This is a genomic window from Streptomyces sp. NPDC021115 (assembly GCF_044333065.1).
Taxonomy (GTDB): domain Bacteria; phylum Actinomycetota; class Actinomycetes; order Streptomycetales; family Streptomycetaceae; genus Streptomyces.
Map to the genome: position 1 here is coordinate 1 of NZ_JBIRQF010000029.1, position 57,671 is coordinate 57,671.

Annotated in this window: 39 protein-coding genes and 1 pseudogene (1 of these 40 running past the window's edge); 20 read left to right on the forward strand and 20 right to left on the reverse strand. The window is 73.6% G+C overall.

All coding sequences use genetic code 11. The features are described 5' to 3' along the window. The 3 genes from ACH4TL_RS43295 to ptsP form a co-directional block, all read left to right on the forward strand. Positions 1 to 200 (forward strand): hypothetical protein (locus ACH4TL_RS43295; protein WP_398330415.1); only part of this gene is annotated, 200 nt, incomplete at its 5' end. Positions 201 to 442: 242 nt separating this feature from the next. Next, on the forward strand, positions 443 to 892 hold the full coding sequence (locus ACH4TL_RS43300; RefSeq protein ID WP_398330418.1) for a PTS glucose transporter subunit IIA: 450 nt from the start codon (positions 443 to 445) through the stop codon (positions 890 to 892). A gap of 95 nt (positions 893 to 987) precedes the next feature. After that, entirely contained in the window at positions 988 to 2,658 is a 1,671-nt protein-coding gene (ptsP, locus tag ACH4TL_RS43305; protein WP_398330421.1) for a phosphoenolpyruvate--protein phosphotransferase, read from the forward strand. 74 nt (positions 2,659 to 2,732) lie between these two features. Here ptsP and ACH4TL_RS43310 read toward each other — a convergent pair whose 3' ends face one another. Together ACH4TL_RS43310 and ACH4TL_RS43315 are read right to left on the reverse strand one after the other, a co-directional pair. Next, on the reverse strand, positions 2,733 to 3,689 hold the full coding sequence (locus ACH4TL_RS43310) for a hypothetical protein (RefSeq protein WP_398330424.1): 957 nt from the start codon (positions 3,687 to 3,689) through the stop codon (positions 2,733 to 2,735). A 65-nt stretch (positions 3,690 to 3,754) separates the two neighbouring features. Beyond that, positions 3,755 to 5,773 (reverse strand): acetoacetate--CoA ligase, encoded by a 2,019-nt coding sequence (locus ACH4TL_RS43315; RefSeq protein ID WP_398330427.1) that lies wholly within the window; start codon positions 5,771 to 5,773, stop codon positions 3,755 to 3,757. Positions 5,774 to 5,989: 216 nt separating this feature from the next. Here ACH4TL_RS43315 and ACH4TL_RS43320 point away from each other — a divergent pair, with 216 nt between their 5' ends. Continuing rightward, on the forward strand, positions 5,990 to 8,389 hold the full coding sequence (locus ACH4TL_RS43320; protein WP_398330430.1) for a glycoside hydrolase family 31 protein: 2,400 nt from the start codon (positions 5,990 to 5,992) through the stop codon (positions 8,387 to 8,389). A 10-nt stretch (positions 8,390 to 8,399) separates the two neighbouring features. Further along, positions 8,400 to 9,203 (forward strand): M15 family metallopeptidase, encoded by an 804-nt coding sequence (locus tag ACH4TL_RS43325; RefSeq protein ID WP_398330433.1) that lies wholly within the window; start codon positions 8,400 to 8,402, stop codon positions 9,201 to 9,203. Between the two features lie 6 nt (positions 9,204 to 9,209). Here ACH4TL_RS43325 and ACH4TL_RS43330 read toward each other — a convergent pair whose 3' ends face one another. From ACH4TL_RS43330 to ACH4TL_RS43345, 4 genes are all read right to left on the reverse strand, one after another. Further along, positions 9,210 to 10,022: an ABC transporter permease gene (locus ACH4TL_RS43330; RefSeq protein ID WP_398330436.1), complete on the reverse strand. Its 813-nt coding sequence runs from the start codon at positions 10,020 to 10,022 to the stop codon at positions 9,210 to 9,212. 11 nt (positions 10,023 to 10,033) lie between these two features. Further along, the gene (locus ACH4TL_RS43335) at positions 10,034 to 10,876 is read right to left on the reverse strand and encodes an ABC transporter permease (protein WP_398330440.1); all 843 of its coding nucleotides are present in this window, start codon (positions 10,874 to 10,876) and stop codon (positions 10,034 to 10,036) included. 6 nt (positions 10,877 to 10,882) lie between these two features. Further along, on the reverse strand, positions 10,883 to 12,061 hold the full coding sequence (locus tag ACH4TL_RS43340) for an ABC transporter substrate-binding protein (RefSeq protein WP_398330443.1): 1,179 nt from the start codon (positions 12,059 to 12,061) through the stop codon (positions 10,883 to 10,885). A 92-nt stretch (positions 12,062 to 12,153) separates the two neighbouring features. Next, the gene (locus ACH4TL_RS43345; protein WP_398330446.1) at positions 12,154 to 13,203 is read right to left on the reverse strand and encodes an ABC transporter ATP-binding protein; all 1,050 of its coding nucleotides are present in this window, start codon (positions 13,201 to 13,203) and stop codon (positions 12,154 to 12,156) included. 85 nt (positions 13,204 to 13,288) lie between these two features. Here ACH4TL_RS43345 and ACH4TL_RS43350 point away from each other — a divergent pair, with 85 nt between their 5' ends. Both ACH4TL_RS43350 and ACH4TL_RS43355 read left to right on the forward strand, forming a co-directional pair. Continuing rightward, positions 13,289 to 13,747 (forward strand): Zn-ribbon domain-containing OB-fold protein, encoded by a 459-nt coding sequence (locus ACH4TL_RS43350; RefSeq protein WP_398330449.1) that lies wholly within the window; start codon positions 13,289 to 13,291, stop codon positions 13,745 to 13,747. Further along, positions 13,744 to 14,934 carry a lipid-transfer protein gene (locus ACH4TL_RS43355; protein ID WP_398330452.1) on the forward strand — a complete coding sequence of 397 codons (1,191 nt, stop codon included), beginning with the start codon at positions 13,744 to 13,746 and terminating at the stop codon, positions 14,932 to 14,934. The genes ACH4TL_RS43350 and ACH4TL_RS43355 overlap by 4 nt, the downstream gene beginning before the upstream one ends. 38 nt (positions 14,935 to 14,972) lie before the next feature. On the opposite strand, the gene ACH4TL_RS43360 is transcribed toward ACH4TL_RS43355, so the two are convergent. The 4 genes from ACH4TL_RS43360 to ACH4TL_RS43375 are packed head-to-tail and all read right to left on the reverse strand — an operon-like array spanning position 14,973 to position 18,972. Then, the gene (locus ACH4TL_RS43360; RefSeq protein ID WP_398330455.1) at positions 14,973 to 15,566 is read right to left on the reverse strand and encodes a GTP-binding protein; all 594 of its coding nucleotides are present in this window, start codon (positions 15,564 to 15,566) and stop codon (positions 14,973 to 14,975) included. Beyond that, the gene (locus ACH4TL_RS43365; protein WP_398330458.1) at positions 15,547 to 15,942 is read right to left on the reverse strand and encodes a DUF742 domain-containing protein; all 396 of its coding nucleotides are present in this window, start codon (positions 15,940 to 15,942) and stop codon (positions 15,547 to 15,549) included. The genes ACH4TL_RS43360 and ACH4TL_RS43365 overlap by 20 nt, the downstream gene beginning before the upstream one ends. A 16-nt stretch (positions 15,943 to 15,958) precedes the next feature. Then, positions 15,959 to 16,384 carry a roadblock/LC7 domain-containing protein gene (locus ACH4TL_RS43370; RefSeq protein WP_398330461.1) on the reverse strand — a complete coding sequence of 142 codons (426 nt, stop codon included), beginning with the start codon at positions 16,382 to 16,384 and terminating at the stop codon, positions 15,959 to 15,961. Beyond that, entirely contained in the window at positions 16,381 to 18,972 is a 2,592-nt protein-coding gene (locus ACH4TL_RS43375) for a nitrate- and nitrite sensing domain-containing protein (protein ID WP_398330464.1), read from the reverse strand. Before ACH4TL_RS43375 ends, ACH4TL_RS43370 begins: the two co-directional genes overlap by 4 nt. A gap of 318 nt (positions 18,973 to 19,290) precedes the next feature. Here ACH4TL_RS43375 and ACH4TL_RS43380 point away from each other — a divergent pair, with 318 nt between their 5' ends. Beyond that, complete coding sequence (locus ACH4TL_RS43380; RefSeq protein WP_398330468.1) at positions 19,291 to 19,755, forward strand: hypothetical protein; 465 nt, start codon at positions 19,291 to 19,293, stop codon at positions 19,753 to 19,755. 51 nt (positions 19,756 to 19,806) lie between these two features. Here ACH4TL_RS43380 and ACH4TL_RS43385 read toward each other — a convergent pair whose 3' ends face one another. After that, entirely contained in the window at positions 19,807 to 20,145 is a 339-nt protein-coding gene (locus ACH4TL_RS43385) for a bifunctional 3-phenylpropionate/cinnamic acid dioxygenase ferredoxin subunit (RefSeq protein ID WP_398330471.1), read from the reverse strand. Between the two features lie 149 nt (positions 20,146 to 20,294). Between ACH4TL_RS43385 and ACH4TL_RS43390 the strand changes: the two genes are divergently transcribed. The 6 genes from ACH4TL_RS43390 (at position 20,295) to ACH4TL_RS43415 (ending at position 37,318) form a co-directional block, all read left to right on the forward strand. Then, positions 20,295 to 21,092, forward strand: coding sequence for an IclR family transcriptional regulator (locus ACH4TL_RS43390; RefSeq protein ID WP_398330474.1), 798 nt, complete (start codon positions 20,295 to 20,297; stop codon positions 21,090 to 21,092). A 307-nt stretch (positions 21,093 to 21,399) separates the two neighbouring features. Beyond that, the gene (locus ACH4TL_RS43395) at positions 21,400 to 22,485 is read left to right on the forward strand and encodes an S-(hydroxymethyl)mycothiol dehydrogenase (RefSeq protein ID WP_398330478.1); all 1,086 of its coding nucleotides are present in this window, start codon (positions 21,400 to 21,402) and stop codon (positions 22,483 to 22,485) included. Then, on the forward strand, positions 22,485 to 24,935 hold the full coding sequence (locus tag ACH4TL_RS43400) for an FAD-dependent oxidoreductase (RefSeq protein WP_398330481.1): 2,451 nt from the start codon (positions 22,485 to 22,487) through the stop codon (positions 24,933 to 24,935). Before ACH4TL_RS43395 ends, ACH4TL_RS43400 begins: the two co-directional genes overlap by 1 nt. 21 nt (positions 24,936 to 24,956) lie before the next feature. Further along, positions 24,957 to 26,114, forward strand: a complete 1,158-nt coding sequence (locus ACH4TL_RS43405; protein WP_398330484.1) for an aromatic ring-hydroxylating dioxygenase subunit alpha — start codon at positions 24,957 to 24,959, stop codon at positions 26,112 to 26,114. Then, positions 26,111 to 27,580 carry an aldehyde dehydrogenase family protein gene (locus ACH4TL_RS43410; RefSeq protein WP_398330487.1) on the forward strand — a complete coding sequence of 490 codons (1,470 nt, stop codon included), beginning with the start codon at positions 26,111 to 26,113 and terminating at the stop codon, positions 27,578 to 27,580. Before ACH4TL_RS43405 ends, ACH4TL_RS43410 begins: the two co-directional genes overlap by 4 nt. A gap of 192 nt (positions 27,581 to 27,772) precedes the next feature. After that, the gene (locus ACH4TL_RS43415) at positions 27,773 to 37,318 is read left to right on the forward strand and encodes an Ig-like domain repeat protein (protein WP_398330490.1); all 9,546 of its coding nucleotides are present in this window, start codon (positions 27,773 to 27,775) and stop codon (positions 37,316 to 37,318) included. Here ACH4TL_RS43415 and ACH4TL_RS43420 read toward each other — a convergent pair. The 4 genes from ACH4TL_RS43420 to ACH4TL_RS43435 all read right to left on the reverse strand — a co-directional run bounded on the left by ACH4TL_RS43420 (position 37,315) and on the right by ACH4TL_RS43435 (position 46,247). Further along, the gene (locus ACH4TL_RS43420; RefSeq protein ID WP_398330493.1) at positions 37,315 to 42,690 is read right to left on the reverse strand and encodes a hypothetical protein; all 5,376 of its coding nucleotides are present in this window, start codon (positions 42,688 to 42,690) and stop codon (positions 37,315 to 37,317) included. The two genes, ACH4TL_RS43415 and ACH4TL_RS43420, sit on opposite strands and share 4 nt — an antisense overlap. Before the next feature lie 34 nt (positions 42,691 to 42,724). Continuing rightward, positions 42,725 to 43,594: a hypothetical protein gene (locus ACH4TL_RS43425; protein WP_398330581.1), complete on the reverse strand. Its 870-nt coding sequence runs from the start codon at positions 43,592 to 43,594 to the stop codon at positions 42,725 to 42,727. Between the two features lie 242 nt (positions 43,595 to 43,836). After that, positions 43,837 to 45,372, reverse strand: coding sequence for a hypothetical protein (locus tag ACH4TL_RS43430; protein WP_398330496.1), 1,536 nt, complete (start codon positions 45,370 to 45,372; stop codon positions 43,837 to 43,839). Positions 45,373 to 45,542: 170 nt separating this feature from the next. Then, the gene (locus ACH4TL_RS43435; protein ID WP_398330499.1) at positions 45,543 to 46,247 is read right to left on the reverse strand and encodes a GntR family transcriptional regulator; all 705 of its coding nucleotides are present in this window, start codon (positions 46,245 to 46,247) and stop codon (positions 45,543 to 45,545) included. A 187-nt stretch (positions 46,248 to 46,434) separates the two neighbouring features. Between ACH4TL_RS43435 and ACH4TL_RS43440 the strand changes: the two genes are divergently transcribed. The 5 genes from ACH4TL_RS43440 (at position 46,435) to ACH4TL_RS43460 (ending at position 50,983) form a co-directional block, all read left to right on the forward strand. After that, positions 46,435 to 47,721 carry an MFS transporter gene (locus tag ACH4TL_RS43440; RefSeq protein ID WP_398330502.1) on the forward strand — a complete coding sequence of 429 codons (1,287 nt, stop codon included), beginning with the start codon at positions 46,435 to 46,437 and terminating at the stop codon, positions 47,719 to 47,721. A 32-nt stretch (positions 47,722 to 47,753) separates the two neighbouring features. Beyond that, on the forward strand, positions 47,754 to 48,542 hold the full coding sequence (locus tag ACH4TL_RS43445; RefSeq protein WP_398330504.1) for a putative hydro-lyase: 789 nt from the start codon (positions 47,754 to 47,756) through the stop codon (positions 48,540 to 48,542). 46 nt (positions 48,543 to 48,588) lie between these two features. Continuing rightward, the gene (locus tag ACH4TL_RS43450) at positions 48,589 to 49,371 is read left to right on the forward strand and encodes a LamB/YcsF family protein (RefSeq protein ID WP_398330507.1); all 783 of its coding nucleotides are present in this window, start codon (positions 48,589 to 48,591) and stop codon (positions 49,369 to 49,371) included. Between the two features lie 74 nt (positions 49,372 to 49,445). Further along, a complete protein-coding gene (gene pxpB, locus ACH4TL_RS43455) occupies positions 49,446 to 50,078 on the forward strand; it encodes a 5-oxoprolinase subunit PxpB (RefSeq protein WP_398330584.1) in 633 nt (210 codons plus the stop codon). Further along, entirely contained in the window at positions 50,075 to 50,983 is a 909-nt protein-coding gene (locus tag ACH4TL_RS43460; RefSeq protein ID WP_398330510.1) for a biotin-dependent carboxyltransferase family protein, read from the forward strand. The genes pxpB and ACH4TL_RS43460 overlap by 4 nt, the downstream gene beginning before the upstream one ends. On the opposite strand, the gene ACH4TL_RS43465 is transcribed toward ACH4TL_RS43460, so the two are convergent. Both ACH4TL_RS43465 and ACH4TL_RS43470 read right to left on the reverse strand, forming a co-directional pair. Then, complete coding sequence (locus ACH4TL_RS43465; RefSeq protein ID WP_398330513.1) at positions 50,950 to 51,165, reverse strand: CDGSH iron-sulfur domain-containing protein; 216 nt, start codon at positions 51,163 to 51,165, stop codon at positions 50,950 to 50,952. The two genes, ACH4TL_RS43460 and ACH4TL_RS43465, sit on opposite strands and share 34 nt — an antisense overlap. A 7-nt stretch (positions 51,166 to 51,172) precedes the next feature. Beyond that, entirely contained in the window at positions 51,173 to 51,853 is a 681-nt protein-coding gene (locus tag ACH4TL_RS43470; protein WP_398330516.1) for a HemK2/MTQ2 family protein methyltransferase, read from the reverse strand. A gap of 119 nt (positions 51,854 to 51,972) precedes the next feature. Between ACH4TL_RS43470 and ACH4TL_RS43475 the strand changes: the two genes are divergently transcribed. Beyond that, complete coding sequence (locus ACH4TL_RS43475) at positions 51,973 to 53,046, forward strand: iron-containing redox enzyme family protein (RefSeq protein WP_398330519.1); 1,074 nt, start codon at positions 51,973 to 51,975, stop codon at positions 53,044 to 53,046. On the opposite strand, the pseudogene ACH4TL_RS43480 reads toward ACH4TL_RS43475, so the two are convergent. The 3 genes and pseudogenes from ACH4TL_RS43480 to ACH4TL_RS43490 form a co-directional block, all read right to left on the reverse strand. Next, a pseudogene (locus ACH4TL_RS43480) lies at positions 53,031 to 53,279 on the reverse strand (WhiB family transcriptional regulator); the annotation flags it as partial. The gene ACH4TL_RS43475 and the pseudogene ACH4TL_RS43480 sit on opposite strands and share 16 nt — an antisense overlap. 216 nt (positions 53,280 to 53,495) lie before the next feature. Next, entirely contained in the window at positions 53,496 to 57,110 is a 3,615-nt protein-coding gene (locus tag ACH4TL_RS43485; protein ID WP_398330522.1) for a hydantoinase B/oxoprolinase family protein, read from the reverse strand. Continuing rightward, positions 57,107 to 57,671, reverse strand: the 3' portion of a protein-coding gene (locus ACH4TL_RS43490) for an SGNH/GDSL hydrolase family protein (protein WP_398330525.1). The gene runs 326 nt beyond the window's last position; only the last 565 of its 891 coding nucleotides appear in the window; its start codon lies beyond the right edge, outside the window; its stop codon occupies positions 57,107 to 57,109. The genes ACH4TL_RS43485 and ACH4TL_RS43490 overlap by 4 nt, the downstream gene beginning before the upstream one ends.

The window sequence follows — 57,671 nt, forward strand, 5'->3', positions numbered from 1 at the left end:
GGGTATCAACATATCTGGCGTTGACTTTTGGCACGCTGTTGAGTTCTCAAGGAACGATCGCTTCCTTTGAAACCGTATCACCGGTTTCTCCGGGCCTTTCCGTTCGGTGTTCCGCCACGCTATCAGACCTTTTTCCGCTTTCCGAATCCGTGTCTTTCGCGCAGGCGAAAGCGGATCCGAGATTTGGATCAAGTGACTGAAGGTGCCGCCCTCAACCTGGACGAGGCCGCAGCTGACTGCGATGCTTCATCCGGATGGGCAGGGGTACGACAGTACAGCGCCTCACGCGGCCGTGGCAAATCGATTCGGGCCCCGTGGGGGGTCTCCGGCCTGCGCCGCTTGTGCGGAATCCCAAGTTCCTATGACTTACGCTTCTGGGCAGTGCGCTGTCCGGGACAGGCGGTGACAGCGCGAGATGGATCTTCATCCCGGGAGGCTTCCCATGACCACCGTGACGTCTCCGCTCGTCGGGCGCGCGATCGGACTGACAGCGGTTCCCGATCCGGTGTTCTCGGGCGCCATGGTGGGTCCGGGTACGGCGATCGACCCGGTGCTCGAGCCCTGTGTGGCCGTGGCTCCGGTGGACGGCATCGTCGTCTCGTTGCACCCGCACGCGTTCGTGGTCGTGGACGAGGAAGGACATGGGGTGCTCACCCACCTCGGGATCGACACCGTGCAGCTGAACGGTGACGGCTTCGAGGTACTCATCAACAAGGGAGACACCGTCAAGCGCGGTGACGCGATCGTGCGCTGGGACCCCGCGGCGGCCGTGGCCGCGGGCAAGTCGCCGATCTGCCCGGTCGTGGCCCTGGAGGCCACGGCCGACTCCCTCTCCGCCGTCCGGGAGGACGGCGATGTGAAGCCGGGCGACACGCTCTTCGGCTGGACGTGACCCCGGCGCCGTCCGGAACCGGTCCGGGCGGCGTCGAAGGCGAGTACGACATCCACCACGGCGGGGTTCCGCCGTATCAACCGGGGACAGGTGACATGGAGACAACGCTGCGAGGCGTCGGCGTGAGCCACGGGGTGGCCATCGGCGAGGTGCGCCACATGGGCACGGCGGTACTGGAGCCGCCCGCGAAGCAGATTCCGGCCGACGAGGCGCCGCGTGAGCAGGGACGGGCGCGCCAGGCGGTGGAGGCCGTGTCGGCGGATCTGATCGCGCGCGGCAATCTCGCGGGCGGCGAGGCCCAGGCCGTGCTCGAGGCGCAGGCCATGATGGCGCAGGACCCGGAGCTGATCGCCGACGTCGAGCGGCGCATCGCGGTGGGCAGCACCGCCGAGCGCGCGGTGTACGACGCGTTCGCCGCCTACCGGGCGCTGCTGGCCGGGGCCGGGGAGTACCTGGCGGGCCGGGTGGCCGACCTCGATGATGTGCGGAACCGGATCGTGGCGCGGCTGCTGGGCGTGCCGATGCCGGGGGTGCCCGACAGCGACGAGCCGTATGTGCTGATCGCCCGCGATCTCGCCCCGGCCGACACGGCGCTCCTCGATCCGACCCTGGTGCTCGGCTTCGTGACCGAGGAGGGCGGGCCGACCAGCCACAGCGCGATTCTGGCGCGGGCCCTCGGGGTGCCCGCGGTGGTGGCGCTGCCCGGTGCCGGGGAGCTGATCGAGGGCACCATGATCGCGGTGGACGGCAGCACGGGCGAGATCTTCGTGTCGCCGAACGAGGAGAAGCGGGCGGAGCTGACCCGGGCCGCCGAGGAGCGGCGGGCGGCGCTGGCCGCCTCGTCCGGTCCTGGCGCGACCTCCGACGGGCACAAGGTGCCGCTGCTGGCGAATGTCGGCGGTCCGGCGGACGTGCCGGCGGCGGTCGAGGCGGGCGCCGAGGGGGTGGGGCTGTTCCGCACCGAGTTCCTCTTCCTGGACGACAGCACGAAGGCGCCGTCGGAGGAGAAGCAGGCCGACGCCTACCGGCAGGTGCTGGAGGCGTTCCCCGAGGGCCGGGTGGTGGTACGGGTCCTGGACGCGGGCGCGGACAAGCCGCTGGACTTCCTCACTCCTTCCGATGAGCCCAATCCGGCGCTGGGCGTACGCGGGCTGCGCACGCTGCTGGACCACCCCGACGTGCTGCGGACGCAATTGACGGCGCTGGCGAAGGCGGCGGAGGGGCTGCCGGTCTACCTCGAGGTCATGGCGCCGATGGTGGCGGACCGGCTGGACGCCAAGGCGTTCGCCGACGCGTGCCGGGAGGCCGGGCTCCAGGCCAAGTTCGGCGCGATGGTGGAGATTCCGTCGGCCGCGCTGCGGGCCCGCTCGATCCTCCAGGAGGTCGAGTTCCTGTCGCTGGGCACCAATGATCTGGCCCAGTACACCTTCGCCGCGGACCGGCAGGTGGGTGCGGTGTCGCGGCTCCAGGACCCGTGGCAGCCCGCGCTGCTCGACCTGGTCGCGGCGTCGGCAGAGGCCGCGCAGGCCGAGGGCAAGAGCTGCGGGGTGTGCGGCGAGGCCGCGTCGGATCCGCTGCTGGCGTGTGTGCTGACCGGTCTGGGTGTCACCAGCCTCTCCATGGGTGCGGCGTCGATTCCGTATGTCCGCGCCACGCTGGCCAAGCACACGCTCGCCCAGTGCGAGCGGGCCGCTTCGGCGGCGCGCGCGGCGGACACCGCCGAGGACGCGCGCCGGGCCGCGCAGGCGGTGCTGTCCGGCGAGTGAGCCGATGAGCTGAAGCAGGGCGATAAGGGCCCGTCCCGCCGTGGTGACCGCGGCGGGACGGGCCCTTCGCCGTGTCACTCCTCCTCGGGCCGGGCCAGCGGGAGGCCCGCCCGGTACTCGACGCCGTGCTCCGGCGGGATCGGCTCGCCGGTCCGGGCGTCGGTGCAGTACGCGGTGAACACCTCGGCCTCGCTCAGCGGGCGCGGCCAGCCGTCGCGCAGCGCCCAGCCGCGGACGGTGTCCTTCGCACCGGGCAGGGTCGTCCGCAGGACGATGCCGCCGGGGCTTTTGGTGGCGATGCCGCAGGCCAGCACGGTGCGGAAGACGAGCGCTCCGGGCTCGGCGAGCCTGGTCGGGCGCCCTTCGCGCGCGGTGGCGTGCACCACGGCGGCCAGCGGGGTGCCGTCCACCGGGACGCTGCACACCAGGTGGTGCAGGCCCGGGCCCGCCGCGTCGAGCACCGCGTGCAGCGCGGCCGTGGCGCGGTCGAACGCCGCGCGGCCGGTGGCGCCCCCGCAGGCACCACATGGGTCACAGGTGTCACAGCCGTCGCGGCCGCCCGCCCGGGCGAGCACCGCCGAGGCGTACTCCCAGGTGGCGCGCTCCTCGGCCGCGGTGATCAGGCGGGGCAGCAGCTGGTCGACGGGCTGGCCCTCGTAGACGACGGTGGCGCCCGTGGACGCCACCTCCGCCGTGTAGCGGCTGCGGCTCATGGGGGTGTCCGGGTCGATCCGGGTGTGCGCGCAGTACTCCTCGTAGGCGACCGGGTCGAAGAGGGCGACGGTGGTGTGCACGCCCTGTGACGCGAGCGCGCGCAGCAGTGCCTCCATCCGCCGCAGATACCGGGCGTGGTCGTCGAAGCCGAACGAGGCATACCGCCGCATCGCCGCGAAGTCGTCCTCGGCCGCCAACAGCGCCACCACGCTGGGCACTTCCCTGCGCAGGGCGCGGATCGCGGTGGGTGTCCCGCGGTCGTCGCCGTGGTCGTGGGTGCGGCCGGAGCCGCCGGTCCCGGTGTCGGTGTGCGCCATGACTCCCCCTCAGCGCAGACGTTCAGTGCTCACTCACCGTAACCGGTGGCACCGACAACGCTCCCTCAGTCGGCCGCGACGCCCTTCGTCCGGGCCAGGCGCTCGTAGTACCGCAGCAGGTCGATGTCGTCCACCGACCCCGGGTTGACCGCCTTGTCCAGCGCGGTGCCCTGGAGGAGGCGCTTGACCGGGACCTCGATGCGCTTGCCGGTGAGGGTGTGGGGGACGCCGGGGACCTCGATGACCTCGTCGGGGACATGGCGCGGGGACAGCTCCGCGCGGATGGTGCTCTTGATGCGGGCCAGCAGCTCCTCGTCGAGGGTGGCGCCCGGGGCGAGGTGGACGAAGAGCGGCATCCAGTAGCCGCCGTCGGGCTGTTCGACGCCGATGACGAGGGATTCGCGGATCTCGGGGAGGCGTTCGACCGCCTCGTAGATGTCGGCGGACCCCATCCGTACGCCCTGCCGGTTGAGGGTGGAGTCGGAGCGGCCGTGGATGACGACGGTGCCGCGCGAGGTGAGGGTGATCCAGTCACCGTGGCGCCAGACGCCGGGGAACATCCCGAAGTAGCTGTCGCGGTAGCGGCTGCCGTCCGGGTCGTTCCAGAAGCGGACCGGCATGGACGGCATGGGGCGGGTGACGACCAGCTCGCCGACCTCGTCGGTCACCGGCCGGCCCTGTGGGTCCCACGCCTGGAGGTCGGTGCCGAGGCCGGGGGCCTGGAGCTCGCCGATGTGGACGGGGAGGGTCGGCACGGCGCCCGCGAAGCAGCTGCACACATCGGTGCCGCCGCTGACGGAGGCGATCCACATGTCCTCGGCCACCTCGTCGTGGATCCAGCGGAAGCCGTCCGGGGGCAGCGGTGAGCCGGTGGTGGCGACGCACTTCACCCGGGACAGGTCGAAGTCGCGGCCCGGGTGCACCCCGGCCTTGCGGCAGGCCATGACGTACGCGGCGGAGGTGCCGTACAGCGTGGTGCCGGTGCGCTCGGCGATGCGCCACTGGGCGGCGGTGTCCGGGTGGGCGGGGCTTCCGTCGTACAGCACCACGGTGGCGCCGACGAGCAGCCCGGACACCAGGAAGTTCCACATCATCCAGCCGGTGGAGGTGTACCAGAAGAACCGGTCCTCGGGGCCGAGGTCGCTGTGCAGGCCCAGCTGCTTGAGGTGTTCCAGCAGGATGCCGCCCTGGGACTGGACGATCGCCTTGGGCAGCCCGGTGGTGCCGGAGGAGTAGAGCACCCACAGCGGGTGGTCGAAGGGCACCTGCTCGAAGACCGGTTCCGTCCCCTCGCGGACCAGGTCGTCCCAGTCGAGCGCGCCCTCGGGGGCGGGGGTGCCCAGCAGCGGGATGTGGACGACGGCGCGCACGGTCGGCAGCTCGCGGCGCAGCTCGGCGACGGTCTCGGTGCGGTCGTGCGTCTTGCCGCCGTAGTTGTAGCCGTCGACGGTGAACAGGACGACCGGCTCGACCTGCTGGAAGCGGTCCAGGACGCTGCGCGCGCCGAAGTCGGGGGCGCAGGAGGTCCACACCCCGCCGACGGCGGCGGTGGCGAGGAGGGCGATGGTGGCCTGCGGGATGTTGGGGAGGTAGCCGCTGACCCGGTCGCCGGGGCGGACGCCGAGGCGGCGCAGCGCGGCGGCGGCCGCGCCGACCCGGGCGCGCAGCTCGGCCCAGGTGACGGGGCGCGGCTCATGGGTCTCGTCGACGTGCAGCAGCGCGGGTTCTTCGGCGCGGGCGGGGTCCTCGCCCGCGCGCAGGGCGTGCTCGGCGTAGTTGAGGGTGGCGCCGGGGAACCAGCGGGCGCCGGGCATGGCGGGGTCGGCGAGCACGGTCTCGTACGGGGTGCCGAAGCGCACCTCGAACCATTCGGCGACCGCCTGCCAGAACGTCTCCAGCTCCTCCACCGACCAGCGGTGCAGCGCGGCGTAGCTCGCGGCCGGGTCGCCGGGGCGGGCGGCGGGCGCGCCGTGCCGCAAGGCCGCCCAGTCGTGGAAGCGGGTCAGCTGGGCGCGGGCGATCCGGTCCGCGCCGGGCTGCCACAGGGGGCCGGGCAGGTGGTCGGGGTGCGCTGCGGTGTTCATCTGTGTCGGCTCCCGGGAAGTCCGCTTCGGTCCGCATCTGCGTCCGAGCAGGACGATGCCATGTGATCGACTTGTGCACCAGGGTCGCCACCCCACATCCGCGCCGGGCGGTATGTGGGACGACACGTGCGCGGTGGGTGGCAGGTGGGATGACCATGGGTGAACGGCAGTTGAACTATGGTCGCGTCCTGCCTCGTCAATGGCACAGTGATCAGTATGAGTGCGCGTGACCTGGTGCGGTCGGTGAAGGCTGTCGGTACGGCGCAGGGGCTGCGCTCCCTGCGGTGGGCGTGGCGGCGTCGCCGTTCGGACGCGACCGGGCTGCCGCCGCGGGGCGCGGAGCTGGCCCGGGTGCCGGGTGTGGTGGAGGGTGCGGATCCGCAGCCGGGCGGTGGTGTGGTGCGGTTCGCGCGGTCGTCGCTGCGGGTGCGGGTGGCGGCGGGTGGTGCGGTGTTCTGCGGCTGGGACGGGGCCGAGCCGGAGCCGTCGTACGCGCTGGACGGGGCGTGCCCTGAGGCGGACGAGCGGGCCCAGCTGGAGCCGGACACGGACGGCGGCTGGCGGGTGGTGTCGGAGCGGGTGACGGTCGCGGTGTCGCGGATGGGCACGGTGGAGGTGCGTACCCCGGGCGGGGTGGTGCTGCGGCGGGATCTGCCGCCGCGCTGGTGGGAACCGGCCGAGGCGGTGATCGACCGGGCGGGCGGGGGCCGGGGCGCGGCGGTCACGGGCGCGCGCTGGCACCAGCGGTCGGAGGTGGCGGCGGACGCGCGGTTCTTCGGTCTCGGCGGACGGGCGGGCGGGCCGCGGCTGCGGGACGGTTCGTACCGGCTGTGGAACACCGATCCCGGCCGCGGCTTCGGGCCGGGCGACGATCCGCTGTCGCTGACGATGCCGGTGCAGCTGGTGGTGGCCGACGCGGGCACCCATCTGGTGTTCCACGACAACTCGTGGGACGGCACGGTCACCCTGCGGGAGGGCGAGGAGGGGGCGGGCTCGGGGCACGACCGGCCGGGTGGCGTGCGGATGCGCATGGAGGGCGGGCCGCTGCGCTACTGGGTGTTCGTGGGCACCCCGGCGCGGGTGCTGCACGGCTGGGCGGCGCTGACCGGCTCCCCCGCGGTCCCGCCGGGCTGGGCGCTGGGCCACCACCACGCGCGCTGGGGGTTCGGGAACGCGGACGAGGTGCGGCGGGTGGTGGCGGGGTACCGGGAGCGGGACCTTCCGCTGTCCGCGCTGCACCTGGACATCGACCACCTGGCGGGGCACCGGGTGTTCACGGTGGACGCGGCGCGGTTCCCCGATCTGCCCGGGCTCGCCGCCGAGCTGCGCGCGGACGGGGTGCGGCTGGTGTCGGTCGTGGACCCGGCGGTGAAGGCGGAGCCGGGCAACGCGGTGTACGACGGCGGGGCGGCGGCGGAGGGGTTCGTGGCCGACGCCCGCGGCCGTGAGGTGCGCGGGGTGGTGTGGGCGGGCGAGTCGGTGTATCCGGACTTCACCGATCCGCGGGTGCGCAAGTGGTGGGGCGGACTGTACGCGGAGCGGCTGGAGCAGGGGTTCTCCGGGGTGTGGCACGGCCGGTGCGAACCGGTGTCGTTCGCCGCGTTCGGCGAGGCCACGCTGCCGCGCTCGGCCCGGCACGCCCTGGAGGGCCGGGGCGGCGACCACCGGGAGGCGCACAACGTGTACGGGCTGGCCATGGCCAGGGCCGGGTACGAGGGGCTCGGCGAGCTGCGCCCCGACGAGCGGCCGTTCCTGTTCTCCCGCTCCGGCTGGGCGGGGCTCCAGCGGTACGGGGGCAGCTGGTCCGGCGAGGTGGCGACGGGCTGGCCGGGGCTGCGCGCTTCGCTGGCGCTGGTGATCGGGCTCGGGCTCTCGGGGGTGCCGTACTCCGGCCCGGACATCGGCGGCTTCACCGGCTCCCCGTCGCCTGAGCTGTATCTGCGGTGGTTCCAGCTGGGCGCGTATCTGCCGCTGTTCCGTACGCATTCGGCGATCACGGCCGGGCGGCGGGAGCCGTGGGAGTTCGGGGCCGGGGTGCTGGAGCACGCGGCGGCGGCGCTGCGCGAGCGGCAGCGGCTGCTGCCGTACTTCATGACGCTGGCCCGGCTGGCGGAGCGCACCGGCGCGCCCTATGTGCGGCCCGTGTGGTGGCGGCAGCCGAAGGACCGCGGCTTGCGCGACTGCGAGGACGCCTTTCTGCTGGGCGACGCGCTGCTGGTGGCGCCGGTGCTGGAGGAGGGCGCGGTGCGGCGGACGGTGCGGCTGCCGCGCGGCCGCTGGTACGACACGGCGACCGGGCGGGCGTACGAGGGCCCGGGGCAGGTGGTGATCGACGCGCCGCTGTCCCGGATCCCGGTGCTGGCCCGGGCGGGCGCGGTGATACCCGTGGCGTCGCCGGAGGGCGGCGTGGAGCTGGAGGTGTGGACGCCGTGCCAGGGGCGCAAGGGCGGCGGGGCGTTGGCGGTGGACGCGGGCGACGGCTGGGACGCGGTGGAGCTGGTGCGGTTCGTCTCCCGGCTGCGCGGGGACGAGGTGCGGGTCGAGCGGGAGGGCGGCGTCGCGGCGGGGTATCCGGTGCGGGTGCGGGGTGGTTCGGGGGCGGGCGCCACGGGGTAATTGGCTGTTCATGCCAAGAGTCACCGCCGCGCTGCGCGCGCTCGCCCTGCCCGTCGCCGCCCTGATGGCCCTCGCCTCGCCCGCCCCGGCGCAGGCGGAGGCCGAGCCCAAGGCGCCGAAGGAGTTCGTGGCGCTGAGCGAGGTGGATCCGACGATCCGCCAGGAGATCCGGTACTTCACGCCGCACAACTTCACCGGCCGCCCCGTCGACGGCTATCGCAGGCCGCTGTGCCTGCTGACCCGCCCGGCGGCCAGGGCGCTGCACCGGGTGCAGCGTCAACTGCTGGACCGTGGCTACACCCTGAAGGTGTACGACTGCTACCGGCCGCAGCGGGCGGTGGACACCTTCGTCGACTGGGCGAAGGACCTCGACGACCAGCGGATGAAGGGCGAGTTCTACCCGGACGTCGACAAGACCCGGCTGTTCGAGGACGGGTACATCGCCGAGAAGTCGGGGCACAGCCGGGGCAGCACGATGGATCTGACGATCGTGAAACTGCCCGCGCTGCCGACCCGTCCGTACGTACCGGGCGAGAAGCTGGTGCCCTGCTACGCGCCGAAGAAGGAGCGCTTCCCCGACAACTCGGTCGACATGGGTACCGGTTACGACTGCTTCGACACCCTCTCGCACACGCTCGATCCGCGGATCAAGGGCCCGCAGCGGGCCAACCGGCTGCTGCTCAAGGGGGCGATGGAGGCGCAGGGCTTCGTCAATCTGGCCGAGGAATGGTGGCACTACACCTTCCAGCCGGAGCCGTTCCCCGACACCTACTTCGACTTCCCCGTCTCGCGCCGCTCACTGACCCGGCACTGAGCTGCCTCAAAGCCGCCCGCCCGCGGTGTCCGAGGACAGCCGCTGCGCGATGGCCACGGGCACCACGGAGAGGGCGATGAGAGCCGCGGCGACCACGTTGACGACGGGGGCCCGGTGGGGACGGGCCAGGTTCTCGTAGATCCAGATGGGCAGGGTGCGAGTGCCGGGCCCGGCGGTGAAGGTCGTCACCACGATCTCGTCGAAGGAGAGCGCGAAGGCGAGCAGCGCGCCCGCGAAGAGCGCCGAGCGCATGGCCGGGAAGGTGACGTGGCGGAAGGTCTGCCAGGGGCGCGCCCCGAGGTCCGCCGATGCCTCGGCCATTGAGGGGGCGATGCGGCGCAGCCGGGCCGCCACGTTGTTGAAGACGACCACGACGCAGAAGGTGGCGTGCCCGACGACCACCGTGAACAGGCCGAAGCCGATGCCGAGCGGGCCCAGGACGGTGCGGAAGGCGGCGTTGAGGGCGATGCCGCTGACGATGCCGGGCAGCGCGATCGGCAGCACCAGCAGGAAGGACACGGTCCGGCGGCCGAAGAAGCGGTGCCGGTGGACGGCGTACGCGGCCGTGGTGCCCAGGACCAGTGCGATCCCGGTGGCGGCGAGCCCGGCCTTGAGCGAGGTGAGCAGCGCGTCGCGGGCGCCCTGGTTGTGCAGGGCGGCACGCCACCACTGGCCGGTGAAGCCGCTGGGCGGCCAGCTGAAGGAGCGGTCGGCGTTGAAGGAGTTGAGCAGGACGAGCAGCAGCGGCGCGTAGACGACGGCGAGTCCGGCGGCGGTGACGCAGCCGAGGACGATCCGGGCGGTGCGCGAGAGCTTCATGTCGGCACCTCTCAGAGCGCGTCGAGGGCACCGGCGCGGCGCACGGCGGCCAGGTAGCAGACGATGAGGACGACGGGCACGGCGGAGAGCGCGGCGGCCATCGGCAGGTCGAGGGTGACCTGGGAGGCGATGACGTTGCCGAGGAGCTGGGTCTTGCCGCCGACGATCTGCACGGCGATGTAGTCGCCGAGGCTGAGCGAGAACGTGAAGACGGACCCGGCGAACAGGGCGGGCCGTACGGCGGGCAGGACGACCGAGCGCAGGGTGCGCCAGGTGCCGGCGCCGAGGTCGGCGGAGGCTTCCAGGGTGCGTTCGGGGAGCCGTTCCAGGGCCGCGTACACCGGGAGGATCATGTACGGGAGCCAGAGGTAGCCGAGCACCAGGACGACGGCGGTGGTGCCGTAGCCGGGCCCGTGCAGTCCGAGCGGGGCGAGCGCGGAGTTGATCACGCCGTCCTCGCCGAGCATCACCCGCCAGGCGTACGCCTTGACCAGGTAGCTGGCCCACAGCGGGGTGAGCACGGCCACCAGCAGCGGCCGCCGCCAGCGTGGGCCCGCGACGCGCGCCATGCAGAACGCCATGGGCAGGGCGAGCAGGGCGTCGAGGACGGTGACGGCGGCCGCGATGGTGAGGGTGCGCAGCGCGATGGTGCGGTAGACGGGGGTGGTGAGCAGTTCGCGGACGTTGTCGGTGTTCCAGGTGTGGACGACGTCGGAGGTGAAGGAGTCGGTGGTCCAGAAGGCGGAGATCAGGAGGACGGCGAGCGAGCCGAGGTAGGCCAGGGTCAGCCACAGCAGGGGCGGTCCGAGGAGCGCGGCGAGGCGCAGCCGCGCCCGGCCCGATGCGGAGGACACCCGCCGCTAGCCCTTGACCTCGGTCCAGGCGCGGGTCCACTGGGCGTAGTCGGTGCAGGTGGTGTTCTTGCGGCCGTCGAGGCACTGCTTGATGGGCGTGGTCCAGAAGTGGACGCGCTGGAAGTACTTCTCGTCGGCGGCGTGGAAGACGGCGCAGTGGTTCGGGTCGGCGGTCTCGGCGCACGCCTTGCGGTTGGCGGGTGCCTCGCCGAAGTACTCGGCGACCTGGGCGTTGACCTTCGGGGAGACGATCCAGTCGAGCCACTTGTAGGCGCAGTTGGGGTGTTCGGCCTTGGAGGAGACCATCCAGGTGTCGGACCAGCCGGTGGCGCCCTCTTTGGGGAGCACGGCCTTGACGGGCGCCTTCTCGGCCTGGGTGAGGTTGGCGATGACCTGCCAGGTGGTGCCGATGACGCTGTCGCCGCCCTTGAAGGCGGTGATCTCCTTCTGGTAGTCGCTCCAGTACTCACCGACCGCCTGGTGCTGCTTCTTGAGCAGGGTGACGGCGGCGTCGAGCTGCTTCTGATCGAGCGCGTACGGGTTCTTGATGCCGAGCGACGGCTTGGCGCGCATGAGGTAGAGCGCGGCGTCGGCGATGTAGATGGGCGAGTCGTACGCGGTGACACGGCCCCGGTGCGCGGCGGCGTCGTCGAAGACGGCGCGCCAGGAGTCGGGGGCGGGCCTCACCTTGTCGGTGCGGTACATGAGGAGGTTGGCGCCGCGGCCGTGCGGGATGCCGTACATCCGGCCGTCCCTGGAGTTGAACGGCTGCTGTTTGAGGGCCGGGAAGATGTCCTTGTAGTTCGGCACCAGCTTGGTGTTGACGGGGGCGGCGTCACCGGAGGCGATGAGGCGCAGGGTGGCGTCACCGGAGGCGGAGACCGTGTCGTACTGGCCGGTCTTCATGAGGGACACCATCTCGTCGGAGGTGCCGGCGGTCTTGGTGCTGACCTTGCAGCCGGTCTTCTTCTCGAAGGGGTGGACCCAGTCGGCCTCGGGGTCGTTGGAGCCGTCCTCGGCGTAGCCCGCCCAGGCGATGATGTTGACCTTGCCCTCGCCCTTGCCGAGCTTGTCGGGGGCGTGGGCGGCCTTGCCGTCGTCGTCGGATCCGCAGCCAGCGGCGGTCAGCAGCAGCGCGCACACGGCCGCCGCGGACCTCCACGCGGATGTCGTCCGTTTCCGCATCCGGTCCTCCTCGTCCCATTTGGCGCTCGAGGCCCCGTCAGTATCAGCGCGGCGCGTATGCCGACGCCAGGGTGCCTCCGGCAATGAGAAGGTCAACTCGGCACCGGGAAGGCGTCCTTCTCGTCCCAGACGAGCCGGATCTCGGCCTCGGGGCGGGCGCTGGGCGGGAGTTCGGAGAGGTTCTGCCGGTGCACGGTGAGCCGGTCGCCGTGCGGAAGCACGACGGTGAAGCGGGTGTGCGCCCCGGCGTGCACGATGTCGGCAATGCGCCCCCTTACCGTGCGCTCGCCGTCGAGGGGCGGGCCGGCGGGGTCGGCGAGCCGGATGCGCTCGGGGCGGATGCTGTACGCGCCGGGGCGGCCGACCACCCGGACCGCGGCCTCGCCGCGCAGCAGGTTGGTGGTGCCGACGAAGCCCGCGACGAAGGCGGTCGCGGGGCGTTCGTACACCTCCAGGGGCGGGCCGGTCTGCTCGATCCGGCCGTCAGCGACGACGGCCACGCGGTCGCTCATCGTCAGCGCCTCCTCCTGGTCGTGGGTGACCAGGAGGAAGGTGATGCCGGTGGTGCGCTGGAGCTGCTTCAGCTCGGTCTGCATCTCCTGGCGCAGCCTCAGGTCGAGGGCGCCGAGCGGTTCGTCGAGGAGCAGCACGGCGGGCCGGTCGACCAGGGCCCGGGCGAGGGCGACGCGCTGGCGCTGGCCGCCGGAGAGCGCGTCGGGGCGGCGGGAGGCGAAGCCGTCGAGGCGCACGGTGGCCAGGGCCTCGCGGGCGCGGGCGACGCGCTCCGGCTTGCGGACGCCGCGCACGGTGAGGGCGTACGCCACGTTCTGCTCGACGGTCATGTGCGGGAAGAGCGCGTAGTCCTGGAAGACGGTGTGCACATCGCGGCGGTGCGGGGGCAGCGCGGTGACGTCCCGCCCGGCGAGCTCGATACGGCCGCTGGTGGGCCGCTCGAACCCGGCGATCAGGCGGAGCAGGGTGGTCTTGCCGGAGCCGGAGGGGCCGAGGAGCGAGAAGAACTCGCCCGGGCGGAGGGTGAGGTCGACGGCGTCCAGCGCCCGGACGGCACCGCCGGTGCCGCTGGTACCGAACTCCTTGGTGACGGCCGTGCAGCGGACCGCCTCTTCCGTCTCATCCGTCATGTACGTGGGTTACCCGTCGCGCGGTCCCTGTGCAACACTTCTGACGCTCTGTCAGTTATCACCGAGTCGTCGGTCGGGAGAAGCCGTGGCATCTGCGCGTACGCCCGTGGTCGCCGGGTGGTTCACCTCCGGTGACGGGGAATTCCGGCTGCTGGGGACCCGCTGCCGGGGCTGTGGCGCGGTGTACTTCCCGCGCGAGGACGCCTTCTGCCGGGCGCCCGGGTGCGCCGGTGAGGAGCTGGAGGAGGTGCCGCTGTCGCGGCGCGGCCGGGTGTGGTCGTACACCGACGGCCGCTACCGCCCGCCCGCCCCTTACCCGTCCGATCCGGCGCGCGACTGGGAGCCGTACACGCTGATCGCCGTGGAGCTGGCCGCCGAGCGGATGGTGGTGCTCGGCCAGGGCGCGCCCGGGGTGACGGCGGCGGATCTGGCGGTCGGCATGGAGGTCGAGGTGGCGCCGGGGGTGCTGGCCGGGGAGGGCGGGCAGAGCTGGGCGACCTGGCACTGGCGGCCCGTCCCGGCGGCCGCCGAGGGGGCGTCATGACCGGCGACGTGGCGGTGCTCGGCGCCGGGATGCACCCGTGGGGCAAATGGGGCCGCGGCTTCGTGGAGTACGGGACGAAGGCGGCTCGGGCGGCGCTCGCGGACGCCGGGCTCGACTGGCCGGACATCGCGTCGGTGGTCGGCGCGAACACCGTGCGCTGCGGCTATCCGGGCCAGGTGGCGGGGGCGACCTTCGCGCGGGCGCTGGGCTGGCAGGGGGCGCGCGTCACCAGCGTGTACGCCGCCTGCGCGTCCGGTGCGCGGGCCATCGACACCGCGCGCGCCCAGATCCTGTCCGGCATGGCGGACACCGTGCTGGTGGTGGGCGCGGACGCGGCGCCCAAGGGGTTCTTCGCCCCCTCCGGTGGCGACCGGCCCGACGATCCGGACTGGCTGCGCTTCCGGGTGCTGGGCGCCACCAACCCGGCGTACTTCGCGCTGTGGGCGCGCCGCCGGATGGCGCTGTACGGGGACACGCCCGAGGACTTCGCGGCGGTCAAGGTGAAGAACGCGGCCGTGGGCGCCGCCAACCCGCACGCCCGCTACCGCTCCCCCGTGACCGCTGAGGAGGTGGCCGCATCGCCGGTGGTGGCCGATCCGCTGCGGCTGCTGGACGTCTGTGCCACCTCGGACGGGGCCGCGGCGCTCGTGCTGAGCAGCGTGGAGTTCGCGCGGCGGCACGGGGTGGCGGACCCGGTGCGGATCCGGGCCGTCTCTTCCGTCTCGCCGGTGTATCCGCGGACCGCGCTCGATCTGCCGGACATCGCCACCGACTCCGCCACCGGCTCCGGCGCGGTGGCGGACGCGTTCCGGCCGTCGATCGCGCGGGCGGCGTACGAGGAGGCGGGGATCGGGCCGGAGGACCTGTCGCTCGCCGAGGTGTACGACCTGTCCACCGCGCTGGAGCTGGAGTGGTACGAGGACTTGGGGCTGTGCGGCGCCGGGGAGGGCGCGAAGCTGCTCCGGGAGGGTGCCACGGCGCTGGGCGGCCGGATTCCGGTCAATCCGAGCGGTGGTCTCGCCTCCTTCGGGGAGGCGGTTCCGGCCCAGGCCATCGCCCAGGTGTGCGAGCTGGCCCAGCAGTTGCGGGGCCGGGCGGGCGACCGCCAAGTGGCGGGGGCGCGGGTGGGCATCACCGCGAACCAGGGCCTGTTCGGCCATGGTTCGTCGGTGATCGCGGTGCGGTGATCGCGCCGGGCATGCGCGCGGCGCGGTGTGCCCTGTGGTCAGCTGGTGGCCGCGGTGGCGAGCATGGCGTGCTCGACGACCGATATCAGCACATGCTTGACGGATTCGCGCTCGCGCGCGTCACACATCACCACCGGGGTGCCGGGGTCGAGGTCCAGCGCCTCGCGCACCGACTCCTCCGGATAGCTGTCGGCGCCCTCGAAGCAGTTGACGGCCACCGTGAAGGCGATGCCGCGCCGCTCGAAGTAGTCGACGGCGGCGAAGCAGTCCTCCAGCCGACGGGTGTCGGCCAGCACCACCGCGCCCAGGGCGCCGGTCGCCAGCTCGTCCCACAGGAACCAGAAGCGGTCCTGCCCCGGGGTGCCGAAGAGGTACAGCACCAGGTCCTCGCGGAGCGTGATGCGCCCGAAGTCCATCGCGACGGTGGTGGTCTTCTTGCCCTCCACCCCCGCGATGTTGTCGACCGGCCGGCCCGCCTCGGTGAGCAGTTCCTCGGTGCGCAGCGGTTTGATCTCGCTGACCGCGCCCACCAGTGTCGTCTTTCCCGCGCCGAACCCGCCCGCCACCAGAATCTTGAGCGTCACGGGTTCGACGATATGGGGGCGGTCCGGGTCAGAGTGCCCGTAGACCATTGATCACCTCGCGCAGAATCCTCTCGTCCGGCAGTTCCGCCGGAGGTACGGGCCGGGACACTCGGACGAGTGCCGCGTGAAGCAGGTCGCCGATGAGTACGCGGACCACGCCGACCGGAAGGTCAAGCTCGGCCGCCAGCTCGGCGACGGACAGTGGGGTGTCGCGGCTGAGTTCGACGATGTCGATGTGTTCCGGTGACAACGTCTGGTCGGCGGCGGTCCCCGGTTGCGCTCGGTCGGCGACGACGACGGCGATCAGGTCGAGCTTGTCCTCGGCGGCGCTGCGGGTGCGGCCCCGCGTCATGGCATAGGGCCGGACCACCGGTCCGGCAGCGTCGTCGAACCAGCGGTCGTCGGTCGCACCGTCTCCGGTCATCTCCCCCCCGCCTCCGTCACCCACCGGATCGCGAAGGGGAGCCCAGATGCGCGCCCACCCGCTTGACCAGCAGCGTCATCTCATAGGCTACCTGGCCTACGTCCGAGTCCGCGTCGGCGAGTACGGCGAGGCAGCTGCCGTCACCGGCGGAGGTGACGAACAGGAAGGCGTCGTCGAGTTCGACCACGGTCTGCCGGACGCGGCCCACGTCGAAGTGGCGGCCGACCCCCTTGGCGAGGCTGTGGAATCCCGAGGCCACGGCGGCCAGGTGTTCGCCGTCCTCCCGGGACAGATCGCGCGAACCGCCGGTGGGCAGTCCGTCGCCGGAGAGCACCAGCGCCTTGCGGATGCTGCCGACCCGGCCCACGAGTTCGTCGAGCAGCCAGTTCAACTCGCCCGACGGTGCCGATCCGTTGCGTGCTGCGGCGTTCGATGCGGTCATCGCCCGTCCCCCTCATCTCTCGTTCCTGGTGCCGTGTCCGAACCGTCGGAACCGGTGGCCGTCTGCCGCCGACCGCGCTGCCATCCCCGTTGCAGCGAGGCCATGGTGGCCCTCGCCTGTTCGGCGTCGCGTTCGGGATCGGTGTCGGCAGCGTATCGGTCGCCCTCTGCCGGTGGTTCGGGGTCGTGCTTCAACTGCGGGGCGAGGCTCGCCTGGCGTACCCGCTTGGGCAGCCCGGAAGTGCCCCGGCGGGGCGGCGCCTGGTCCTGACGCCGGTCCTCGCCGTCGTCCCTGGCCCCCGGGTCCTGTTCCGGGTGCCGGGTCCGGTCCTGTTGGTGTTCCGTGGTCCGGTGCGCGCCCTCGTCCGGGTCCTGGTCCCGCCGCTCGGCCCAGGAGGGCCGGGGGTGGCGTGGCGCCGCGTCGTCGTCGACCGGGTGGCCGTGGTCGGAGACCAGCACCGGCGGTACGCGGCGGGGCAGGGGCGCGGGGGCGCCGGAGCGGCCGTCGGACGCCTGCTGGTGCTGTTCGGCGGGGGGCCTGCTCACCACCGAAGGGGACGGGCCGCGGGGCCTGCGCTGCTTCGGCACGGCGGCGCCGCGCTGCCGCTTCTCGTGGCGGCCGGTATCGCCGTCCCGCCCCTGGCCGTCCCCGCCCCGGCCGTCCGAGCCTTGGCCATCCGCGCCGGTGCCGGATTCGGTGAGCACGGCGGCCGGGATCAGCACGATCGCGGTGATGCCGCCGTACGCGGAGGGCTGGAGCGAGACCCGTACGCCCTGCCGCTGGGCGAGCCGCCCGACCACGAACAGGCCGAGCCGGTCGGTGTCGGACAGCTCGAAGTCGGGGGTCTCGGAGAGCCGGAGGTTGGCCTCCGTCAGGGCGTCGGACGTCATGCCGAGGCCCCGGTCGTGGATCTCCAGGGTGAAGCCCTTGGCGACCCGCTCCCCGTGCACCTGGACGGCGGTGTGCGGCGGGGAGAAGACGGTGGCGTTCTCCAGGAGTTCGGCGATCAGATGGGTGAGGTCCCCGACGGCGGGGCCGTTCACCGCGATCCGGGGCAGTCTGCGGATCTCGATCCGCTCGTAGTCCTCGACCTCGGCGACGGCGGCGCGCACGACGTCCATCAGCTGGATGGGTTTGCGCCACTGCCGGGAGGGCGCCGCGCCGGAGAGGATGACCAGGCCCTCGGCGTGCCGCCGCATGCGGGTGGTCATGTGGTCCAGCCGGAACAGGTCGGCGAGTTCGTCGGTGTCCTCGGTGCGCCGCTCCATCGCGTCGAGCAGGGTCAGCTGGCGGTGCAGCAGCACCTGGCTGCGGCGGGCGAGGTTGACGAAGACCTCGGAGACTCCCTGGCGCAGTTCGGCCTGTTTGACGGCGGCCTCGACGGCGGCCCGCTGAAGGGTGTTGAGCGCCTGGCCCACCTGGCCCATCTCGTCGGGGCCGTGCCGCAGCCGGGGCACCTCCCGCTCGACGTCGACCCGCTCGCCGGCGCCGAGGCGGCGCATCAGGCTCGGCAGCCGGACGCTGGACGCCTCCTGGGCGTCGGTGCGCAGCCGGGACAGGTCGCGGACCAGCCCGCGGCCGATCCGGACGGAGACGAAGACCGAGACGACGAAGGCGAGGAGGCCGAGGACGGCGGCGGCGCCCGCCTTGTACAGGACGCTGTTGGCCACCGGGTCGATGCGCTTCTGGAGGCGGTCGGTGGCCTCGTCGCCCAGCCGGTCGTAGTCGCCCAGGACGGGCCCGGCCGCGTTCTCCCAGTGTTCCCGGTCCATGGCGCTGATGGCCTGGCGCGGCTCCATGGTGGCCAGGATCTTGCCCTCGGCGATGCGCAGCGCCGCGGGGGCGGCGTTGGTGCGCCGGTAGTCGGCGAAGACCTTCTGCTCGGAGGCGGGCAGGATCGGCAGGTTGGTGTCGTAGAGCAGGGTGCGCTCGGCGATGAGGTCGGACATCGCCTTCAGATCGCTCAGCGTCAGCTTCCGGGCCGTCAGCGCGGAGACGTACAGCGCGTCCTCCCGGGACAGGGCCTCGCGGGCGCGGATCATGGCGACCAGCGCGCGGCCCTGCTTGTCCAGGTCGGTGTCGGGGACGGCGTGCAGCGAACTGCGGAACGCGTAACAGAGGTCGACGAGTTTGTTGTAATACTCATAGGCGGCGGTCCGCGAGGTACCGTTGTCCTCGACCTTCCGGCGCAGACTGTCGAGGCCCTCGGATGCCTTGAGGACGTCGTCGAGCAGGCCCTCGGACTCGCTGTTCATCCGGCTGTGCACGGTGCTGTCCGACTCCGCGTCGCGCAGCCGCCCTATGGCCTCGTCGGTCTTGCGCTGCTGGGTGTGGAGCAGGGGCAGCGCGTCGGCCTGGCGTGGGTCGGCGAGCAGGATCAGGGTCTGCCGTCGCTCCTGCTGGACGGCGTGCACGGCGTCCTCGGCGGGCTGACCGGCCTTGTCGATGATGGCGGAGGCGTCGAGCAGCTGAAGTGCCTCCCGGCCGGTGATCACTGTCGCGAACGCCCAGATCGCCGTCAGCGAGACAAGCGGTACCAGCAACAGCGCCACGATCTTCCTGCGGATGGACTTCCCGCGAAAGCGCATGGCCTCCCCAACGTCGTCCCCGGTGACCGGGGCGATGACTGATGTTCTCCGACAACGAGCGGCGCGAGCCTACTACTGAGCCCTGGTCATCCCGAAGGCTTGTCCGGAGGCTTCCGGGAACTCTCCACATTCGATGATCACCAGTTGTCAGATGATTATCGGACTTAACCCCCGAGACATGGCACACCGACGGCCGGTCACGGTGTGCGCCGGGGTGGACACCGTTGGCCGGAATTCCCCTCCCCACGGGAACCACTGATCGCTGCCATTCGTGATCCAACAAGGCACACTAGGGGTGCATACGACCCAAGTCCCGCCATGTGTGACCGACCGGACCGGGGCAGCGCCGAAAGGGGTGGGAACGCCATGGAAGCCTTGGACAAGGATCGCGACATCCCGGCACAAGGTGCCCGGCAGCTATGGACCGAGGAGGCCGCCCGCAGGCGACGGCTGCCCGATCCGGTGCGGACGTCGGCGGTGCGGGCGGTCATCATCGTGGCGGTGACGCTGGTGCTGGCGATGGTGGCGGTGCTGTGCACGTTCGCCGGTTCGTGGTTCGCCTTCCCCGCCGTGCTCACCGCGGTGGCGAGCACGGTGGTGGCGACCTGGGGGGTGCTGGACGTCTGGGTGACCCGCCAGGTGTGGAACCAGCGCTACGGAGTGGTGTCCCGGCCCAGCAGCACGGCGCGGGAGATGCGCCGGCAGCGCCGGCGCGCCCGCAAGGAGGCGGTCACAGCGCGGCGGGCCGGGGAGCGCCGGCGCGCTCGCGGCGCGGCCGCGTAGCGAGCGCGCAGGGGCGGCGGCGACCCTCGCCGGCGGCGGTGACCGGCCGGATCACGCGACGGCTTCTTCCTGGACAGCGGGCACCAAGGGGTGGACATAGAGCAATCCGTCCACCACCGTGACCGCATGCGTCCGTACCGGTTTGCGGGCGGGCAGACAGGTGGGCATGCCGGAGCGCAGGTCGAACAGGGCGGCGTGCAGCGGGCATTCGACGTAGCAGCCTTCGAGCCAGCCTTCGGAGAGGGAGGCGTCCTGGTGGCTGCATGTGTCGTCGATGGCGTAGAACGCGCCCTCGGAGTGGAACACCGCGATGGCCGGATGGCTGTCGCCGGCCTCGATGCGCACCGACTCGCCTTCCGGCAGATCTTCGATACGGCAGACGGGAATCATTGGCCCCCCTCACATTGATCGGTACCATGCGTTGTTGAGAGCGCATCGAAATGCGCGATGCGCAACAGAATCCAGATGAGGAGGGCAGCCGTCAAGAGTTGCCCGTCGAGAGGCCCCACTCGGAGCCGCCGGATGGTGAGATCAGACCCATGACGAACACGACCGAGGACCGGGCCGAGGACAAGCGGGGGGCCTCCGGGGCAGTACAGTCGGTGGACAGGGCGGTCAGCGTCCTGGAGATCCTCGCGAAGCTCGGCGAGGCCGGTGTGACCGAGATCGCCGACGAGCTGGGAGTGCACAAGTCCACCGCGTTCCGGCTGCTGGGGGTGCTGGAGAACCGCGGCCTGGTCGACCAGGAGCGCGAACGCGGCAAGTACTACCTCGGCGCCGGAGTGCTGAGACTGGCGGGCGCGGCCGCCATCCGGCTCGACATCTCGCAGGAGGGCGCCCCGGTGTGCCGGGCGCTGGCCGACGAGACCGGCGAGACGGCCAACATCGCAGTGCTGGACGGGGACGCGGCGGTCAACATCATGCAGGCGCGCGGCGCCGCCGCCGTGACGGCGTACAACTGGCTGGGGCGGCGCACCGCGCTGCACGCGACCGCCAGCGGCAAGATGCTGCTGGCCCATCTGAGCGGCGAGCGGCGGGAGCGGCTGGTGACGCGGAAGCTGCCGCGGTTCACCGAGCACACCATCACCACCTCGGCGGAGCTGCGGCAGCAGCTGGAGACCGCCGCCGAGCGCGGCTTCGCCTACTCGTGCGAGGAGCTGGAGATCGGGCTGAACGCGGTCGCGGCCCCGGTCCGCGGCCACGACGGCGCGGTCATCGGGGCGATCGGCGTCTCGGGGCCGGTGTACCGGATGGCCCAGAGCCAACTGCTGGATCTCGCCGAGCAGGCCATGAAGAGCGCCGAGGAGCTGTCCCGCCGCATGGGCTTCCCCGGCTGACCGGATACCACCCATCACCCACCCGAAGGGGCCGGATTTTTTCCGGCCCCTTCGTCGTGCGCTGGGAGGGAAACCCAGGGTCAGCGCTGCTTTACGGACGGTTTGCCCACACCTCTTGACGCGTCATGGAGACGGCTTTCAGGATGTCCCTCATCGCGCAACGCGCCGCGCTATACGCAACTGGGGGGTAACCAGCGGCCTGTGGACCGGCTGGGCTCCCCCACATCTCCCAAGTGCCTCATGCCCCCGCTCGTGCCAGCTCCCACGAACCGGTCCCTGCCCGCGCAGGAGAACAGAGGAGTGCGCCATGCCGCAAGAAGTCCGCGCCGTCGTCGCGCAGAAGAAGGGCGCACCCGTGGAGGTGCTGCCGGTCCTCGTGCCCGATCCCGGACCCGGCGAGGTACTGGTGGGGGTCCAGGCGTGCGGGGTGTGCCACACCGATCTGCACTACCGGGACGGTGCGATCGGCGACGAGTTCCCGTATCTGCTCGGGCACGAGGCGGCCGGAATCGTCGAGGCCGTGGGCCCGGGGGTCACCAATGTGGCGCCCGGTGACTATGTGGTGCTGGCCTGGCGAGCCCCCTGCGGCGGCTGCCGCTCCTGCCGCCGCGGCCGCCCCTGGTACTGCTTCGAGAGCCGCAACGCCGCCCAGCCCATGACCCTCGCCGGCGGCACGAAGCTGACCCCGGCGCTGGGCATCGGCGCGTTCGCGGAGAAGACGCTGGTCGCGGCGGGGCAGGCGGTGAGAATCGACCCGTCGGCCCGTCCCGAGGCGGCGGGGCTGATCGGCTGCGGGGTGATGGCGGGCTACGGCGCGGCCGTGCACACCGGCGGGGTGTCCAACGGCGACACCGTCGCGGTCATCGGCTGCGGCGGGGTCGGCAACGCGGCGATCGCCGCGTCCGCGCTGGCCGGGGCGCGCCGGGTGATCGCGGTGGACATCGACGACGCCAAGCTGGACGCGGCGACCCGCTTCGGCGCCACCGACACCGTCAACTCCCGGGGGACGGACCCGGTCGAGGCGGTCCGGGAGCTGACCGGGGGCGTGGGCGCCGACATCGTCATCGACGCGGTGGGCCGCCCCGAGACGTACCGCCAGGGCTTCTACATGCGCGATCTGGCCGGGACGCTGGTGCAGGTCGGGGTGCCGGATCCGGAGATGCGCATCGACCTGCCGCTGATCGACCTGTTCGGGCGGGGCGGCGCGCTCAAGGCGTCCTGGTACGGCGACTGTCTGCCCAGCCGGGACTTCCCGGTCCTGGTCGACCTCCACCTCAGCCGCAAGCTCGACCTGGACGCGTTCGTCAGCGAGACGATCGCGCTGGACGAGGTGGAGTCCGCGTTCGCGAAGATGCAGCGCGGCGAGGTGCTGCGTTCGGTGGTGGTGCTGTGATGACCGCGGACAGGAGTCAGCGCGTCGTCATCGTCGGCGCCGGGATCGTCGGCTGTTCGCTAGCGGACGAGCTGACCGCCCGCGGCTGGAGCGACGTCACCGTGCTGGAGCAGGGCCCGCTGCCCGCCGCCGGCGGCTCGACGTCGCACGCGCCGGGACTGGTGTTCCGGACCAGCCCGTCCAGGACCCTCACCGAGTTCGCCGTCTACACCGTGGAGAAGTTCTCCGCGCTGGAGGTCGACGGGCTGTCCTGCTTCAACCCGGTCGGCGGTCTGGAGATCGCCACCAGCGAGGAGCGCTGGGCCGATCTGCACCGCAAGGCGGGGCTCGCCGCGGCCTGGGGCGTCACGGGCGAACTGCTCACCCCGGCCCGGTGCGCCGAGCTGTGGCCGCTGCTGGACCCGGAGAAGGTCCTCGGCGGCTTCCACACCCCGGACGACGGGCTGGCCCGCGCGCTGCTCGCCTGCCGCGCCCAGATGGAGCGGGCCGCCGAACGCGGCGCCCGGTTCCTGGAGCGGCACACCGTGACCGGCATCGAGCAGGAGGACGGCCGGGTCACCGCGGTCGTCACCGACCGGGGCACCTTCCCCGCCGACATCGTCGTCTCGGCCGCCGGGTTCTGGGGTCCGCTGATCGGCGCGATGACGGGCGTCCGTGTCCCCCTGCTGCCGCTCGCCCACCAGTACGCGAAGACGGCGCCGCTGCCCGAGCTGGCCGGGGTGAACGACCCGCGGACCGAGGCGAGCCGCCCGCTGCTGCGCTTCCAGGACCGCGATCTGTACTACCGCGAGCACACCGACCGCATCGGCATCGGCAGTTACGCCCACCGCCCGATGCCGGTCGACCCGGCCGCCGTGCCCGCCTACGACGAGGCGCCGGTGATGCCGTCCTCGCTGCCGTTCACCGAGGAGGACTTCGCGCCCGCTTGGGAGGACAGCGTCGGGCTGATCCCGGCGCTGGGCGGAAGCCGCGTCGAGGAGGGGTTCAACGGGGTCTTCTCCTTCACCCCCGACGGGATGCCGGTCATCGGCGAGTCCCGTGAGGTGCGCGGCTTCTGGCTGGCCGAGGCGGTGTGGGTGACCCACTCCGCGGGCGTCGCCAGGGCCGTCGCCGAGTGGATGACCGACGGACGGCCGTCCCTCGACGTCCACGGATGCGACCCGTACCGCTTCGAGGACGCCCAGACCTCCCCCGCGTACATCGCCGAGCGCGGCGCGCAGAGCTTCACCGAGGTGTACGACGTCATCCATCCGCTCCAGCCCGTGGAGCGGCCCCGTCCGCTGCGGGTCAGCCCCTTCTACGGGCGCCAGCGCGAGCTGAGCGCGTACTTCCTGGAGGGCGCGGGGTGGGAGCGGCCGCACTGGTACGAGGCCAACGCCCCGCTCGCCGAGGGTCTGGAACTGCCGGAGCGCGACGCCTGGTCGGCCCGCTACTGGTCGCCGATCGCCGCCGCCGAGGCCCGGGCCACCCGGGAGCGGGTCGCGCTGTACGACATGACCCCGCTGAAGCGGCTGGAGGTCTCCGGCCGTGGTGCCCTGGACTTCCTCCAGCGCATGACCACCAATCAGCTCGCGAAGAAGCCGGGCGCGGTCACCTACACCCTGCTGCTGGACGAGGCCGGGGGCGTACGCAGCGATCTGACCGTCGCCCGTCTCGCGGAGAACCGCTTCCAAGTGGGTGCGAACAGCGGTCTCGACCTGGACTGGCTGCTGCGCCACGCCCCCGACGACGTCCACATCGCCGACATCACCCCCGGCACCTGCTGCGTCGGGGTGTGGGGCCCGCTGGCCAGGGAGCTGGTCCAGCCGCTGACCCCGGACGACTTCTCGCACAAGGCGTTCGGCTACTTCAAGGCCCGCCGGACCTACATCGGCCATGTGCCGGTGACCGCGATGCGGCTGAGCTACGTCGGCGAGCTGGGCTGGGAGCTGTACACCACCGCCGACCTGGGCCTGCGGCTGTGGGACACGCTGTGGGAGGCCGGGCAGCGGCACGGGGTGATCGCCGCCGGTCGCTCCGCCTTCAACAGCCTGCGGCTGGAGAAGGGCTACCGGGCCTGGGGCCATGACATGACCACCGAGCACGATCCGTACGAGGCGGGCGTCGGCTTCGCCGTCCGGATGGACAAGGGCGACTTCCTGGGGCGGGCGGCCCTGGAGGGCCGCGGCGAGGAGACGGCGCGGCGCAGGCTGGCCTGTCTCACCCTGGACGACCCGGCCGCGATCGTCATGGGCCATGAGCCGGTGTACGTGGACGGTCTCCCCGCGGGCTACGTGACCAGCGCCGCGTACGGCTACAGCATCGGCCGTACCGTCGCCTACGCCTGGCTGCCCGCCGGGGCCGCCGTGCCCGGAACCGCCGTCCACATCGTGTACTTCGGCGAGAAGGTCCCCGCGACCGTGGCCGCCGAGCCCCTCTTCGATCCGCGTATGGAACGCATCCGCCGCTGATTGCCCGCTGGAGGAAATCCCATGACCGTGGCACCCGAGTCCCCCGCCGCCCCGGCTCCCAGCCTGATCACCACCCTCCCCGGTCCCTGGTACACCTCCCCCGCGCTCTTCCGGCGGGAGCAGGAGCACCTGTTCGAGGCGATGTGGTTCTGCGCGGTGCGCAGCGCCGATCTGGACCGGCCTGGCGCGTTCCGGACCGTGCAGGTGGGCCGGGAGAGTGTGCTGATCACCCGCAACCGCTCCGGTGAGCTGCGCGCGTTCCTCAACATCTGCCGCCACCGCGGCGCCCGGCTGTGCACCGAGGAGTCGGGCGCGGTGCGGCGCTCGCTCCAGTGCCCGTACCACGCCTGGACGTACGACCTGGACGGGCGGCTCACCGCCGCCCCGAACCTGACGAGCATGCCCGATGTGGACCGCGCCGAGCGCGGACTGCTTCCGGTGCGGCTGCGCGAATGGCTGGGCTACGCGTGGGTGTGCCTGGCTGACGAGCCGCCGTCGTTCGAGGAGACCGTCGTCGGGGAGGTCGCCGAACGGCTGGGCGACACCGGGGCCGTGGAGCGGTACGGGGTGGCGGGGCTGTCGCTCGGCCGCCGGATCGAGTACGACATCAAGGCCAACTGGAAGCTGATCGTCGAGAACTTCATGGAGTGCTACCACTGCGCGACGATCCACCCCGAACTCACCGAGGTGCTGCCGGAGTTCGCCGATGGCCTGGCGGCGCAGTACTTCGTGGGGCACGGTGCCGAGTTCGCCGAAGAGGCGCAGGGCTTCACGGTGGACGGCAGCGCGGGCTTCGACCGCATCACCGGCATCGCCGACGAACAGGACCGCCGCTACTACGCGATCACCGTGCGGCCGCAGGTCTTCATCAACCTGGTCCCCGACCATGTGATCTTCCACCGGATGTTCCCGCTCGCCGCCGATCGCACGCTGGTCACCTGCGACTGGCTGTACGCGCCGGACGTGGTGGCGTCCGAGCGGGATCTGTCGAAGTCGGTCGAACTGTTCCACCGGGTCAACACCCAGGACTTCGACGCCTGTGAGCGCACCCAGCCCGCGATGCACTCGCGCGCGTACCGCAGCGGCGGGGTGCTGGTGCCCAGCGAACACCACATCGGCGCCTTTCACCGCTGGGTGACCGACCACGTCCCGAGCCCGGAAGCGGAGGAATGCCCGTGAGTGATCTCTTCATCGGCGGCCAGTGGACCGGGGCGATCGACGAACGCACCCGGGAGATCAGGTGTCCGGCCGACGGCTCGCTGGTGGCGGTCGTCGACGAGGGCGGCGGCAAGGACGCGGCCGAGGCGGTGGCCGCCGCCCGGCAGGCGTTCGACCACGGCCCGTGGCCGCGCACCCCCGCCGCGGCCCGGGGCGATCTGCTGCTGCGGGTCGCCGAACTGCTCGACCGTGACAAGGGCGACCTGGCGCGCGCGGAGTCCCTGGACACCGGGAAGCGGCTGACGGAGAGCGAGAAGGACGTCGACGATGTGATCGCGTGCTTCCGCTACTACGCCCACCTGGTGCGCACCGGGGCGGACCGGATCGTGGACACCGGCACCGAGGACGCCGTCAGCCGGGTCGTCCACGAACCGGTCGGGGTCTGCGCGCTGATCACCCCGTGGAACTATCCGCTGCTCCAGGCCGCGTGGAAGGTGGCGCCCGCGCTCGCCGCGGGCAACACCTTCGTCCTCAAGCCCAGCGAGCTGACCCCGTCCACGGCCGTCGCGCTGATCCGGCTGCTGGAGGAGGCGGGGCTGCCGGACGGGACGGCCAATCTGGTGCTGGGGCCGGGCGCCGAGGCGGGCGCCCCGCTCACCGACAGCCCCGATGTGGATCTGGTGTCCTTCACCGGGGGCCTGCGGACCGGGCGCCGCATCATGGCCGCGGCGTCCAACACCGTCAAGCGGACCTTTCTGGAGCTGGGCGGCAAGAACCCCAACATCGTGTTCGCTGACGCGGACTTCGAGACCGCCGTCGACTACGCGCTCACCGCCGTCTTCCACCACTCCGGGCAGGTCTGCTCGGCCGGTGCCCGGCTGCTGGTGCAGGAACCGGTGCACGACGCCTTCGTGGAGGAGGTGGTGCGCCGCACCCGCCGGATCCGGCTCGGCGGGCCGTTCGACGAGCGGGCCCAGACCGGTCCGCTGATCTCGGCCGCCCACCGGGCCAAGGTCGAGGCGTACGTGGCCACCGGGCTCGCGGAGGGCGCCCGGCTGCGCTGCGGCGGCTCCCGCCCGGGCGATCCGGAGCTGGCGGACGGCTACTACTACCGGCCGACGGTGCTCGACTCGTGCCACAGCGGGATGTCGGTGCTGGCCGACGAGTCGTTCGGGCCGGTCCTCACGGTGGAACGTTTCGCCTCGGAGGAGGAGGCGGTACGGCTCGCCAACGACACGGTGTACGGGCTCGCGGGGGCGGTGTGGTCCGGCGACGAGGAACGGGCGCGGCGGGTGGCGTCCCGGCTGCGGCTGGGCACCGTATGGATCAACGACTACCACCATCCGTCGCTGCCCCAGGCGGAGTGGGGCGGGTTCAAGCAGTCGGGCACGGGGCGGGAGCTGGGGCCGAGCGGGCTCGCCGAGTACCGGCAGGCGAAGCACATCTGGCGTAACACCCGCCCCAGGCCACAGGGCCGGTTCACCTGACGCCCGGCGGCTGACGCACCACCGGCCGCTGACCAGCGGCTCACGCACAGCGGCTGACGCACCGGCGGCGCTCCGCCGTTCGGGTGGTTCGCCGTGCGCGGCGTTGTACTCGCCTCACCGGAATGGGTTACTGAGTCCGTCAGATTCCGGCGGGCCGCCCATCCTTTCCGGAGGAGTGGAAGGCGCGCCGTCATGCTGACTCCGCAACGCCCGGACGGGCTCATCATCCTCACCGACCGCTACGGGAACCGTGTCGCCGTCGTCGATCCGGTCACCCGCCGGGTCGTGCGCATGGCCGCAGAACCCGCCCCGCTCAGGGCGTGGAGCGGGCTCTCCGCCCACCTGGCGGTCCCCACCGGCGTGGTCGCGGCCGGGCGCTTCGGCGCGTACGACTTGCTCAACCCGTTCTCCGGCGTCTTCCCCGACCAGGGGCCCTACACCGGCGGCACCGTGGTGACGCTGATCGGTAAGCACTTCACCGGCGCCACGGGCGTGCGCTTCGGGCCCCGTCCGGCGGCGAGTTTCGCCGTCCTCGACGACTCGACCATCGTGGCCGTGACCCCCGCCGGGAACGGGGCGGTGCCGGTCACCGTCACCACCCCCGGCGGCACCGCCCGCATCGGCTACTTCTTCTACCTCCGCTGGCCCAGCCTGAGCCGCATCATTCCCGCCGCCGGTCCGATCGGCGGCGGGAACGTCGTCGACCTCAGCGGGGTGAACCTGTCCACCGCGCTGCTGGTGAACTTCGGCGCCGCCGTCGCGCACCCCACCGCCGTCTCCGACCAGCAGCTCATCGTGGCCGCTCCCCCGGCCGCGGGTCCTGGCACCGTGCCGGTCTGGGTCACCACGATCGGTGGCATCAGCAACCGGCTGTTCTACACCTATGTGTCCGTGCCCTCCGTCACCGGTGTCTCCCCGAACACGGGACCCGTCGCGGGCGGCACCACCGTCCTGGTGAGCGGCACCGCGCTCTCCCGTACCACCGCCGTCACGGTAGGCGGCGTCCCCGCGGCGTCCTTCCGCGCGTTCTCCGACACCCTGCTCGTCGTGGTGACGCCGCCGGGCACGGCCGGACCCGCCGATCTGGTCATCACCACCCCCGGGGGCAGCGTGACCGTGCCCGGCGCCTTCGGCTACCAGGCGCCCACGGAGACGGCGGTCACCTCGGCGCCCGACCCGTCCGTGGTCGGCGAAGTGGTCACCTTCACCGCCACCGTGACGGTGGTTCCGCCGACGACGGGCACGCCCACCGGGACCGTCACCTTCGACTTCGGCGACGGCACGCCCGTCGTGACGGCCCAGCTCAGCGGCGGCACGGCGACGGTCGGCCACGCCTACGCCGACCCGTCGGCCACCGTGTACACCGTCACCGCGGCCTACGGCGGCGACACCCTCTTCATTCCCTCCAGCGGGACGGACACCCAGACGGTCGGGCAGGCGGCGACCACCACCACGGTGACCTCCACGCCCGACCCGTCCCAGCCCGGGCAGCCGGTCACGGTCGTCGCCCGGGTGGCGCCCGTGGCGCCGGGTGCCGGGACGCCGACCGGCACGGTGACGTTCGACTTCGGCGACGGCACCCCCACCAGCACCCAGCCGCTGTCGGGCGGCGCCGCGACCGTGGACCACGCGTACGCGGACGTCAGCGGGAGCCCGTACACGATCAGCGCCACCTACAGCGGTGACACCGACTTCACCGGGTCCGGCGGCACCGACACCCACACCGTCGAACAGGCCGCGACCACCATCGAGTTCGATGTCTCGCCGAACCCGTCGGTCGTGGGCCAGCCGATGACCGCCACGGCGACGGTCACGGCCGTACCGCCAGGCGCCGGCACTCCCACCGGCACCGTCACGTTCGACTTCGGGGACGGCACCCCGGCCACCACGGTGCCCCTCACCGGCGGCGCCGCCGACGCGACGCACACGTACACCGGCGCCGCGGGCAGCCCGTACACGATCACCGCGACCTACAACGGGGACGCGAACTTCGCGTCGTCCACGGAGACCGGGAGCCAGGCGGTGGGCCAGGCTCTGACGTCGACCGACGTGGTCTCCGCGCCCGACCCGTCGGTGACGGGCGAGGCGGTGACCCTCACCGCCACCGTCACCGCCGTACCGCCAGGCGCTGGCACGCCGACCGGCACCGTCACCTTCGACTTCGGCGACGGAACCCCGACCGCCACCGTGCCCCTCACCGGCGGCACGGCGGCCACCACCCACGCGTACGCCGCCACCGCCGCCTATCCCGTGACGGCCATCTACAGCGGGGACGCCGACTTCACCGCCTCCACCGGCACCGACACCCAGACCGTCCAGCCCTCCGGCACCACCACCGCTGTCACCACCGCGCCCGACCCGTCCACGGTCGGCCAGGAGGTGACCTTCACCGCCACCGTCGCCGCCGTGCCGCCCGGCGCGGGCACCCCCACCGGTACGGTGACGTACGACTTCGGCGACGGAACACCGCCGGTCACCGCGACGCTCACCGGCGGCAACGCGAGCACCACCCACGTCTACTCCGACGCCGACGCCTACACCGTCACCGCGACCTACAACGGCGACGCGAACTTCAACGCCTCCACCGGCACCGACCCCCACACCGTCGACACCGCCGACACCACCACCGCCGTGACCGCCACGCCCGACCCCTCCGACGTGGGGCAGGCGACGACGTTCGTGGCGCAGGTCGTTCCGGAGGCACCGGCGTCCGGCGCGCCGACGGGAACAGTGACGTTCGAGTTCAGCGACGGCTCCCCGGACGTCACGGCGCCCGTGGTGGGCGGTACGGCGGTGGTCGGCCACACCAGCCCCGGCGCGACGGCGAGCCCGCTCGCCGTCGCCGCCACCTATAGCGGGGACGAGAACTTCAACCCCTCGGCCGGCACGGGCTCCAGCACCATCGTCCAGGCCGTGTCGATGACGCAGGTGACCGCCTCGCCCGCGCCGTCGGTGACCGGCGAGACGGTCACGTTCACGGCGGCCGTCGCCGCCGTGCCGCCCGCCGCGGGCACCGCGACCGGAACGGTCACCTTCGACTTCGGCGACGGCACGGCTCCCTCCACCGTGCCCCTGGTCGGCGGCACCGCGAGCACCACCCACGCCTACCCCCACGCGTCGCTCACCCCGTACCCGGTCACCGTCACCTACAGCGGCGACACCGACTTCCTCGCGTCCACCGGCACCGGTCTCCAGAGCGTCGAGCAGGCGTCGACCACCACCACGGTCACCGCCTCCCCCAACCCGTCCGTGACGGGTGCGCTGGTGACGGTCACCGTGGCGCCCGAATCGCCCGCGGCCGGGACTCCCACCGGGTCGGCCACCATCGACTTCGGCGACGGCACCCCGGTGGTCACCGTCCAGTTGGTGGCGGGCACCGCGACGGTCACCCACGCCTACACCAGCGCGGCCGGCAGCCCGTACACCATCACCGCCGAGTACAGCGGCGACGCCGACTACGCCCCGTCCGAGGACACCGTCTCCCACGACGTGGCCCCCGCGTCGACCGTGACCAGGGTGACGTCGTCGGCGAATCCGTCGGCGGCGGGCCAGACCGTGACGTTCTTCGCTCGGGTGTCGCCGGTCCCGCCGGGCGCCGGCAATCCGACGGGCACGGTCACCTTCGACTTCGGCGACGGGTCAGCGACCGTCACCGCGCCGGTCTCCGGCGGCCGGGCCCAGGCCACCCACGCGTACACCAGCACCGCGGGCAGTCCGTACACGGTCACCGCGTCGTACGGCGGTGACGGCGACTTCGCCGCCTCCAGCGGGACCGCCGCGCAGGACGTGGAGGCCAGCGTCTCGACCACGTCGACGACGGTGACCTCGACCCCGGACCCGTCGGTCGTGGGCGACGCGGTCACCATCTCCGCGACCGTCGTGGCCGTCCCGCCCGCCTCGGGCACCCCGACCGGGACGGTCACCTTCAGGTTCGGCGACGGCACCGCGACCGCCACCGTCCCGCTCACGGGCGGCACGGCGTCGGTCAGCCACACCTACACCGCCGCCAACGCCGGATACCCGATCACCGTGGTCTACGGCGGCGACAGCAACTTCGCGGGATCGGCCGGAATCGACACCCAGACGGTCACCCTGGCCCCGTCGACGACGACGGTCACCACCTCGCCCGACCCCTCCATGACGGGCGAGCCGGTCACCGTCACCACGACCGTCGCGCCCGTGAACCCGGCCGCCGGAACCCCGACCGGCACGGTCACCCTCGACTTCGGCGACGGCACCGGCCCGGTCGTGGCGCCCCTCGTCGCGGGGGTCGCGACCGCCGTCCACACGTACACGGCCACCGCGGGCAGCCCGTACACCGTGTCCGTCACCTACGGCGGGGACGCGAGCTTCAGCGGTTCCACCGACACCGACAGCCAGACCGTGAACCCGGCGGACACCTCCACCACCGTGTTCTCCTCGCCCGACCCCTCCAGGGTCGGCCAGACCGTGACCGTCACCGCGACCATCGCGACCGTTCCCCCCGCGACGGGCACCCCCGTCGGGACGGTGACGTTCGACTTCGGCGACGGCACACCGACCGTCACCGTCGACACCGTGGGCGGCCTCGCGACCGTCACCCACGCGTACGCCGACACGACGGGCAGCCCGTACACCGTCACGGCCGCTTACAACGGCAACGCCGACTTCACCGCGTCCGACGCCACCACCACGCAGACCGTGCTCCAGAGCGGGACCACCATGACGGTGACCGGCGCACCGGACCCCGCGGTGGTCGGCGAGCCGGTGGCCATCACCGCCACCGCCACGGCCGTGCCGCCCGGCGCCGGGGTGCCTACCGGCACCGTCACCCTCGACTTCGGCGACGGCACGGCTCCCTCCACAGTGCCCCTGGTCGGCGGGGCCGTCGTCGTCACCCACGCCTACACCACCAGCGTCGGCAGCCCCTTCGCCATCGTCGCCACCTACAACGGCAGCGCCGCCTTCACCGGCTCGGCGGACACCGAGTCCCAGACGATCGTCCAGGCCGCGACGACGACCACCGTGGCCTCCGCGCCGGACCCGTCGGTCTCCGGTCAGGCGGTCACGTTCACGGCGACCGTGGCCCCGCAGGCGCCGGGCGGCGGCACCCCGACGGGCACGGTCACCTTCGGCTTCGGCGACGGCACGACTCCGGCCGCGGTGCCCGTCGTCGGCGGGGTGGCGACCACCGGCCACGCCTACGCCGGTCCGTCCGGCAGTCCGTACACCGTCACGGCCACATACGGCGGTGGCCTCGACTTCACCGGGTCCACCGGCACCACCACCCAGACCGTCGACCAGTCCCCGACCCTGACGCAGGTCCTCACCTCGCCCGACCCCTCGCTGGTGGGCCAGCCGGTCACCGTCACCGCCACGGTCGCGGCGCAGGCCCCGGGCGCGGGCACCCCGACCGGCACCGTCACCTTCGGCTTCGACGACGGAACGGCTCCCGTCACCGTGCCCGTCACGGCCGGGGTGGCGACGGCCACCCACGTGTGGGCCGACACCTCGGGAACTCCGTACGCCATCACCGCCGACTACAGCGGCGACACCGACTTCACCGCCTCCACCGGCACCGACACCCACATCGTCGGCCCGGCCGCGACCACCGTCGGAGTGGTCTCCTCGCCGGACCCTTCGGTGGTGGGCCAGCCGGTCACCGTCACCGCCACGGTCGCGGCGGTCGCGCCCGGCGCGGGGAGCCCGCCCGGCACGGTCACCCTCGACTTCGGCGACGGAACGCCCGCTGTCACCGCGTCCCTGACGGGCGGCAGCGCCACCGTCAGCCATGTCTGGGAGCACACTTCGGGCAGCCCGTACACCGTCACGGCCACCTACGACGGGCACCCGGACTACACCGGCTCCACGGGCACGGACTCCCAGACCGTCGGCCGGGCCGTGACCACCACCACCCTCAGCGTGCTGCCCGAACCGTCCGTGACCGGCCAGCCGGTGACGTTCATCGCGCAGGTCGTGCCCGACGCCCCGGGGGACGGTTCGCCGACGGGGGCGGTGACGTTCGACTTCGGCGACGGCAACGCACCGGCCGTCGTGCCGGTGACCGACGGCGTGGCGACGACCACCCACGCCTTCACCAGCACGGCGGGCAGCCCGTTCACGGTCAGCGCCGCATACGGCGGCGACGGCGACTTCACCGGCTCGGTGGGGACGGCAACCCACACCGTCCAGCCCGCGTCGACGACGACGGTGGTCAGCTCGTCGCCGGATCCCTCGGTGTCGGGCCAGCCGGTGACCGTCACCGCGACGGTCGCGGCGCAGGCCCCGGGCGCCGGAACCCCGACCGGCACCGTCACCTTCACCTTCGGCGACGGCAGCCCCAGCGTCACCGCCCCTCTGGCCGCGGGCACCGCGACCGTCACCCACACCTGGACCGACACCTCAGGCAGCGCCTACGCCATCACCGCCGACTACGGCGGGGACGCCGGGTTCACCGCGTCCACCGGCACCGACACCCAGTCCGTGGTCCCGGCCGCGACCTCGACCACCGTGGTGTCGTCGCCCGATCCGTCGCTGGTGGGCCAGCCGGTGACCGTCACCGCGACGGTCGCGGCGCAGGCCCCGGGCGCCGGAACCCCGACCGGCACCGTCACCTTCACCTTCGGCGACGGCAGCCCCAGCGTCACCGCACCCCTGGCCGCGGGCACCGCGACCGTCACCCACACCTGGACCGACACCTCAGGCAGCCCGTACACCGTCACGGCCAACTATGGCGGGGACGCCAACTTCAACGCCTCCACCACCACCGACACCCAGACCGTCGGCCCGGCCTCCACCAATCTGACCGTGGTCTCCTCCCCCGACCCGTCCGTGACCGGGGATCAGGTCACCTTCACCGCCCGGGTCCTGGCCGCCGCCCCGGGCGCCGGCCGGCCCACCGGCACCGTCACCTTCGACTTCGGCGACGGCAGCCCGACCGTCACCGCGCCGGTGGCCGGCGGGGTCGCGACCATCACCCACGCCTACGCGAGCGCCACGGGCAGCCCGTTCACGGTCACCGCCACCTACAGCGGGGACGCCAACTTCAACGCCTCCACCGCCAACGACACCCACACGGTGTCGCCCAGCGCCGTCACCACGACCACCACGGTCAGTTCCTCCCCCGACCCGTCGGTGACGGGCCAGCCGGTGACGTTCACCGCGACCGTGGCCCCGGTGGCGCCCGGCGCCGGGGTGCCCACCGGCACCGTCACCTTCCACTTCGGCGACGGTACGGCGGCCATCACGGCGCCCCTCTCCGGCGGGGTGGCGACCGCCACCCACGCGTACGCGAGCGCCACGGGCAGCCCCTACACGGTCACGGCCGGGTACAGCGGGGACGCCAACTTCAGCTCCTCCACGGGCACGGACACCCAGACGGTCGGGCAGGCGTCGACCACCACGACGGTGACCTCCGCGCCCGATCCGTCGGTGACCGGACAGCCGGTGTCCTTCACCGCGACCGTGGCCCCCGTCGCGCCCGGCGCCGGGGTGCCGACCGGGACCGTCACCTTCGACTTCGGCGACGGCGCCCCGACGGCATCGGTGCCGGTCACCGGCGGCGTGGCCCGGATCAGCCATACGTACAGCAGCGCGGGCAGCCCGTACACGGTGACCGCGAGCTACGGCGGGGACGCGAGCTTCACCGCGTCCAGCGGCACCGACACCCAGACCGTCAACAAAGCCGCCACCACCACCGCCGTCACCTCCTCGCCCGACCCCTCGACGGTCGGCCAGTCGGTGACCGTCACCGCCACCGTGGCATCGATCGCCCCCGGAGCCGGGACCCCGACCGGGACCGTCACCTTCGACTTCGGCGACGGCTCCCCCACCGCCACGGCCCCCGTCAGCAACGGAATGGCGACGGTCACGCAGACCTACACCGGGGCCTCGGGCAGCCCGTACACCATCACGGGCAGCTACAACGGCGACACCAACTACACCGCGTCCAGCGGCACCGACACCCAGACCGTCAACAAAGCCGCCACCAGCACGTCCGTGGTCTCCTCGCCCGACCCGACCGTGGTGGGCCAGTCCACCACCATCACCGCCACCGTGGCATCGATCGCCCCCGGAGCCGGAAGCCCGACCGGGACCGTCACCTTCACGTTCGGCGACGGCACCAGCTCCGCCACCGTGCCCCTGTCCGGCGGCAGCGCGGCCGTCAGCCACGCCTACGCGGCCACCTCCGGCACGCCGTACCCCATCACGGCCACCTACAACGGCGACACCAACTACACCGCCTCCAGCGGCACCGACACCCAGACCGTCAACAAAGCCGCCACCACCACCGCCGTCACCTCCTCGCCCGACCCGTCCGTGGCGGGCCAGCGGGTCACCGTCACCGCCACGGTCGCGCCCGTCGCACCGGGCGCCGGGACCCCGACCGGCACCGTGACCTTCACCTTCGGCGACGGCACGGGTTCCGCCTCCGGCACGCTGTCCGGTGGCGTCGCCACCGTCACCCATGTCTTCAGCGGGACGTCCGGCAGTCCGTTCTCCCTCACGGCCACCTACAACGGCGACACCAATTTCACGGCGTCCAGCGGCACCGACACCCAGACCGTCAACAAGGCCGCCACCAGTACGTCCGTGGTCTCCTCGCCCGATCCGTCGGTGGTCGGGCAGTCGGTGACCCTCACCGCCACCGTCTCCGCGGTGGCGCCGGGCACCGGCATCCCGACGGGCACCGTCACCTTCGCCTTCGGCGACGGCACCAGCTCCGCCACCGGGACCCTGGTGAACGGCATCGCGACCGTCACCCACGCCTACGCCACCAGGACCGGCAGCCCGTTCACCGTCACCGCCACCTACAACGGCGACACCAACTACACGACGTCCAGCGGCACCGACACCCAGACCGTCAACAAGGCCGCCACCACCACCGCCGTGACCTCCTCACCCGACCCCTCGACGGTCGGCCAGTCGGTGACCGTCACCACGACGGTCGCGGCCGTCGCCCCCGGGGCCGGGACCCCGACCGGCACCGTCACCTTCACCTTCGGCGACGGCACCAGCTCCGCCACCGGGACCCTGTCCGGCGGCGTCGCCACCGTCACCCACGCCTACACCAGCAGGACCGGCAGCCCGTTCTCCCTCACGGCCACCTACAACGGCGACACCAACTACACGACATCGAGCGGCACCGACACCCAGACCCTCAACAAGAACACGACCACCACCACGGTGACATCGACGCCCGACCCCTCGGTGGTGGGGCAGTCGGTGACCATCACGGCGACCGTCTCCTCCGCGTCCGGTACGCCGACCGGCACGGTCACCTTCGCCTTCGGCGACGGGACCAGCTCCACCGTGGCACCGCTGTCCGGTGGCATCGCGACCGTCACCCACACGTACACGTCGACCACCGGAAGCCCGTTCACCATCACCGCCACCTACGGCGGGAACGACAGCTACGCGGGCTCCAGCGGCACCGACACCCAGACCGTCAGCAGGGCGGCCACCACCACGGCCGTGGTCGCCACGCCGAACCCGGCGCTGGTGAGCGACCCGGTGACCGTCACCGCGACCGTGGCCCCCGTCGCCCCCGGCACGGGAACGCCCACCGGGACCGTCACCATCGCCATCCCGGGGCGCACCCCGCAGACGGTGACCCTGGTGAACGGCACGGCGGCCGCGCTGTTCAACCCGCTGCCGAAGGGCGCGTACACCGTCACCGCGAACTACAACGGCTCCGTCAACCACGCGCCCTCCGCCGGGACCACGACGCTGGTCGTGACGACGCCCGGAGGGTCCTAGTCGGCCGACCCGGCGGCCCGGGCCGCCGGGTCGCCCTCCGGCCGCTTGTACATCCGCGTCGCCGTGATCTGGCCGTGCACCTGCTCCCCCTCCGGATCCTGCGTCGGCAGGCCCGGCCGCAGATGCTCCTCGACGCTGATGTACTTGAGCCCGGCCCGCAGGTCCGCGTCGTTCCGCAGCCGGATCACCAGCGGGAACTCGGCCAGCGCCGTGGTGTCGAACAGCCCCGTCGTATAGAGCAGCTGGACGCCCAGCGCGTCCGCGACCGCCCGCTGGAGCTCCAGCAGATACGTCGCGTTGGCCCGGCCGATCGGGTTGTCGAGGAACAGCGTGCCCGCGTGGCGGTGCTTGTCGCGGCCCCGGTCGTTGCTGCGCAGCGCGGCCATCGTGCAGTACAGGGCGATGGCGGCGGTCAGCAGCTGGCCACCGGAGAACACGTCGCCCATCTGCCCCACCGGCACCCGCTCGGCGCGCAGCACCGCGTCCGGCTTGAGGATCTCCACGGCCACCCCGCGCGGCTGGAGCGCCGCGTGGACGCCGCGCAGCAGCAGGGACATGCCGTCCCGGCGCAGGTCGGAGTTCTTCTTCACCGCCGAGCGGGTCGCCTCGTCGATGACCTCGCCCAGCCGCTCCGCGAGCGTCGCCTGGTCGGGGTCGTCGAACCGGATCCGCAGGAACTCCTGCCCCGACCACTCGCCGAGCCCCTCCGGCAGCCGGGACAGCCGCTGCGCGGAGCGGAGCGTGGCCAGGCACGACTCCACCAGGCCGCGCAGCCGGTCGACGATGGAGTCCCGGTTGCGCTCCAGCTGCTCCAGCTCGTCGGTCAGCACCCGCAGCCGGGGCGCGAACGCGTCGGCCCAGGCGGCGGCGTGCTCGGGCAGCGCCGCCGCGGGCAGTTCGCGGATCTGCTGGCGGGCGGGGGTGCGGACCTGCTCGTAGCGGGTGGAGTTGGCGTGCCGTACGAGGATGTCGCTGGCCTCCCGGACCGCCGACTCGGCGCCCGACAGGTCGGCCGCGCAGCCGCGCAGCGAGCGGCGGGCCTCGGTGGCCGCCTGCCGGGCCTCGCCGAGGCCGCCCGCGTACGCGTCGGGGCGCTCACCGTCGTCCTCGGCGCCGGGGCCGTCACGCAGCAGGTCCCGCAGCAGGGCCGCGGTCTCGTCGAAGCCGCCCGCCGCGTCCTCCGCTGAGCGGTGCGCCTGGAGCAGGTCCGCGTGGGCGGTGCGGGCGGTGTCCAGCGCGTCCGTACGGGCCGCCAGCTCGGAGTTGGCCGTGCGCAGCAGCTCCTTCGCCTGCTCCGCGTCGGCCGGAACCATCTCCTCCGGCAGCGCGGTGTGTGCGTCGTCGCCGTCGGCCGGGGCCAGCCGCTCGGCCTCGCCGCGCAACCGGCCGAGCTGCTCGCTCGCCGCCGACGCGCGGGTCTCCAGCATCTGGACCAGCGATTCGGCGCGGGCCGCCGCGGCCTGCCGGGACGGGCCGTCGGCGCCCTCGGTGCCCTCCAGGAGCTGGGCGGCGCGGGTGCGGACCTTGTTGGTGAGCCGGTCGAGGCTGGCGAGCGCCGCGCTCTCGTCGCTCTCCGCGCGGGCCTGTTCGGCGCGGAGGTCCGCGCCGACGCCCACCTTCTCGTACACCTGGGACGCCGTACGGTACGCCTCGCGCAGCGCGGGCAGCGACGCGGTGGGCGGCTCGGTGTCCTCCCCGAGGTCGTCGGGCGCGCCCGCGATCTCCGCCCGCTCGGCGCGCAGGGCGCGCGCGGTGCGGTGCGCGTCGTCGGCCGTGCGCTGGGCCGCGCGCCGGTCCTCGTCGGCGGCGCGCGCCCGGTCCACGCAGGCGGCGGCCTGCTCCTCGGCCTCGGCCGCCTCGTCGGCCAGCTCGCGCAGCCGGGTCTGCCAGTTGGCCCGCTCGCGCAGCCGGTACGCCAGCCCCGCCAGCGCGTCCGCCACCCGGCGGGCCCGCTGCGCGGCCTCCTGCCGCTCGTCCCGCACCCGGGCCGCCTCGGTGGCCGCCTCGTCCGCCTCGGCCCGGGCGGTACGCGCCTCCACCAGCTCCCGCTGCGCCGCCTCGGCCGCCTCCGCTGCGCCCTCGGCCGCGGCCGCCAGCTCTGCGAGCCGCCCGGCCGGGCAGCCGCCGCGCCACGACGCCAGCCGGGCCGCCAGCGCCCGGTCCCCGGACAGCCGGGCGGCCAGCGCCCGGATCTCCTCGTCGCGCGCTGCGGCCCGGCCCCGCAGCCCGCGCCGCTCGTCGTCGGCTGCGCGCTCGTCGTGCATCGCCGGGTTCGGCGGTACGAGGAACACCCCGCTCTCCTCGCCCGCCCCGGGCGACGGCGTCGGCGCGAGCAGCGCGGCGGCCGTCCCCACCGCGACGGCCGAACGCGGCAGCAGCGACGCCTGCCCCAGCACCGCGCGGGCCCGGGCGTGGGTGTCGGGGTCGGTGATGACGACGCCGTCCACCAGCTCGGGGCGGGCCGCGAGCACGGCCGCGTGGTCGACGGGGTCGACCGCCTGGGCGAGGTAACGCCAGCCGGGCAGGGCGGGGATGCCGTGCTCGCCCAAGTACTCGACGGCGGCAAGCACATCGGGGCTGGGCGGCAGCAACCCGCCGTCGCCGAGCGCCGCGAGGATCCGCGAGTCGTCCGCGGCGGCGGTCCGCAGCTCGAACAACTGCCGCTCGGCGGAGGCCACGCTCTCCTCCAGCAGCTCCCGCAACGCCTCGACGTTCCGGTCCAGCTCATCGGCGGTCAGCGGCCCGTCCGCAAGGCGCCGCTGCGGCCGCGCGGGGGCCGCACCGCCTTGCGCGTCACCGCCGGAGCCCGCGGCCCCGCCCCCGCCGTCGCCGACTTCGGGGTCCCAGCAGTCCTGCCCGTCGTCGGAGGCGTCCTCCACCGACTGCGCCTGCCCGGACCCGGCCGCGGCGCCGCCGTCGGCGTCGGCGGCGTCGGCGGGGCCCTGGTCGTCACCGTCCCCGTCGTCCCCGACACGCGCCGAAACCCGCCCCGGCGGCGGCGAGTCGGCCGCGTACACACGCCCGGCGCCCGCACTGCGCGCGCCACGACGGCCGGTGCCGGAGGCCGCGCCATCAGACGGCGCGTTCCCGACGGCCTCGGCCTCGTCCTCGTCCTCGTCCTCGATGCGGACCGTCACCTCGTCCCGGGGGCGGGAGTCGGCCGCGTGGGTGGTGCCGGGACGGGGTTCGGGGTCGCCGGGCGCGGACGCGGCGCGCGGGGCGCCGTCTTCGGGCGTGCCCGGGCGTTCCTCGCCCGCGCCCGCGCGTGGGCCCCGCGCACCGTGGGCCTCGTCGGGGGCGTACTCGTGGTCCGCGGCGGGCCACGTCTCGCAGTCGGGGTCCACGGCGCACTCGTCCGACGAGGTGTCGGGCCGGCGGGTGGTGGGGTCCGCGCGGAAGGCGGCGGGGAGTTGGGACAGGCCCAGCATGTCGTCCGCGTCCGGGTCGTCGTCCACCCGGACCGTGACCCAGCCCGTGCGGGACGACTCGGCCGCGGAGGGGCGGGCCGCGGGGATGGTGGCGGTGGGCTGCGGCAGGCCCAGCAGTTCGATGAGGCGCGGCTCGGCGCCGAGCGCCTCGGCGGCGCGCCGCTCCGCGTCGTACGCCGACTCCGCCGCCCGGGCCGCGTCGGCCGCGCGGGCGGCGGCCAGTTCGGTGCGGGCCTGTTCAGCGGCGGCCGCCTTCGCGTGGTCGCCGGTGCGGCCCGCCGTCTCGCGGGCGGCCTCCCACGCCGCGGCGGTCGTCTTCTCGGCATCGCTCGCGGCGAGCGCGGCGCGGGCCGGGTCGGCGTCGGGGGCGGAGTCGTCGAGCCATCCGGCGCGCACGGCCTCGGCGGTCTCCTGCTCGACCTCGGCGAGCCGCTGCCGCAGGTGCTCGGCGTCGCTGCGGGCGCGCTGGGCGGCGGTGGCGGCGGAGGTGGCGTCGCGGTGGGCGGCCTCGCCCGCCGCCTGGAGGGTGGCGGAGCGCTCCTCCTCCTCGTTGGCGTGCCGTTCGCCGTCCTCCGCCGCCGCGTGCAGGGCGCGTACGAGGTCGGCGGCGGCCTTGGCGCGGGCGGCGAGCGCGGGGGCCGCGTCCCGCTCGGCCTCGCGGATGGCGGCGGCCACGCGCGCGGAGCGGTCGGCGGCGGCGCGGTGGCGGAGCACCGTCTCGGCGGCCTGCCAGGCGGAGTGCAGGGTGCGGGCGTCGTTGAGCTCGCGGCGCTGGGCTGCGGCGCCCTTCTCGGCGGCGGCGAGGGCCAGCGAGGCGTGGCGGTAGGCGAGTTCGGCGGCGACCGCGTCGCTGCGTCCGCGCGCGGTCTCCGCCTCGGTGACGGCGTGCGCGGCGGCGGCGACCGCTTGCGCGAGTTCGGCGGCGCGGCCGCGCTCCTCGGCGCCGCGCGCGGAGAGCCGCCGGGCGAGCGTACGGGTGCGGCGCTCGGCGCCCGCGTGCACGCCGCGCGCCTGCTCGCGGCGCTCGGCGGCGTCGGCGATGCGCTGGAGCAGGTCCAGCGAACCGGCCGTGAAGTCGCGCTCGGCGGTCAGTTCGGCGCGGCGGCCGAGCTTGTGCGCGAAGCCGTGGACGAGGTCGGCGAGCCCGTCCGTGTCGCGGGTGTCGGTGACGGCGCGCAGCAGCAGATCGGTGAAGTCGGAGTCGTTCTTGACGGCGAAGAGCCCGGCGGCCTCGCCCTCGTCGGCGTTCATCTCGCGCTGGTAGCGGAAGAGTTCGGGGTCGAGGCCGAGTTCGCCGAGGTGTTCGTTCCAGCGCTCGTGGATCTCCACCCAGGAGACGTCCAGGTGCGGATATGCCTTGTCCGCCTCGGTGAGGGCGTCCCGGAACCCCTTCATGGTGCGGCGGCGGCCACGGGCGGTGGAGGCGCCCTCCGCGGCGGGGCGGACGGAGGCGGCCTCGGCGACCGGCAGCGAGTCGAGGCTGAGCCCGGGGCCGGGGCGGAACGAATACCACGCCTCGGCGAACTTCCGCGGGTCGTTGGAGACCTGGCGGCCACGCCACTCGCTGACCTTGCCGACCACGATCGACTCACCGGTGACCGTGTGCTGCCACTCCAGGGCCACATGCCCGCAGTCGTCGGCGAGCAGGAACTTGCGCAGCACGCCGGAGCTGGCGCCGCCGAGGGTGTTCCGGTGGCCGGGCAGCATGACCGAGAAGATCAGCTTGAGGAGGACGGACTTGCCGCCGCCGTTCTCCAGGAAGAGCACCCCGGCGGGGGCCGGGCGGCGCGGCGGGCCCACCGGCTCGTCCTCGAAGAACTCCGCCTGGGTCGGCGCGGGGCTGGGCACCGGATCGCCGACTCCGCGCAGGTCCAGCACGGTGTCGGCGTAGCGCGCACCGGCGGGCCCGATGGAGTAGAGGCGGATCCGGGACAGCTCGTACATGGCGGCGGACTCTCGTTGTCGTGGGAGGTGAGGATCAGGAGTGGAAGGGCAGACCGGCGTCGGCGACGAGGTCGAGGGCGTCGCCCTCCTCCGGCGGCAGGAGCGTGGCGCTGCCGTCGGCGACCGGCACGACGCCGAGGGCCAGCAGCTCGGACATGGCGGCACCGGCCGCCATGTCCCGCACCTGGAGCTGGTAGCGGGCGGTGGTGCGGTACGTGCCGCCGGACTCGTCCCCGGTGCGCTGGAGGAACCCGGAGTCGACGAGGAACGCGACGGCCTTGCCGATGATGCCGGTCGTCGAACCGGCCAGCCGCCGCGCGTCCTTGGTCGCGCCGGTGGCGCTGCGCCGCGCGTAGACCCGCCAGGCGGCCTCCAGGCCGGGCGCGTCGGTGGCCGGGTCGGTGTTCTCGCCCTGCTCCTCGGCGCGCTCCTCCAGGCGGGCGCAGGCCTGCCGTACGAAGGTGTCGACGCCGTTGACGGTGACCCGGCCGATGTACCCGTCGTCGGCCAGGTCCTCGGGGCGCGGGAACGCCATGGCGGCGACCGCGAGATGGGCGAGCCCGTGCAGGAAGCGGTCGGCGGAGTCGCTGGCGGCGCGGCGGGCGTAGTCGCCCATGCGGACGGCGAAGACGGAGTCCTCGGCGGCGGTCACGGCCATCCCGGCGCGGGTGGACACCTCCAGCACGATGAGGCCGAGCCCGGCGGCGACGGCGTCGGCGAGGCGGGCGAAGGCCGGTTCGTCGCGGTAGCGGCGCAGCAGCTCGGCGTACTCGACGTCCCGGGCGGGCAGCAGCTTGGGCTGGAGCCCGAAGGACACCAGCCGCGCCGCGTCGGCCGCGTCGGCGGGCGTGACCCCGCCACCCGCCGGACCGCTGGGCGCGGCGGTCGGCTCGGACTGTGCCACGTCGTCGGCGGCGTCGTACTCGGTCACGGCTGAGGCTCCTTGCACGGTGCGTTCTCACGGTGTGCGGCGAAGGTCCCGCCGCGGCCCGCACGGTCCCGCGACGGCGCCGGGGCGGTGCGAGGCGCCGGGGCCTCCTGCCCGGCACGGCGCGCGGGCGCGGCGGCGCGCGGCGGTCTCGGGGCGACCGCCCCGGAGCGCGCCGCGGCGGCGCGCGGGGGCGGCGGGGTGGCCTCGGGAGCCATCTACGCCACCTCCGTGCGGTCCGCGGCCATGCTCGCGGCGTCCAGGAGGGCGGTGCCGACGATGAGGTCGGCGCCGCCGAATTCGGGGTCCGTCAGCTCGGCGCCGTCGTCCACGGCGAACAGCAGGCGCTGTTCGCCCTGGCGGTAGGCGGTGCCGACCGGGGGGCTGGCGGCGTGGACGGCCAGGAGGGCGATCAGGTAGGGCAGGTCGGGGTCGCGGCGGCGGGCGTCGGCGAGGAGGCCGGAGAGGCGGCGCGGGGCGTCGGCGGGGAGGTCGAGGAGCTCCATGGCGACCGCGAGCTGTTCCTCGCTGAAGCGGCTGTCGTCGGGGGTCGCGATGAGGTCCGGTTCGGGCATCTCCGCGCCGAGGTGCTCGCGCTCGACGGGCGGGGTGAGGAGCATGTCGACCAGGTCGCCGACGCGGACGGAGGTCGGCGTCCGCATTCCGGTGCCGCGGGCGAAGAACGCGTCGGTGACGCGGCCCGCCCGCTCGACGGGGAGCGGCAGGATCGGGGCCAGGAGCTGTCCGTACAGGTCGAGTCCGGCGCGCGCGGCGGGCGGGGCGAACGCCTGGCGGTCCTGCTCGGCGCGGAACAGCGGACCGGCCTCCAGCAGCCGGGACTGGAGTTGGGTGTGGCGCCGGATGCAGTCCTTGACGATGTCGACCAGTTCGGCGGCGCGCCGCTTGTGCTCCGCGCCCTCGGCCTCGTCGCGCGCCTTGCGGATGTTGGTGAGGATCGCGTTCTCGTGGCGGTAGCGGTCGGCGACGTGGTCCAGCGCCTCGGTGATCATCTCGGGGACGGTGCGCAGCCAGTCGACCGCGCGGACGTTGCGCCGGGTCGCGTCGAGCGTGCGGCGCAGCGTCTCGGAGTACTGGACGGTGCGGTAGCGGGCCTGCTCGGCGGCGAGTTGGGCGTCGGCGAGGCGGCCGCGGCTGATGAGGACTTCGAGCTTGACCTCGGCGGCGATCTGGGCGCTGGTGACGTCCGTGTCGAGGGCGCCGACCAGGACGTTGACCGCTTCGTCGGTGGTGCGCAGATAGACGCTGCCACCGGGGCCCGGCACTTCCTCGATCAGCTTGAAGTCGTAGTCACGCCGGACATACGCACCGTCGGCGCCGAACGTGCCGTAAACGGCGCGAAAGCCGCGGTCCACGCTGCCGACGTTGATCAGGTTCTCCAGCACCCAGCGGGCGACGCGCTCGTGTTGGGCGACGGGCCGCTCCGGGGCCTGGGCGGCGACGCGGGGCAGCAGCCTGGCCACTATCTGTTCGTGGTCGGCGCCGGTGTCGAAGTCCATGTTGAGCGTGACCAGGTCGATGGCGGCGAGGGCGACCTCGGCCATCGCGTACACCCCGTACTCGCCCGCGAGGTTGGCCTTGCGGGTGTCCAGGTCATGGAGCGGCGCGGTGCACGCGAGCGCGCGCAGCCGCCGGGCCAGGCCCTCGTCGGCGGCCGGTCCCGGCGCCGGGCGGGCTGTCCCGTCATGGCCGTTGAGCTGGGGCGCAGTGGCGGCCCCAGGGGGTGGAGATGTCACGTCGCACAGATTAGGCGGTCGCACCGACAACGCACGAAACGGCGCGGAGATCCCGCTATGTCGGGGCGTGACGCCCGCCCGTACACCGGCGCGTCCCCGCTGACTCACCGACCGGACAGTCTACGGCTTCGCGGACGTTCCCTCCGGCGGGGCGCCGGCCGGGGCGAAGGTCAGCCGATGCGCTGGGTGTACGCCTCGGAGAGCTGCGCGAGCGAGTCCTCCAGGTAGGCGGCGAGCAGCCGCTCGGCGCCCGGCGCGTCGCCGTCCTCCAGTGCCCGCAGCATCTGGCGGTTGCGGTCGAGGTAGGGCTCGTGGAAGCGCCGGGGGTCGTCCATGGTGTGGAAGACGAGGCGGAGTTCGGCCAGCACGCCCCGCATGAGCTCGTCGGTGCGCGGGCTGCCCGCCAGGGCGACGATCCCCTGGTGGAAGCGGATGTTGGCGGTGCCGAGATCCCGCCAGGCGGCGTCGTGGGCTGCCTGGTCGCCCGCCGCCACGGCCTGGCGCAGCGCGTCGAGGGGGTAGGGCGGTACGCCGAGCCCGCGCAGGGCCGCGCATTCGACGAGCTGCCGCACCCGGTAGATGTCCACGACGTCCTCGACCGCGAGCACCCGGACGAAGACACCGCGGTTGAGTTCGTGGACGAGCAGGCGTTCGTGGGTGAGCAGCCGGAACGCCTCGCGCAGGGTGTTGCGGGAGATGCCGAGCGCGCCGCCGATGCTGTCCTCCGACAGCCGTGAGCCGGGCAGGATGAAGCCGTCCGTGATGCGGGTGCGCAGGATGTCGGCGACCCGCTCGGCGGTGCTGGTGCGCCCCAGCAGGGCACGGTCGTCCGCCAGCCCGGCGAACGCCGCCTGACCGGCTCCGTTCTTCCCCACGTGCCCTCTTCTCTTCTCGCCCGCGCCGCCCGTTGCCCCCTGTATACGGCCAGTCAACCGCAGAAAGAAGAACGAAACAACATGGGTATTGCCGGATCGTTCAACGATCCTCTACGTTGACCGGCAAGCCCGACCCGCCCGGGCGACCTCCACTCCTCTGCCACACATCCCTCTCTGCGAGGTGGCCATGAGCACGTCCCCGACAACGCCGACATCCCGCCCCGCCGCCCCGGGCGCCGAGGACAGCGGCGCCTTCGCCTGGCGCCGCGACCTCGGACCCCGTGGCCGCCGCGCCTTCAACGGCGCCTTCGGCGGCTACGCCCTGGACTCGTACGACTTCTTCGCCCTGCCGCTGAGCATGGTCGCCATCGCGGCGTACTACGGGCTCAGCAGCGACCAGACCGGGCTGCTCACCACGGTCACCCTCGTGGTCTCCGCCGTGGGCGGCGCGCTCGCCGGGATCCTGGCCGACCGGATCGGCCGGGTGAAGGCGCTGATGATCACGGTGGCCACGTACGCGGTCTTCACCGTGGCCTGCGGGTTCGCGCCCAATTACGAAGCGCTGCTGGTACTGCGCGCCTTCCAGGGGCTCGGGTTCGGCGGTGAGTGGGCGGTCGGCGCGATCCTCGTGGCCGAGTACGCGTCCGCCAAGCACCGCGGCCGCACGCTCGCCTTCATCCAGAGCTCCTGGGCGGTCGGCTGGGCCCTCGCGGTGATCGTCTACACCCTCGTCTTCCAGTTCGTCGACCAGGACCTCGCCTGGCGCGTGATGTTCTGGACCGGCGCCCTCCCCGCCCTGCTCGTCTTCTACATCCGCAGGAACGTCACCGACGCGCCCCAGGCCACCGAACAGCGGGTCGGCGCCACGGAGCGCGGTTCGTTCGCCGAGATCTTCCGCCCGGGGCTCCTCAAGACCACGGTCTTCGCCTCGCTGCTCGCCACCGGGGTCCAGGGCGGCTACTACACGCTCGCCACCTGGGTCCCGACGTTCCTCAAGGAGGAGCGGGGCCTCACGGTCGTCGGCACCGGCGGCTATCTGACGTCCCTGATCTCGGGCGCCTTCACCGGTTACCTCACCGGCGGCTACCTCACCGACCGGCTGGGCCGGAAGAAGACCATCGCGCTGTTCGCCTTCCTCTCCGCGGGCTGCATCCTCCTCTACACCAACATCCCGAGCGGGGCGAACACCCTGCTGCTGGTCCTCGGCTTCCCGCTGGGCTTCTGCATGTCGGCCATCTTCAGCGGCTTCGGCTCGTTCCTCAGCGAGCTGTACCCCACGGCGGTCCGCGGCACCGGGCAGGGCTTCACCTACAACACCGGCCGCGCCGTGGGCGCGTTCTTCCCGACCCTCGTCGGATACCTCGCCGGTGGCTGGGGTGTCGGCGGCGCGCTGGTGTTCGGCGCCGTGGCCTACGGCATCGCCGTCCTCGCCCTCCTCGGCCTGCCGGAGACCCGCGGCCGCGAACTGCTGTGACGGCGGACGGCCGAAACGAAAGGGAGCACGAGATGAGCGTCACCACACCTCCCACCGATCCCGCCCGCGCACGCGAGCTGTTCCGGTCCGGCCTCTCCTCGCCGACGGCCGGATGGGCTCCGGGCTACGCACAGGTCAACCTCGTCGCCGTCCCGGCCGACTGGGCGGAGGACGTGGGGCTCTTCTGCCGCCGCAACCCGGCCCCCTGTCCGGTCCTCGACACCACCGCGCCCGGCTCCGTCACCACCAGGCTGGCCGACGGCGCCGACCTGCGCACCGACTTCCCCGGCTACCGCGTCTGGGAGCACGGCGAACTCGTCGCCGAACCGGCCGAGGTGACCGCCCACTGGCGGGAGGATCTGGTCGCCTTCCTCATCGGGTGCAGCTTCACCTTCGAGACGGCGCTCGCCGCCGCGGGGGTGCCGCTGCGCCACATCGAGCAGGGCCGCAACGTGCCCATGTACGTGACGGACCGCCAGTGCCGTCCGGCCGGGCGGCTCGCGGGCCCGATGGTGGTCTCCATGCGACCGATACCCGCCGGGCTGGTCCCCCTCGCCCGCGAGGTGACCGGGGCGATGCCCGCCGTGCACGGCGCCCCCGTACACGAAGGGGACCCGGCCCTGCTCGGCATCCGCGATCTCTCCCGGCCCGACTTCGGCGACTCGGTAGAGTTCCGGACGGGCGACGTCCCGGTGTTCTGGGCCTGCGGGGTGACGCCGCAGGCAGCCGTCATGGCCTCCCGTCCGCCCTTCGCGATCACCCACTCACCGGGCCGGATGCTCGTGACGGACGTACGGGACGAGGAGTACCGCCGGCAATGACCCACCGCCCGTCCTCACCCCCCGACCACCGACCTCCGGAGGAGCGATGACCGACGCAGCGTTCGGCGCGCCGATGGACCTCAACGCCGACCTCGGCGAGGGCTTCGGCCACTGGCGGCTCACCGACGACGAGGCGCTGCTGTCCGTCGTCACCAGCGCCAATGTCGCCTGCGGCTTCCATGCCGGTGACCCGTCCACCATGCGGCGGGTGTGCGACCTGGCCGCCGAACGCGGCGTCCGCGTCGGGGCGCAGGTCTCCTACCGGGACCTCGCGGGGTTCGGGCGGCGTGCCATGGACGTACCGCCGGACGAGCTGGCCGACGAGATCGCCTACCAGATCGGCGCGTTGGAGGTGTTCGCCCGCTCGGCGGGCATCCGCGTCACCTACGTCAAACCCCATGGGGCGCTCTACAACCGCTGCGCGCACGACGCGGAGCAGGCAGCGGCCGTCGTGGAAGGGGTGCGTCTGGCGGGCGGGGAGACGGCTCTGCCCGTCCTCGGCCTGCCCGGCTCGCGGCTGCACGAGGCGGCGGGCGCGGCCGGACTGCCGGTCGTCGCCGAGGCGTTCGCCGACCGCGCGTACACGGCCGGGGGGACGCTCGTACCGCGCCGCGAGCCCGGCTCGGTCGTCACCGACTCCGGTGCCGTCGTGAAGCGCTCCCTGATGATCGCCCGCGACCGGGCGGTGACGTCGCTCGACGGGCAGCGGGTCGAGGTCGCCGCGCGGTCGCTGTGTCTGCACGGCGACACCCCGGGCGCCGTCGGCCTGGCCCGGCGGGTACGGAGCGAACTCGAGGCCGCTGGCGTGCGGGTGGAGGCGTTCACGTGACCGGTGGTGCCACGCCCGTACGGACGGCGGGAGCCGACGGCGAGGCCGGGGCCCCGCCGCCCGGCACGCGCGTCCTGCCCGTCGGCGACCACGGGCTGCTCGTCGAACTCGACAGCGGCGAAGCGGCCCAGGCGCTGCACGCGGAGATCCTGCGCCGCGCGGCGGCCGGCGAACTGCCCGCCGTGACCGAGATCGTGCCCGCCGCGCGGACCGTGTTCCTCGACGGTCTCGACGACCCCGCCCGGCTCGCCGCCGAGCTGCCCGGCTGGCCGATCCCGCCGCTCACCAGGGACCGGGTGCGGACCGTCGAGATACCGGTCGTCTACGACGGCCCCGACCTCGCCGGGGTCGCTGCGGCCTGGGGCGTCACGCCCGCCGAGGCCGCGGCGATCCACTCCGGTACCGAATTCCGGGTCGCCTTCTGCGGGTTCGCCCCCGGCTTCGGCTATCTGACCGGCCTGCCCGACCGGTACCAGATGCCCCGCCACGCCACCCCGCGGACCAGGGTCCCGGTCGGCTCCGTCGCCCTCGCGGGCCCGTACACCGGCGTCTATCCGCGCTCCTCCCCCGGTGGCTGGCAGCTCATCGGCACCACGGACGCGGTGCTGTGGGACACCGCGCGCGATCCGGCCGCGCTGCTCACGCCCGGCACCCGCGTCCGCTTCGTCATGGCGGAACCGGCCGGTTCTGATGGGAGGACACAGTGACCGACAGCGCCTTCGCGGTCGTCCGGGCGGGCGCGCTGACCACCGTCCAGGATCTGGGGCGCGCGGGCCACGCCCATCTGGGCGTGCCCCGCTCCGGCGCCCTCGACGGGCCCGCGCACCGGCTGGCGAACCGTCTCGTCGGCAACCCGGAGGACGCGGCCACCCTGGAGACCACGCTGAACGGATGCGCCGTACGGCTCCGCCGCGCGGCGACCGTGGCGGTCACCGGCGCCCCCTGCCCGGTCACCGCCGACGGCCGTCCCGCCGCCTGGGGCGCGCCGGTGCGGCTCCCGGCGGGCACCGTGCTGGACGTCGGCGCGGCCCCGCACGGGGTGCGCGCGTACGTGGCGTTCGGGGGCGGGGTCGACGCCGAGCCGGTGCTCGGCAGCCGCTCCACCGACGTGCTCTCGGGGCTCGGACCGGCACCGCTCGCCGACGGCGCGGTGCTGCGGCTCGGCGCGCCGTACGGACCGGCCCCGGCGGTGGACTGGGTCCCGTACGCGGGCATCGTGCCGGAGCTGGTGCTTCCGGTGGTGCTCGGTCCGCGCGACGACTGGTTCACCGCCGCCGGGCTGCGCACCCTCACCACCGGCCGCTTCCGGGTCGCGGCCGCGAGCAACCGGATCGGACTGCGCACCGAGGGCCCGGCGCTGGAGCGCGCCACGGAGGGCGAGCTGCCCAGCGAGGGCATGGTGCTCGGCGCCCTCCAGGTGCCGCCCGACGGCCGTCCGGTGCTGTTCCTCGCCGACCATCCGACCACCGGCGGCTATCCCGTGGTGGGCGTCGTACCGGAGCCGTATCTGGCCGACGCGGCGCAGGCCGTCCCCGGCACCCCGGTGCGGTTCGCCCCGCTGCGCCGCCCGCGCCCGGGTCAGCCGTCCCGGGTGCGCACCGGGCGGCGGTGACTGGTGTCGCACCAGGGGTAGCGGCCGCTGCGGCCGCAGGCGCACACCGCGACCGTCATCCGGTCGGAGCGGACCGTGCTGCCGTCCGCCAGGACGACCTCCACCGGTCCCTCGACCAGCAGCGGCCCCTCGGGGTCGACGATGACGCGCCGCGCCGGGCGGCTCTCGTCAGGCGGGCTCATCGCGGGCTCATCGGGCGCAGCTGCTGCACTCGGTCGTACGGATGGCACGGATCACCACCAGCTCCTCCTTGTCGTCGCCCGGCCCGATCAGCCCCCGGGAGGCCAGCCAGGGGCCGCGCCGCAGCAGGACGGGCCCGAACGGGACGACGCGGCGTGCGGTGACGTCCACGTGCAGCCCCTGCTCGGCCAGCCGCTCCAGCGTCGTACCGACGCCGCTCAGCGCGGACTGCACGAGCAGCAGCACTCCGCGTGGGCGCAGCAGTCCCGGCATCCGGGCGCACAGCCGGTCCAGCGCCGCCCGGCCGTCCGGCCCGGCGTTCCAGGCGCGGCCGCCCCCGGCGCGGTCGAGGCGGCGGGGTGAGGGCGAGGGCACATAGGGCGGGTTCGCCAGGACGACGTCGAAGCGCCGCCCGGCGGCGACGGACGCCAGGCCGCCGAGGCGCACCCGGACCGGCTGGCCGCTGAGCCGGGCGTTCAGCCAGGCCGCCAGCACCGCGCGCGCCGAGATGTCCACGGCGTCGACCCCCACGGCTCCGCAGCGCGCGGCGAGCAGCGCCAGCGCGCCCGTGCCCGTGCCGATGTCCAGCACCTGGGCGCCCGGCATGGCGGGCTCACGGCACACCGCCTCGGCCAGCAGGGCGGTGTCGTCCTGCGGTGCGTACACCCCGGGAGGCGCAATCAGTCGCATCCGTCCCAGGTACCTCATCCGCACCAGTCGAAACCGCGCCGGTGTGAGCGGCGGGATGCGTCGACGGGTCACCCGGGGGCACTCGGGGGAACCGGAAGGGCGGAGGTGCGACGGTGTCGATGACGAGTCCCCCCACCGGGTGCGCGCCCGCGTCGCCCGCGCTGCCGGAGGCGCGCGGCCCGCTGTCCGCGGCGGTCAGCGGCGCCCTGCGCCGGACCCCGCCGCCGACCGGGCTGCCGGAGCCCGGGGACGCCGACCCGTTCGGCGAGGACCTTCAGCTCGCGCTGTACCTGGCGTACGAACTCCACTACCGCGGCTTCGCGGGCGTCGACGAGAGCTGGGAGTGGCAGCCGGATCTGCTACGGCTGCGGGCCGCCCTGGAGGAGCGCTTCCTGGGCGCGCTGCGCGAGGCCGTGCCCGGGGGCGCGGATGTGGCCGGTGAGCTGGACGCGCTGCTGGCCGAACCGCTGGACGCGCCCGGCGTCAGCCACCACCTCAAGAGCCGCGGCACCTGGGAGCAGCTGCGCGAATATCTGGCGCACCGGTCGCTGTACCAGCTCAAGGAGGCCGACCCGCAGGCGTGGCTGATCCCCCGGCTGACCGGACAGGCCAAGGCGTCCCTGGTGGCGGTCGAGTACGACGAGTTCGGCGCGGGCCATGGCGACCGCGTGCACGCCCGGCTGTTCGCCGAGGCGATGGCGGGCGCGGGCCTCGACCCCGCTTACGGCCGCTACCTGGAGCAGGCGCCCGCCGAGACCCTCGCCACCGTCAACCTGATGTCGCTGCTCGGTCTGCACCGGTCGCTGCGTGGCGCGATGACCGGGCACTTCGCCACCCTGGAGATCACCTCGTCGCCCGGGGCCCGGCGGCTGGCCCGCGCGCTGGAGCGGCTGGGCGCCGAGCCCCGGTGCGTCACGTTCTTCACCGAACACATCGAGGCCGACGCGGTGCACGAGCAGCTGATGCGCCGGGACGTCATCGGCGGCCTTCTCGACCGGGAGCCCGAGCAGGCCCCGGCCGTCGTGTTCGGGATCCAGGCCACCGGCTACCTGGACGCCCGCTGGTCGGACCGCCTGCGCGCGGCGTGGGCGGCGGGCCGCCCCTCCCTGCGCCTGCCGCTGTGCGACGGCTGGCCGCCGCGCGGCGGTGCGCCCGGGCCGCCCGGGCCCGGCGAGGGTGCGCCGCGCGCCTGACGCCGCGCCCGCTGGCGCAGCACCCGGCGTTCCTCCTCATCGGTGCCGCCCCACACGCCGTGGGTCACGCCGGTGTCCAGCGCGTAGGCGAGGCACTGGTGCATCACCGGGCAGCGGTGGCAGACCTCCTTGGCCAGGGCCTGCTGAGCCTGGGCCGCGGGTCCGGCCGCCCCCACCGGGAAGAACAGCTCCGGGTCCTCGTCCACGCATGCCGCGCTCTGCCACCAATCCATGACTGCCCCTTCTGCGATACGTCTGTGCGATGCGCCGTGGCGAATTCCCGCCCTCGCCCACAGGGGTGCGACGCGTCCAGTGGGTGGTGATGGAGGTACGAAGCCGACCCCGGGAACGAGGTTTGGCGGGCTTGATACGAATCGGGTTTCCCACCCCCGCGACCGCAAACGGAATTGATCCCGCCAATGCGGCGGCCGGCGTCCGCGGTCCGGCGCTCAGTCCGGTGCTCGGTCCGGCGCCGGGCCGTAACCGCCGCCGCCCGGGGTGTGGACGACGAGGAGGTCGTCCACACCGACGTCGGCCACGTCGCAGCCGGTGAGCCGGTCCACCGAGCCGTCGGCGCGCTCGATCAGGTTGGCGCCGAGCGCGCCCGGCGCGCCGCCCGCCATGCCGTACGGGGCGACGCGGCGGTGGCCGGTGAGCAGCGCCACCGTCATCGGCTCCAGGAAGCGGATGCGGCGGGTGACGCCGTGGCCGCCGCGCCAGTGGCCGCGGCCGCCGCTGTCCCGCCGCACCTCGAAGCTCTCGACCCGCACCGGATAGCGCCACTCCAGGACTTCGGGGTCGGTGAGCCGGGAGTTGGTCATATGGGTCTGCACGGCGTCGGCGCCGTCGAAGCCGTCGCCCGCGCCCGAGCCGCTGGCCACGGTCTCGTAGTACTGGACGCGGTCGTTGCCGAAGGTGACGTTGTTCATCGTGCCGGAGCCCTCGGCCTGGACGCCGAGCGCGGCGTAGAGGGCGCCGGTGACGGCCTGGGAGGTCTCGACGTTTCCGGCGACCGTGGCGGCCGGGTACACCGGGGCCAGCATCGAGCCCTCGGGGATGCGGACTTCCAGCGGCTTCAGGCAGCCGCTGTTGAGCGGGATGTCCTCGGCGACCAGGGTGCGGAAGACGTACAGCACGGCCGCCATCACCACCGAGCTGGGCGCGTTGGCGTTGCCCGGCTGCTGCGGCGACGTACCGGCGAAGTCCAGGACGGCGCCGCGCGCGGCACGGTCGACGGTGACGGCGACGCGGATGACGGCCCCGCTGTCGGTCTCGTACGCGCAACAGCCGTCCCGGAGGGCGCCGACGATGCGGCGTACGGACTCCTCGGCGTTGTCCTGGACGTGGCCCATGTAGGCGTGCACGACGTCCAGGCCGAACTGGCCGATCATCCGGCGCAGTTCCTCGATGCCCTTCTCGTTGGCGGCGATCTGGGCGCGCAGATCGGCGAGGTTGGCGTCCGGGGCGCGGGAGGGGTACGGCCCTGCGGTCAGCAGCTCGCGCGTCTCGCGCTCGCGCAGCGCGCCGTCCCGCACCAGCAGCCAGTTGTCGAAGAGGACGCCCTCCTCCTCGATGGTGCGGCTGAAGGCGGGCATGGAGCCGGGGGTGATGCCGCCGATCTCGGCGTGGTGGCCGCGGGAGGCGACCAGGAACAGCAGCCGCGTCCCTTCGTCGTCGAAGACCGGGGTGACGACCGTGACGTCCGGGAGGTGGGTGCCGCCGTGGTACGGGTCGTTGATGGCGTAGACGTCGCCGGGCCGCATGGCATCGCCGTTGCGCCGCAGCACCTCCTTGATGGACTCGCCCATCGACCCCAAGTGCACCGGGATGTGGGGCGCGTTGGCGATGAGGTTGCCGTCGGCGTCGAACAGGGCGCACGAGAAGTCCAGCCGCTCCTTGATGTTGACGGAGTGGGCGGTGTTCTCCAGGCGCAGGCCCATCTGTTCGGCGATGGCCATGAAGAGGCTGTTGAAGACCTCCAGCATCACCGGGTCCACCCCGGTGCCGACCGCGGACGTACGCGGCCGGGGCCTCACCCGGGTGAGCAGCAGATGGCCGCGGTCGCCCAGGGCCGCCTGCCAGCCGGGGTCGACGACGGTCGTCGCGTCGTCCTCGGCGATGACCGCGGGGCCGGTGAGGGCGTCCCCGGGGCGCATCCCGGCGCGTTCGTACAGGCCGGTGGGCCGCCACCGGCCTGCGGTGAACGTCTCCACGGTCGCCACCGGCACCAAGGCGCCCTCCCTGGGCGGCTGTTCCACCGCGTGGCCGCCCGCCGGGCCCGCCGCGCCGACCGCCTCCACCGACACCGCCTCCACGACGAGCGGCTTGTCCATGGTGAACGCGTAGCGCGTGCGGTGCGCCCGTACGAAGCCGTCGGTCATCGCGGGGGCGGAGTCCAGCGGTACGGGGAGCGCGGCGTCGGTGCCCGCGTACCGCAGATGGGCCCGGGCCGTGGTGTGCACGCTCTCCTCCGGAACGCCGTCCGCCAGCAGCTCGTCGCGGGTCTGGCCGGACAGCCGCGCGCACAGCTCGCGCACCCGGGGCAGCGACTCCTCGTTCAGCTCCGTCTCCACGGCCTGCTCGCGCATCGCGGTGGCGTCGGCGACCCCGATGCCGTACGCCGAGAGCACCCCGGCCAGCGGCGGCACGATCACCGTGCCGATGCCGAGGGCGTCCGCGACCGCGCACGCGTGCTGGCCGCCCGCCCCGCCGAAGCTGGTGAGCGCGTAGCGGGTGACGTCGTGGCCGCGCTGCACGGAGATCTTCTTGACCGCGTTGGCCATGTTGAGCACCGCGATGTCCAGGAAGCCCGCCGCGACCTCCTCCGGGCCGCGCCGGTCGCCCGTCGCCTCCTCGATCTCCCCGGCCAGGCGGGCGAAGCGCTCCCGTACCGTGTCCGCGTCCAGCCGCTGGTCGGCGTGCGGGCCGAAGACCGCCGGGAAGTGGGCGGGCTGGATCCGGCCCAGCACCACCTGAGCGTCGGTCACGGTCAGCGGGCCGCCGCGCCGGTAGCAGGTGGGGCCGGGGACGGCACCGGCCGAGTCCGGGCCCACCCGGTAGCGGCGGCCGTCGAAGTGGAGCACCGAGCCGCCGCCCGCCGCGACGGTGTGGATGTTCATCATGGGCGCGCGCATCCGCACGCCCGCGACCTCGGTCCCGAAGACCCGCTCGAACTCGCCCGCGTAGTGCGACACATCGGTCGAGGTGCCGCCCATGTCGAAGCCGATGACTTCCGTGTGTCCTGCCTCGGCGGAGGAGCGCACCATGCCCACCACTCCGCCCGCCGGCCCCGACAGCACGGCGTCCTTGCCGCGGAAGTGGGCGGCCTCCCGCAGCCCGCCGTTGGACTGCATGAACATCAGCCGGATGCCGCGCAGCTCGGCGGCCACGTCCTCCACGTACCGGCGCAGGATCGGCGAGAGGTACGCGTCGACCACGGTGGTGTCGCCGCGCGACACCAGCTTCATCAGCGGACTCACCTCATGCGAACAGCTCACCTGCGTGAAGCCGAGGTCGCTGGCCGCCTCGCCCACCGCGCGCTCGTGCGCGGCGTACCGGTAGCCGTGCGTCAGGACGACCGCGGCGCTGCGGAAGCCGTCGCGGTGCGCGGCGCGCAGCGCCTCCGTGGCGGCGTCGAGGTCGAGGGGGCGTACGACGGTGCCGTGCGCGTCCACCCGCTCGGGCACCTCGATCACCCGGTCGTACAGCGCCTCCGGCAGCACGATCCGGCGGTCGAACAGCCGGGGGCGGTTCTGGTACGCGATGCGCAGCGCGTCCCGGAAACCGGCCGTGACGACGAGCACCGTGGGCTCGCCCTTGCGCTCCAGCAGGGCGTTGGTCGCGACGGTGGTGCCCATCTTGACGACGGCGATCCGGTCGGCCGGTACCGGCTCGTCCGGCCCGAGCCCCAGCGTCTGCCGGATGCCGGCGACGGCCGCGTCCCTGGTGCGCTCGGGGTGGTGGGACAGCAGCTTGCGGGTGACCAGGCGGCCGTCCGGGCGCTTCCCGACGACATCGGTGAAGGTGCCGCCGCGGTCGATCCAGAATTCCCAGCGACCGGTCATCCCGCCATTGTCGCAGCGTGCGGTCGCTTCGCGCTGGGTGTGACGGGCGTGGCCGGCTTCGCCCGGGGCAGCGAGGCGAGCGCGGCCAGCGCCGCCCGGTGTTCGCGGCCGTCGAGCAGCTGCCCGGTGCCGCGCAGGCGGTGACGGACCTCCTGCGCCGCCAGCGCGAGGAGCCCCGGCAGCAGATCGGTGCAGCGGTCCACGACCCAGCGCGTGCCCCGCGTCGCCATCCACCAGGCGCTCGCGGCACGCGAGGGCGCCTCGCCGTCGAGCGCCGTGGGCGGCGGGTCGCCCATGGCGACGCCGCGGGCGGTGAGCGCGGTGTGGAACTCCCGCGCAAGCAGCCGGTGTCCCAGCTCGCTCGGATGCAGCCGGTCCACGCTCCACGCCGCGCGGTCCATGACCCAGCCCTGCTCGGTCAGCTCCACGTGCACCGCCCCGTACCGTCCGGACAGCGCGTGCACCACCGTGTTGACGGCCCGCATACGCCGCCCCAGCGGCCGGGCCAGCGCGTCCGGCAGCCCCAGCATCCGGCCCGGGTCGGGCAGGCACGCGGTGAGC

Bases quoted from the DNA above. Each gene is read 5' to 3' on its own strand.
- ACH4TL_RS43300 (WP_398330418.1), top strand. From the start codon at position 443: ATGACCACCGTGACGTCTCCGCTCGTCGGGCGCGCGATCGGACTGACA.
- ptsP (WP_398330421.1), top strand. From the start codon at position 988: ATGGAGACAACGCTGCGAGGCGTCGGCGTGAGCCACGGGGTGGCCATC.
- ACH4TL_RS43310 (WP_398330424.1), bottom strand. From the start codon at position 3,689: ATGGCGCACACCGACACCGGGACCGGCGGCTCCGGCCGCACCCACGAC.
- ACH4TL_RS43315 (WP_398330427.1), bottom strand. From the start codon at position 5,773: ATGAACACCGCAGCGCACCCCGACCACCTGCCCGGCCCCCTGTGGCAG.
- ACH4TL_RS43320 (WP_398330430.1), top strand. From the start codon at position 5,990: ATGAGTGCGCGTGACCTGGTGCGGTCGGTGAAGGCTGTCGGTACGGCG.
- ACH4TL_RS43325 (WP_398330433.1), top strand. From the start codon at position 8,400: ATGCCAAGAGTCACCGCCGCGCTGCGCGCGCTCGCCCTGCCCGTCGCC.
- ACH4TL_RS43330 (WP_398330436.1), bottom strand. From the start codon at position 10,022: ATGAAGCTCTCGCGCACCGCCCGGATCGTCCTCGGCTGCGTCACCGCC.
- ACH4TL_RS43340 (WP_398330443.1), bottom strand. From the start codon at position 12,061: ATGCGGAAACGGACGACATCCGCGTGGAGGTCCGCGGCGGCCGTGTGC.
- ACH4TL_RS43345 (WP_398330446.1), bottom strand. From the start codon at position 13,203: ATGACGGATGAGACGGAAGAGGCGGTCCGCTGCACGGCCGTCACCAAG.
- ACH4TL_RS43355 (WP_398330452.1), top strand. From the start codon at position 13,744: ATGACCGGCGACGTGGCGGTGCTCGGCGCCGGGATGCACCCGTGGGGC.
- ACH4TL_RS43360 (WP_398330455.1), bottom strand. From the start codon at position 15,566: ATGGTCTACGGGCACTCTGACCCGGACCGCCCCCATATCGTCGAACCC.
- ACH4TL_RS43365 (WP_398330458.1), bottom strand. From the start codon at position 15,942: ATGACCGGAGACGGTGCGACCGACGACCGCTGGTTCGACGACGCTGCC.
- ACH4TL_RS43370 (WP_398330461.1), bottom strand. From the start codon at position 16,384: ATGACCGCATCGAACGCCGCAGCACGCAACGGATCGGCACCGTCGGGC.
- ACH4TL_RS43375 (WP_398330464.1), bottom strand. From the start codon at position 18,972: ATGCGCTTTCGCGGGAAGTCCATCCGCAGGAAGATCGTGGCGCTGTTG.
- ACH4TL_RS43380 (WP_398330468.1), top strand. From the start codon at position 19,291: ATGTGTGACCGACCGGACCGGGGCAGCGCCGAAAGGGGTGGGAACGCC.
- ACH4TL_RS43385 (WP_398330471.1), bottom strand. From the start codon at position 20,145: ATGATTCCCGTCTGCCGTATCGAAGATCTGCCGGAAGGCGAGTCGGTG.
- ACH4TL_RS43390 (WP_398330474.1), top strand. From the start codon at position 20,295: ATGACGAACACGACCGAGGACCGGGCCGAGGACAAGCGGGGGGCCTCC.
- ACH4TL_RS43395 (WP_398330478.1), top strand. From the start codon at position 21,400: ATGCCGCAAGAAGTCCGCGCCGTCGTCGCGCAGAAGAAGGGCGCACCC.
- ACH4TL_RS43400 (WP_398330481.1), top strand. From the start codon at position 22,485: ATGACCGCGGACAGGAGTCAGCGCGTCGTCATCGTCGGCGCCGGGATC.
- ACH4TL_RS43405 (WP_398330484.1), top strand. From the start codon at position 24,957: ATGACCGTGGCACCCGAGTCCCCCGCCGCCCCGGCTCCCAGCCTGATC.
- ACH4TL_RS43415 (WP_398330490.1), top strand. From the start codon at position 27,773: ATGCTGACTCCGCAACGCCCGGACGGGCTCATCATCCTCACCGACCGC.
- ACH4TL_RS43420 (WP_398330493.1), bottom strand. From the start codon at position 42,690: ATGTACGAGCTGTCCCGGATCCGCCTCTACTCCATCGGGCCCGCCGGT.
- ACH4TL_RS43440 (WP_398330502.1), top strand. From the start codon at position 46,435: ATGAGCACGTCCCCGACAACGCCGACATCCCGCCCCGCCGCCCCGGGC.
- ACH4TL_RS43445 (WP_398330504.1), top strand. From the start codon at position 47,754: ATGAGCGTCACCACACCTCCCACCGATCCCGCCCGCGCACGCGAGCTG.
- ACH4TL_RS43450 (WP_398330507.1), top strand. From the start codon at position 48,589: ATGACCGACGCAGCGTTCGGCGCGCCGATGGACCTCAACGCCGACCTC.
- ACH4TL_RS43465 (WP_398330513.1), bottom strand. From the start codon at position 51,165: ATGAGCCCGCCTGACGAGAGCCGCCCGGCGCGGCGCGTCATCGTCGAC.
- ACH4TL_RS43470 (WP_398330516.1), bottom strand. From the start codon at position 51,853: ATGCGACTGATTGCGCCTCCCGGGGTGTACGCACCGCAGGACGACACC.
- ACH4TL_RS43475 (WP_398330519.1), top strand. From the start codon at position 51,973: ATGACGAGTCCCCCCACCGGGTGCGCGCCCGCGTCGCCCGCGCTGCCG.
- ACH4TL_RS43485 (WP_398330522.1), bottom strand. From the start codon at position 57,110: ATGACCGGTCGCTGGGAATTCTGGATCGACCGCGGCGGCACCTTCACC.